The following is a 40640-nucleotide window of genomic DNA, read 5'->3' on the forward strand; positions in this document are numbered from 1 at the left end:
CAGCCCTGACCCATCCACACCGGCATCAGGTGCGCGGCGTCCCCGGCGATGATCTGGCGGCCCTTGCGGAAGTGGGAGGCGACCCGGCCGTGGTGGGTGAACACCCGCCTGCGGATGAAGTCCAGGCTCGTCGGATCCGGAACATGCTCGGCGAGAAGGGAATTGACGTACTCCGGATCGGTGACCTGGTCCTCGGACTCGTCGTCGTGGAGCATGAACTCCCAGCGGCGCACCCCGTGCGGGAGCCCGATCGAGACGTACGGGCGCTTCGGGTCGGCTCCGAGGAAGACGTTGGGTGTGCCCAGCGGGTCGTTGTTCACGTCGACGACAAGCCAACGGGTGGAGGGTGATTCGCCCTCGAACGTCACGCCGAGGCGTTTGCGGGTGGGGGACTTGCCGCCTTCGCAGCCGACGAGGTACTCCGCGCGGAAACGTCGTTCGTGCACCTCGCCGTCGGCGCCGACCGTCCGGGCCACGGCGGTGACCGACGTGGCGTCCTCGTCGACCTCCTCGACCCGGTGGCCGAAGAGGACGCGCACGTTGTCGTAACGGCTCAGGCCCTCGTACAGGGCGCGGTCGACCTCGGGCTGGATGAAGCCGTGCTTGCGCTCCCAGCCGAACTCTTCGGTCTGCGGATTGTTGACCAGGATGACCTTCCCCGCCCCGTTGACCAGCCGCATGATGTGCTGCGGGTTGGTGTGCGGGCGGACGGCGTCGACCAGGCCGACGGTCTGGATCGTGCGGAACGACTCGTCGTCGAGGCCGACGCCGCGCGGGTAGTCGATCAGCTGGTCGAGGGCTTCGAGCACGGTCACCGACCGGCCGTACATGCCCAGGATGTTCGCGAGCATGAGCCCGACGGGTCCGGCGCCGACGATGACGACGTCACTGTCTTCGGTGGTGTTCATCGCTCCCTGCTCTGGTGCTGCGCGGAATGCGCCGAGGTCGCCCCGTGACCCGCGACGCACGTCGCTAGATGTTCGTTATGTGCACACTCACGATCGTTAGTTGCACGCCTGTGGTCACTATGTGAGCACGGTCGCATCGCGGGTGTCAAGGCTGGGGCCGGTGAAACGACGAGACCCGCCTCGGCGCGGTGTCGGGGCGGGTCTCGTGTCGGGAGGTGTGAGTCCGGATGAAACTCCAGGTCACATGGCGTATCGGCTGAGTTCCGCCGCTGCCGCGAGTGTGGCGTCCACGGAACTGTCGATGAGGTCCTTCGAGGCGCTGATCAAGGTCAGGCAGGCGGCGGGTTCGTTCGCCGGGCGCGTCAGCGGGACGCCGAGACCCCAGTAGCCCGCCTCGACCTCGCCGAAACTCACCACGTAGCCGGTGCGCCGGGCCTCGGTCACCCGGGTGTCCTCGTCGGGACGTGGCGGCAGCGCTGCGAGCAGGGCGTATCCCGCCGCGCCGCGGCCGACGGGGTGCCGGCCGCCCTGCCGGAACGACACCCGAACCGTCGAGTTCGCGGGTTCGGTGACGGTGACCGCGACGGCGTCGTCCGCCTCGGCGACGAACAGCGCGACGCTCGCGCCGAGTTGGTTCGCCAGGTCCTGCATCAGCGGTGTCGCCTGCTCCCGCAGTCCCGAGTACACCTCACGGGCGAGCGCGGCGAGACCACCGGCGGCGCGGTACCGCCCGTCGGGGCCGCGGTTGATCAGCCGGTGGTCCGCGATGGTCGAGAGCAGTCGGGTCGCGATGCTGCGGTGCACACCGAGTCGATCCGCGACGTCCTGAATCGTCAGTCCCCCAGGGGAATACGCAACCAATTCCAGCGCATGCAGGCCGCGGGCGAGGGTTTGGGTGCCCGCGGCGCGGGTCGACAGGGTGTTCGTCTCCGGAGTGGCCACAACTCACTGTAAGTCGCCGCAGGTGGCCGTCGCTCACACGAGCCGACAATTGACATCGGTCGTGAGCGCTGTCACTCTGGGCTCCGCCGCGAGTGTTCCGGAGCCCCGCCGTCCCTCGCGATCACCCCTCTCAGCGCAGCCTCGGACAGTGGTCCGACTGCGTCGCCCTCGATCCCCGCACCAGCCGTGCCGACGTGCCGATTGCCGTCGCGCGCCCACGATGCCGGGGGATCGACACCCGCCCGAAAGGCCCGACAAGATGGACATTCGCGAGGCGATTCGTACCCAACCGATGCGCCCCTTTCAGATCCGGACGATCGTGATCTGCTTCCTGCTGTGCATGGTCGACGGATTCGAGATCCTGATCATGGCGTTCGTCGCGCCGCACCTGAGCAAGGACTGGGGCCTCGACTCTGTCCAGGTCGGGTACCTGCTCAGCGCCGGACTGATCGGTATGGCAGTCGGGGCGTTCGCCCTCTCGCCGCTCGGCGACCGGCTCGGCCGGCGAACCATGACGATCGCGTGCCTCGGCCTCGTCACCCTCGGCATGGGATTGTCGGCGGTCGCGTCCGGCCCCGAACAGCTGATCGCCTTCCGGGCATTCGCCGGACTCGGTATCGGTGGCATCGTCGCCGGTCTGAACATCCTCGTCTCGGAGAACAGCAGCGACAAGCGGCGCGGTCTCGCGCTCGGCATCTACGGTGCCGGCCTGCCCGCGGGTGTTGCGCTCGGCGGCGCGATCTCGGGTGTGCTGATCACGCACTGGGGTTGGCGGTCCGCGTTCGTGTTCGGCACGGTCGTCACCGCGATCCTGCTGCTCGTGGTGATCCGGTCGCTGCCCGAGTCCACCGAGTTCCTGATCGAGAAGCGACCGAAGAACGCACTCGAGAAGTACAACGCGATCGCCACGAAGCTCGGGTACGAGACGTCCGCCCGCCTTCCGGAACCGGTGGCCGCCGAGCAGGTGCGCAGTGTCCGCGGCGGACTTTTCACCGGCATCATGGGCCGGCGCACCGCGATGCTGTGGCTCGGCTACTCCTGCCTGATGGCGGCGTTCTACTTCGCGAACACCTGGACTCCGAAGCTGCTCACCGATGTCACCGGTGACGCGGGCACCGGCACCGTGGCCGGTGTGCTGATCAACATCGGTGGTGTGATCGGTGCGCTCGTGTTCGCCGCGCTGACCATGGTGGTGCGGCCCCGGATCGTCAACACGATGCTGATGTTCGGTGGGGCGGTCGTGTTCGCCGCCTACGCAACCGGATTCGAGATCGTGGCGCTCGGTATGGCGCTGTGTGTCCTCGTCGGAATGGCCGCCAACGGCGGTGTCGCAGGCTACTACGCGATCAGCCCGTCGGTGTACCCGGCAGCCGTCCGCGGCACCGGTGTCGGGCTGATGATCGGAGTCGGCCGGCTCGTCTCCATCGTCGCCCCGATCCTCACCGGCTACCTGCTCGACGGCGGGTGGACGCCGGAGAAGCTCTACTACCTCTTCGGTGGCGTCCTCGTGGTTGCCGGCGTGTTCATGTTCGCCCTCGACCGCACCTACCGCGGCCGCAGCGAGAACCCGGAAACCCCGGACGCGATGAGCGACCAGCAGGATCCCGGAGATCGGGGCTCGACCCGGACGGCCTCGTACGCGTAGCGATCAGAAGGGCGCCGGTTCGGCTTGAATGCCGTGGTCGCCGATATCCGGTGGCCAGGAGGGGCCGTTCCCGTCCAGGACGGTGATCGGTGTCGAGGCGTCGATCACCGCGATCGGCGGGGTGCGGACGTCGATGAGGTAGCGCAGGTCTGCTTCGACGCCTCTCTTGTTGTGGGGGTGGAACATTCGTGCCAGGGTCAGTGGGTCGGTGAGAGTCAGGCCGTATGTGGCGGCGAGCGCCTCGTCGGCTGCACGTCCGGTCTCGTTGAAGGCGCCGGCGGGTTCGGTGACGACGAGCTCGCCGGTGGGGGTGGTCCATTCGAGTCGTCCGGCTCCGAGTTGGCGCACCGTCCACAGTCCCTGGGTCTTGAGTCGGTGGTGCCGACGGCACAGGCAGGCGAGGTTCTGTTCGACCGTCAGGCCACCGCGTTCGGGGTGGGCGTGGTCGAACGGGATGGTGTGGTCGAGGTCGCAGATGATGGCGCGGGCGGTGCAGCCGGGGAACCGGCATACGCCGTCGCGGGCGCGGACGATCTCGGCGAGGCGCGCCGACGGCCGGTAGGTGAGTTGTTCGCGCCGGTGTCGGGTGCGTTCACGGATGGCGGTGGGCGTGATGCCGGCCGCCTTCAGTGCGCGGCCGATCCCGATGATGGTGCCGTGCGGGAGGGTGTTGATCCGTCGTCCGGACAGCCACACGCCGTCGGAATCGTGTTCGGGCGCAGCTTTGCCCGACGTGTCTGCTGTGTCGATGCAGTTCTGTGCGGACACCTGGTTTGGGGGTGGCGCTCCGGTGTGGGGGTGTCCGCAGAGCGCGTCGAGGACAGCCTCCCTGTCTGATTCGGTGAGGGTGAGAACCTTCCGCCAGGTTCCGTCCGCCGCGATCTCGCGGGCGAGATCCGCATCGATCCAGCCGTGCCCGGCGAGGTGACCAGGTAGGTCGTCGAGGCCCAGGAGGGTGGTCAGGTTCACCCCGACGTGGATCGTCGCGGTCGGCAGCGGCGACAGGGTGGCCTTTGTAGAGGCGAATTCGGCCGTTTCCGCTTCGTCACCTGCGTCCGCCGTCCGCTCGACGGGCTCTGCGACCGGCACGGCAGTCCGCGTCGCCACGGCCTGCGAGGCGCCGGGTGCGGTGCAGTCGCCGCGACCGCACCGGCACGCGAGGAACCCTGTACCGGCCGCGAGTGCGACGAGGGCGTCGGCGCGGCGCTGCGCGAAGGTGCGGGGATCGTTGCCGCACACCTCGAAACACATCTTCCGCAGCCGCATAGCCACTGTCTGCCCGCCAGGCCCTGGCAGGGTGCCTTCGATCGCGCAGGTACCGTCCTCGTTCGCGTGGAACCGGATGTCGCAATCGGCCTCGGCGCGTTCGCGGCGCTGCTTCGCACCCTCGGGATCGTGGCGTGCGATGAGCCAGCGGGCCTTCTGCCGCAGCTTCGAGGTGTTCAGGTCCTTCGTCCCGTCGAGCAGGAGCCGTTCGATCAGCTCCACCTTGTCGGGCGACACGTTCGCCAGGACATCCGAGATCGTTTGCGCCCGAGCCTGGTTGATCTCACCCGCTGCGAACGCCGCCGACGTGCCGCGCAGCCGCCATCGCAGGTCGATCCCGAGTCCGATCACCCGCTGGGCTGTCGCTTCGGTCCACCGGTACACGAATCCGACCTCGGCGTTGGCGAACTCACCCTGAAAGGCCTCGTTGCAGCCACGCCGCTCGTCCTCCGCGCACCGCACCAGATACAGCGACGCGATCGCATCCACCTCGACGAACTGTGCCCGCGCGATCACCGCGTGCTGCTCCCGCAACACCCCCAACCATTCCGCCTCCGGGACGCCCGACAACACACTGGAAGCCGCCGCCCTTGGTGTCTGAGTCGAATCCCCCGAATCGAACATGTGTACGAATATACGCTGATCCGCCGACTCTGTCGAGCATCATTCGCCATCCACATCTTCGGCGGTTGGTAAGCCGGCGTGCTGCCGGTCGGTACGGGAAGTGCCCTCCCGCGCTTGCGAACCGGGCGTTTGGACTTTCGGGAAGGACGAAGCCCCGTAGGGTCGTGCCGCGTGAGCGAACAGCGAGAACGCATGCTGCGAGGGGACCTGTACCGCGACAACGATGAGGAACTGGTTGCCGATCGCAAGGCGTGCCAACGTCTCCTCGATCGATTCAACGCAACCCTCGCCGATGATGACGCCGTGCGGCGGGACCTACTGGACAAGCTCCTCGGGTCACTGGGCCCGGGATCGTGGATCATGCCGCGGTTCCAGTGCGACTACGGTCGGTACATTCACATCGGCGCGAACAGCTTCCTCAACTACGACGCGATCCTGATGGACTGCGCGCCCATCACCATCGGTGACGACGTGTCGATCGGGCCGAGGGCACAACTCCTCACCGCACTTCACCCGATGGCCGATCACGAAGCGCGCCGCCGGCGATGGGAAACGGCGGCGCCGATCACGATCGGGAGCAATGTCTGGATGGGTGGCGGGGTCACGGTGTGCCCGGGTGTGACCGTCGGTGACAACACCGTGATCGGTGCCGGCAGCGTGGTGACGAAGGATGTGCCGGCCCACGTCTTCGCCGCCGGGAACCCGTGTCGCGTCATCAAACCGCTGCCGTGACGAAGGTTCGGCTTTCCGGGGCGCCCGGTCGGTGACGTCGCTGCGGTCGACCTCCCGTTCCGCTCCTGTTCGGCGTGTCGGCCGCGGCGCCTTCTCTCGGATTGTCAGCCCGCCAGCGGGTCCCGCGGCAGGCACACGCAGAAGGGGTGCCCTGCCGGATCGAAGAGCACACGACATTTCTCGGGTGCCGGCTGCAGAGCGGAAGCCTTCGCTCCGAGGCTCACCGACCGGGCTACAGCGACGTCCAGATCGTCGACGACGAGGTCGAGGTGGATCTGTTTGGGCACGGAGTTGTCCGGCCAGGTCGGCGGTCGATGGTCCGGCACGCGGATTGCGGTCAGCAGTGCCTGCGCGGTTTTCACGGTGACGAACTTTTCACTGGTGAAGGTGACGGTTCCGCCGAGCATGGCGCTCCAGAACTCGGCGAGCTCCGACGGATCATCACAGTCCAGGGTTATCGAACCCAACTGGGCAACGGCCATTCCTGCACGGTACCCAGCGCATTCGGGCGATGCCGCACATTCACCTCTGCCTTCCCGACCCGGGCTACGCGGATGCGGGAGATGATCGGGTGATGGTGTCACTGCGGATCGTCGTACCCGAGTACCTCGTGATGGACGGTATGTGCGAGTTTCCGACCGTCGGCGCGAGCATCGACTACGCCCTCACCTTCGTCGAGTCGGCGGCGGCTGCGCATCCGGAGATGCGCAGCCGGATCGAGGTCGAGGCCGAGTTGCTGGCTGGTGGACGGAGGTCCGAAGCCTGGACCGGGCCCAACGGCAGCGGGCATGCCGGCACGTACTCGATGCTGCTGCACGGGGAGGGCTGGTGCGCGCAGTTCGCCTCCGCAACCCGGCACACCGGACCCGTCGTGCTCACGGGCGTCTTCGAGGCGGATTTCCCCGCCTTCGTCCCCGACGTCGCTCATGTCTACGGCACGGTGACCCGGCGCCGGATGATCACCCGCACCAGCGAGGCGGGTTCCCAGGACTGGACGGACTCGCTCACCGGCATCTCCTCGGACCGAACCGGGTTCCGCTCGGGTCTGCTTCCGTCGAGACCGATTCGGTCCGGGTCGTCGGGAGGGGTATCGATGGTGCCGCCGCCGGACGCACCGTGGGTCAGGGATGTGGGAATTCTCGTGGACCTGGCGGTGGCGGATCGAGGGCCGCTCTGATGCGCGCCGCGTAGTCGGCCGCCTCGGCGTCGTCGGCGTACTTGGTTCTCGGCCAGAAGAAGCCCCGCAGGCCGTCGCCCTTCGTGCGGGGGACGACGTGCACGTGCAGGTGCGGGACCGACTGGGACACGACGTTGTTCATCGCGACGAAGGATCCCTGCGCACCCAGGCTCGTGACCATCGCCGCGGAGAGGCGCTGCGCGACGGTGAAGACCGGTGGCACGAGATCTGCAGGCAGGTCGGCGAGGACGTGGACGTGGGTCCGTGGAACCAGCAGCACATGCCCCTTGATCAGGGGCCGACGGTCGAGGAACCCGACCGTGTCCGAGTCCTCGTGCACGATGTGCGCGTCGACCCGCCCGGCGACGATGTCGCAGAACACACAGTCGGCCGGCATCGTTCACTCCTCCCGGCACTGCTCGAGCAACGCCTCGGCCTGCGGGTGAAGGTCGTCGACCGCGGCCCAGCCCAGCACCCGCAGGCCGGCCGCCGCGACGGTGGTCGCGGTGACGAGCTCACCCGCTGTGGCGGCGGTTTCGGCGTCGCTGCGTTCGTTGATCACCGTCTCGACGATGCGGAACGGCAGGCCGCACCGCGCGTCGTCGTCGCCGGGCGCAGGAATTCCGGATTCGTGTGGAGCGAGATCGGTGAGGACGAGGCGGGACAGGTGGGCGTACCGGGTCCGTAGCTTTCGCCGCTCCTCCCGGAAGCGGGTGAAGCGTTCGGTGCGCAATTCCGGGAGCAGATACAGCGCGCCGAGATTCCACCGGCCCGACAGCAGTTGCCCGGCGTCGAACAGCAGCAGCGCGTACAGCCGGACCGCCGGAGGTTCGGGTCGGTCGGCAAGCCGGTTCGCCACATCCAGGGCGTCCGAGACGGTGCCCTCGAGCAGCGCGACGAGAATGTCGTCCTTGGTGGCGAAGTGGTGGTACAGGGACGCCTGTCGCATGCCCACGGCATCCGCGATCTGCCGGGTCGATGTGGAGGCGAAACCCTTGGTGGTGAACAGTTCCGCCGCCGCGTCGAGGATCTCCGCCGACGCCGTGCGGCCCGGTCGGCGTTGTTTGCTCAGGCGGGGGCGTCCGGGGCCGGCATTGGTCACGCCTCCATCCTGCCAGTGCCACGCCGGGATACCGTGAACCGACTTTGGAGGTGCGATGACCGAGTTTCCGTCCATGCCCCGTTCCGCGCGTGCCGTCACCCGTCAGTGGCAGGCGTTGGCGCAGGGACCGTCGGCGGACGGGACGTTCGACCCGGCGCGGCTCGACGGACTGCCCGATCCCGTGCGGCGGTGGCTCGGACGGTCGATCGCCGACGCGGTCCCGCTCGTGAAGGTGGCCTGTTTCACGATGCGGGGCGAGATCAGGCTGGGATCCTGGCGGCCCTTCACCGCGACCCAGATCCTGCGGCCCGGCGTCGGCTTCGTGTGGGCCGCGACCGCCCGGATGATGGGCCTCCCGGTGGCCGGCTACGACCGGTACGCCGACGGGGTGGGGGAGATGCGCTGGCGGCTGGGCGGAGTGATCCCGGTGATGTCGGAGAGCGACGACCGGATCACCCGCAGCGCCGCGGGCCGCCTCGCGATCGAGTCGGTCCTGGTGCCGACGGCCTGCCTCGGTGCGCGCTGGACGGAAGACGAGCGGGGCGCGCACATGACCTGGATGACCGACGGCCACGAGGACACCGTCGATGTCGACATCGACACCGACGGTCGACTGCGCGGCGCCACGATGCAGCGCTGGGGCACGCCGACCGGGGCGGACTACGGCAGACATCCGTTCGGGGTCGCCGTCGAGGAGGAGACCGACCACGCCGGGATCACCGTCGCCTCGCGGTTCCGGGCCGGATGGTGGTGGGGGACCGACCGTCAGGACGAAGGGGAGTTCTTCCGCGCGCAGATCACCGACGTGATGTTCCGCTGACCTGTCGAGCCGTCAGGGCGCGCCGCAGCAGGGGGATCATCGGCCGGGGACTGGGCGCGCCGGTGCGGCGGAACGGGGCCGAATCACGGGACGCGGCCACCCATTCCGCGGGGTCGACGCCGGAAAGGTCGAGCCGGAACTCGGTCGCCGCGCACAGTTGGTGCAGCAGCAGGGTGCCGGTGCGCCCGTTACCCTCCCGGAACGGGTGTGCGTGGTTGTAGGTGACGTACACCGCGGCGAGCGCATAGGAGAGACGTCCGTGGTCCACGCGTGGCCAGTCCACCGTCGCGACCGCGATCTCCACTTCCCGCAGGTACCGGGAGATGGCGCCGACCGGTGCGAAACCGTCCCCGTTCTTCGCCAGGTCGACGATGCGGGTCTGGCCGGCCCATCCGAACACGTCACCGAAGACGTGGCGATGCAGGGCGTGGATGTGGTCGGCGTCGATCCGACGGACCGGGGGAGCGCCCTGCAGATGCGCCTCCAGCAGCCGGGCCGCGGTTGCCGCGAACTCGACGTCCCGAAGTTGGGTGGCGTCACGCAACCCGAAGTTGTTGCGCAGCACCGATGTCCCGGTGAGCAGGTAGGGCTGGGGCAGGGCGAACCGGCGCCTGCGGGTGGTCACCGGCAGTGCGGACGCCTGCAGCCGGCGATGTTCGAGAAAGCGCGCGTGGTCCAGCCGGCCGGTGGCCAGTGAGATCAGATCCGCGACGTCCGTCCGGTCCGGCCGCCAGCCCTCCAGGAGTTCGGCGGCGACGGTCTGGTCGACGCCATGGGCGTGCTCGGGAGGGAGCGCGGCGAACAGGTCCGGCCACGCGGTGGAGGCGGCGATCATGCCGACGGTCCCGCGTACGCCAGTTTGCGCTGCACCCCGGCGATCTCGCGGACCGCGCCGGCGAGCAGGCTGCGCTGCAACGGACTCAGAGCGTCGGGATCGATGACGTCCGTGGGCGGCTCACCCCGCTCGATCCGATCGCACTGGTGCCGCAGCCGGATCTGGGTGAGCGCGTCGAACGCCTCCCCGAGGACGCGGCCGTCGTCCTCGGGCAGCAGCCCGGCAGCCACCCCGGCCCGAAGACGCACCGGGGTGGCCTCGGCATCCAGTCCCGCGGCGGTGCCCGCCCACCGGGCGATGTTCACAATCGGGGCCAGACCCTGTGCCTTGACGTCCACCGACTCGACGCGTCGTGTGAGGCTCCACCGCCGTGAGGTGAGTGCGGCCTTCTCCTCGACGGCCTCGCGCAGCAGCAGGGCGAGTGCATCCGGACGCGACCGCAGGGCCGCGGCGGTGTGCCGCGACAGATCGAGATCCGGGTCGCCGTGGAGCACGCGACTGTCGACGAGCATCGCCAGCATCACCAGGGCCTGGTCGGACCAGGGGTCGGCCAGCCAGCCGTCGATCGCGGCGTACCACTGATCACGCGAACGGGCGAACCGCGGACGCGACGCCAGCGCACCCTTGTCGTCGGCACGCAGTGAGCACCGGTCGAGCAGCGTGTGCACGCGCGAGGCGCGGTCGATGGCGTCCCGTGACGTCGTCGACCCCTCGCGCCACACCGTCGCGCTGTCCACGTCCGAACTCGGCATCGCCTCCCGGCGCGCGACACTGCCCAGGACGAGCCATGCTGCGCTGGAAGGGGATTCGCTGTCGGTCAGTTCGACCGCGCGAGCGACGGCGGTGCCGACCACGACGGAGAGGATCGCGCTCACGTCGGTTGCCGCGACCCTGGCCTGCGTCAACTCCGCCACCAGGCGGGGTATGCGGGCGGTCGCGGCGACGAGTGTGGTGGTGTCCGCGGCGCGGGCGATGTCACCGCGCACCAGGAAACCTCCGCGGGTGGCATTGGCGAGCAGGTCGGTGTCCTCGACGACCCCGAGCGGTTCCCCGGTGTCGGACACGACGGGCAGGCGGCGGACGCCGTGCGCGAGCATGTCCAGCAGGGCGTCCGCGCCCAGCGTGGCAGCAGGCACGGTGCGCGCGGGCGCACTCATCACCGCGGACACCGGGACCTGCGGACTCTGCCCCGCCGCAACCACTCTCCGGCGCAGGTCGCCCTCGGTGAGGATGCCGAGCAGGTCGTCGCGGAGGCGGATCAGCACGCAGCGGCGACGACTGTCGGTCATCAGACGGGCGGCCTCGGCGACGGATGTCTCGGGCGCGCAGGTCAGGGCCGGTGCGTGCAGCAGTTCTCCGACCGGCCGCATCGCTGGGTCGCGCACCACCAGCGGTTCGTTCATGGGCCCCATCCTGACAGGAACGCCAGGGAGACCGGCGCTGTGAGCGGTCCGAAATGGTGGTGTAACAGGCGTCATCACCCCGAAACGCAACCGCTACACGGCGAAACGCGGGAGACACCGTCAGAAAACGGGCGCCACGAAAACTGTCAACCGACAGAAACCCCGCCGACCGCGCACCTCGCAGGAGAGCCCATGACGACCGTGGCATCAAAGACCGGTGATGACGGTGACCTCGCCGATTTCGGGTACGAGCAGCAGCTGCACCGCTCCCTCGGCAAGTTCGCCTCGTTCGCCGCCGGTTTCTCGTTCGTCTCCATCCTCACCACGATCTTCCAGCTGTTCGGCCTCGGCTTCGGATTCGCCGGCCCGGCCTTCTTCTGGACCTGGCCGGTGGTCTTCCTGGGCCAGTTCATGGTTGCGCTGTGCTTCGCCGAACTCGCTGCGCGGTACCCCATCTCGGGAGCGATCTACCAGTGGTCACGCCGCATGGCGGGGGAGGTGATCGGCTGGTTCGCCGGCTGGTTCATGATCCTCGCCCAGATCGTCACCGCCTCCGCTGCGGCCATCGCACTGCAGGTGGTGCTGCCGAACGTGTGGAGGGGCTTCCAGGTCATCGGCGACGACCCCTCGCTCACCTCGTCGTCCGGTGCCGCCAACGCGGTCCTCCTCGGGTCGGTGCTGCTGGTGCTGACCACGACCGTCAACTGCGTCGGCGTGAACTGGATGTCGCGGATCAACAACATCGGCGTCACCTGCGAGATCATCGGCGTCATCGCGGTGATCGGCATGTTCTTCACGCACGCCCAGCGCGGCCCGCAGGTGGTGTTCGACACCGGTGAGGCCGGCGGCCAGCCCGGCTACATCTGGGCCTGGATCGTCTCCGGCCTGATGGCCGCGTACGTGATGGTCGGCTTCGGATCCGCCGGCGAACTCGCCGAGGAGACCCGTAACCCGCGCCGCGTCGCGCCACGAACCATCCGGCTGGCGCTGTCGGTGTCCGCACTCGGTGGCGGCCTGATGATCGTCGGTGCGCTGATGGCCGCGCCCAGCCTGACAGACGGGCGCCTCGCCACCGAGGGACTGCCGTACGTGCTGAACTCGATCCTGTCCTCGCCGTGGGGCACCCTGCTGCTGGTCGACGTGGCCATCGCGGTGACCGTGTGCACCCTCGCGATCCAGACCGCGGCGTCGCGGCTGATGTTCTCCATGGCCCGCGACGGCCGGCTGCCCGCGTCGTCGGTGCTCTCGAAGGTCAACCCGCGCACCGGAACCCCGATCGCGCCGTCCGTGCTCATCGGCGTGCTGTGCATCGCGGTCCTTGCCGTCAACGTCGGCAACTCGGCGATCTTCGCGACCCTGTCCAGTGTCTGCATCATCCTGATCTACCTGGCGTACCTGCTGGTCACCGTGCCGCTGCTGGTGCGGCGGCTGAAGGGCTGGCCGAACGGCGGACCGCAGGTCGACGCCGAGGGCAAGCCGCTGTTCTCGCTCGGCCGCTGGGGCCTGCCCGTCAACATCGTCGCGGTCGTCTACGGCTCGCTGATGGTGGTCAACCTCGCCTGGCCGCGCGCCGAGATCTTCAACCCGACCGGTGAATACCCGGTCCTGCAGTGGGCCGGTCCGCTCACCGTCGCCGCCGTGGTGCTCCTCGGAGCGCTCTGCTACCCGCGCGGCAAGGCCGTCCCGAACCCCGTCACGATTGGAGCCTGACCCGTGTCCGTGAACACCGCCACCACCAGTGCCGCCCGCGAGCACGCCCGCTCGCAGGCCGGAGAGATCACCGATTCGATGCCGGTGCTGCCCGCGTCCGCGTGGCCGACCCCACCCGCCGGAATCGACTCGGATCGGCTCACCTGGGCCGAGACCGTGCCCGGCGGCCGCTACACGAGCAAGGTCCTCGCCCGGGGGACCCGGATCCGATTGCGGGACACCGGCGGTCGCGCCTGCGCCACCGTCCTGCTGTACCGCGCCGACGCCCCGCACGAGCGCCTCAACGTGGCCGACACCGTGAAGGTGCCGTGGCAGGCGTACCTCGGGGTCGGGCATCCGCTGCTCTCCGACCAGGGACGGGTGCTCGCGACCGTGGTCGCTGACACCTCCGGCGCCCACGACACCTTCTGCGGCACGACCACTCTCGCCGGCAACACCGCCAAGTACGGCGACGGCACCGTGCACTCGGCTTCGCCTGCCGGCCGGGAACTGCTCACCCTCGCCGCCGCCAAGCATGACCTGGCCCCGCGTGACCTGCCGCCGGCACTGTCCTTCTTCCACGGTGTCCGCGTGGAACCGGACGGTGCGCTGACTCCGACCGGAAACGCCGGGCCCGACACCGCGGTCGAACTGCTGCTGCACCTGCCGGTGATCGTGCTGATCGCCAACACCGCCCACCCCCTCGACGTCGCCGAGGAGTTCCCGACCACCTCGCTCGAGGTGCTCGCGTGGCAGGCACCGGAGGACCTCGACGACCTTCCGAACGACGACCCCGAGTACCTCCGCGCGGTACTGAACACCGAAGACAGCTGGACTGCGGCGCAGTCCGATCTCACCCTGACCGCGTCGCGGTTCGGAAAGGACGCCCGATGACCGCCACCCTGCTCGCCGCCGAGGCCCTCGCGCTCGTTCCCGGCACCGTCGTCCTCGACGAGATCGTTGGCTCCCGCGGACCGTGGTCGGCGGTCGTCCGCGCCGGCGACGTCCTCACCATCGTGGACCTGCACGGCAACCAGGCCGTCGACACCCTGATCTACTCGGCCGCCGACCGCACCGCCCGCTACGACGCCGCGGCCACCGTCACCGCGCAACGCAACCTGTTCCTCACCACCGGATCGGTGCTGCGCGCCCAGGACGGCACGGCGTTGATGACGATCGTCGGCGACGAGGTCGGCAACCACGACACCGTCGGAGGCGCCTGCTCGCAGGAGTCGAACACCCTTCGGTACGGCCACCACACCCGGCACCAGCACGCCTGCGTCGAGAACTTCCTGATCGAGGGCGCGAAGTGGGGCCTGGGCAAGCGTGACCTGGTCTCCAACATCAACTTCTTCATGAACGTGCCCGTCGACGCGGACGGCACCCTCGGCATCGTCGACGGACTGTCGGCTCCCGGCAAGCGCCTGGCACTGCGCGCCGAGATCGACGCGCTGGTGCTCGTGTCGAACTGCCCGCAGATCAACAACCCGTGCAACGGTTTCGACCCCACCGAGGTCCGGATGATCGTCACCCGTGAGGAGGAGCGATGACCAGCGTTGCGGTCGAGCGGCCGGGAATGCTGGCCACCGTCCAGGATTGGCCGGGCCGGGTCGGATACTGGCAGATCGGCGTGCCGCCGTCGGGGCCGATGGACGACCTGTCGTTCCGGCTCGGCAATGTCGCGGTCGGAAATCCTGAGGGCGCAGCGGGTCTGGAGTTCACGATGTCCGGTCCCGCCCTCCGGTTCGCCGAGCAGGCCGTCGTCTGCGTCACCGGCGCGCCGGTGCGGGTCCGAGTGGACGGGATCACGGTGCCGTCCTGGCAGCCCGTCACAGTCCCCGCGGGCGGACTGCTCGACATCGGTACCGTCAGCGGTCCCGGACTGAGGATCTACCTGCTGATCCAGGGCGGCATCGACGTTCCCGACCACCTGGGCAGTGGAGCGACGTTCACCCTCGGCCGCTTCGGTGGACACGAGGGCCGGGTGCTGCAGGCCGGCGACGTGCTCACCCTCGGATCGACCGGGAATCCGGATCTGGCGCAGCCGGTTCCGGGTGAGCACCGGCCCGTGATCGCCGGCCGCTGGGAGATCGCGGTCACCGAGGGGCCGCACGGTGCGCCGGAGTTCTTCACTCGCGCCGACATCGACACCCTCTACGCCACCGACTACGAGGTGCACTTCAACTCCGACCGCACCGGCGTCCGCCTCGTCGGCCCGCAGCCGGACTGGGCCCGCGCCGACGGCGGCGAGGCCGGTCTGCACCCGTCCAACATCCACGACAACGCGTATTCCGTCGGAGCACTGGACTTCACCGGTGACACTCCGATTCTGCTCGGACCGGACGGACCCAGCCTGGGCGGGTTCGTGTGCCCGGTCACCGTGGTCGCCGCCGAGCGCTGGAAGCTCGGACAGCTCAGCCCCGGCGATCGGGTTCGGTTCGTGCCCGTGAAGGCGGCGCACGCGGCGCGTCTGGGGGACCTCGGTGTCGCCCGTCGTGCCGGTCTGCCCGCGGTGTTCTCGTCCGGCGGCGACGGGGACGACGGCGTGATCGCGCGACGCGACGGCACGACGCCGGTCACCTACCGCCGCTCGGGTGACGACAACGTCCTCGTCGAGTACGGCGACCTGACCCTGGACCTGTCGTTGCGGGCCCGTGTCCACGCCCTGCACCAGCGCCTCGAGGCGGAGAAGCCGGGCGGGCTGCTCGACCTGACCCCGGGGATCCGGTCCCTTCAGGTCCGGGTCGACCCGGACGTGCTTCCCGTGCCCACGCTGATGGGTCTGCTCGCCGAGGCGGAGGAGCAGATTCCCGACTCGTCGCAGCTGGTGGTGCCCAGCAGGCACGTGCGGATGCCGCTGTCGTGGGACGACCCGTCCACCCGTGAAGCGATCAAGCGGTACATGCACGGCGTGCGCGCCGACGCGCCGTGGTGCCCCTGGAACATCGAATTCATCCGCCGGATGAACGGACTCGACTCGGTCGCCGACGTCTTCGACACCGTCTTCGACGCCGAGTACCTGGTGCTGGGCCTCGGCGACGTGTACCTCGGCGCCCCCGTCGCGACCCCGCTCGATCCTCGCCACCGCCTGGTCACCACCAAGTACAACCCGGCGCGGACCTGGACGCCGGAGAACGCGGTCGGGATCGGTGGTGCCTACCTCTGCATCTACGGGATGGAGGGACCGGGCGGCTACCAGTTCGTCGGTCGCACCACCCAGGTGTGGAACCACCGGTTCCCGGACAACTCGCGGGCCTTCGAGGACGGCACGCCGTGGCTGCTGCGGTTCTTCGACCGGATCTCCTGGTACCCGGTCGAGCCCGACGAACTTCTCGAGCTGCGCGCGGAGACCGCCGCCGGGGGACCGGGCGGTGTGCAGATCACCGACGGCAGCTTCTCGCTCGCCGAGCACGAGAAGTTCCTCGCGTCGAACGCCGACTCGATCGCGGCGTTCCGGACGACGCAGTCGGCGGCCTTCGCCGCTGAGCGCGACGCCTGGGCGGCCGCCGGGGAGTTCGCGAAGACCGGTGAGGCGGCCGCCTGACCTGAGTGAACGGATGAAAGCCGGGTTTGTCCGGGTTGCGGGAGAGGGGTGAACGGGTGTTCACTGCACAAGGGTGAATACCCGTTCACCCCCTTCTTTTTCCGAGTTCGCATCCCGGAGTTGCCCCTTGTCAGTCCACTCGAAGCCGTCCCGTAGCTCGACACCGTCGTCGCGGGCGTCGACCGGGGTGCTCACCACCGTGCTCTGCCTGTCCGGCACGCTCGTCGCCCTGCAGCAGACCCTGGTCATCCCGCTGCTCGCCGAGTTCCCGACCATCCTCGACATCGACTACACGACGGCGTCCTGGCTGGTCACGATCACACTGCTGACCGCCGCGATCGCCACCCCGATCGTCTCCCGGCTGGCCGACATGTTCGGGAAACGGCGCATGATGCTGGTCTCGTTGGGCACCATGATCGTCGGCTCGATCATCGCCGCAGTCGGCGCGAGCTTCCCCGCGGTGCTGGTCGGACGCGGAATGCAGGGACTGGCCTCCGCTCTCGTCCCCGTCGGTATCGGCATCCTGCGCGACGAGCTGCCCAAGTCGAAGGTCGCCGGGGCCACCTCCCTGATGAGCGCCACCCTCGGCATCGGTGCCGCGCTCGGCCTGCCGCTGGCCGGCCTGATCTACGAGCACCTGGGATGGTCCGCCATCTTCTGGGTGTCCGCGGGAGCCGGTGTCGCCCTGGTGATCGCGGTGCTCACCGTGGTGCCGGAATCGCCCGTCCGCACACCCGGCCGATTCGACATCGGCGGCGCGGTGCTCCTGTCCGTCGCGCTGGCGTCCCTGCTGCTGGCGATCTCCAAGGGTGGCACCTGGGGCTGGTTCGGCGGCCGCACCGTCGGAGCCCTGGTGATCGCGGCCGTCGCGTTCGCGCTGTGGTTCCCGTACGAGCTGCGGGTCAACCAGCCGATGGTCGACCTGCGGACCTCCGCCCGGCGACCGGTGCTGCTCACCAACATCGCCGGACTCCTCGTCGGCCTGTCCATGTACGCGAACATGATGTCGACCACCCAGCAGTTGGAGATGACCGAGGCCACCGGATACGGGCACGGCCTGTCGGTACTCGTCGCCGGACTGTGCATGATGCCGGCCGGGCTGATGATGGTCGTGGTCGCGCCGATCGCCGCCAAACTGATCCGGCGGATCGGTCCCCGCCTCACCCTGGTCATCGGCGGCCTGGTGCTGGCGGGCGCGTACACCGCGCGGGTCTTCCTGACCGGGTCGGTGCCCCTGATCGTGCTCGGCGCGATGCTCGTCACCTCCGGAACCGCGATCGCCTACGGCGCCATGCCGATGCTCATCATGGGCTCGGTGCCGATCACCGAAACCGCCTCCGCCAACGGTCTCAACACACTGCTGCGCTCGGTCGGCACCTCGGTCTCGAGTGCGGTCATCTCGGCGATCCTGACGACCGTCACCCTCTCCGTCGCCGGACACGAGCTGCCCTCGCTGGCCGCCTTCCAGATCGTGTTCGGGGTCGCCGCCGTCGCGGGTCTCGCGGCCGCCACGGTCGCCGCGTTCATCCCGCGGTCCGCCCACGCCGCGGAGACGCCGCCGATCGCGAAGGCCGCGGCCGACACCGCGCCGGACGAGATCGTCGTCAGCGGAGCGGTGCTGCACTCCGGTATGCGCCCGATCCGGCAGGCCGTGGTCACCGTGCTGCGCACCACCGGCGAGCCGGTCGACTGGAGCCGCGCCGACAACACCGGCGAGTTCTCCGTGGTGCTGCCGCAGCCCGGTCCCTATCTGGTGGTCACCAATGCGGACGGCTGGGCGCCGCGGTCCCAGGTGATCGACTTCGACGGCTCCGACACCCGGCAGTCGGTCGTGCTCACCCACCGGCTCCGGCTCGGCGGGCGGGTCACCGACGGCGGCCACTCGGTCCCGGACGCGGTGGTCAGCCTGGTCAAGGCGACGGGGGAGTACGTGGGCACCACGCGCACCGACGCGGACGGGCACTACGAGTTCGCGCAACCCTCGACGGGGCGCCATCTCGTCACCGTGCTGACCGCCGACCGGCGCACCGCGACCCGGCAATTCGTCCAGTTGTCCCGGCCGGCGGAGATCGACCTCGATCTCGATCCCGACCACGAGGTCGCGGCCGTCGCCGGGGTCGGATCGGGCGCGGGCACGGTGGCGCCGTGACCGCGTCCACGAGGGAGACGGTGATCGCCGCCGCCCGGGACCTCTTCGCCCGGCGCGGCTACACCGCGACGACCATCAAGGACATCGCCGCCGCGGCCGGCTGCTCCCCGGCGCTGGTGATGAAGCTGACGGGCAGCAAGGCCGAACTGTTCGCGGCCGCGGATCCGTCGGCGTCCGTCCTCGAGGAGCCGTCGCACGCGGTGCCCGACGAGCCGCCCGCGGCGGCGGAGCCGATCGGGTACCAACTGGTCCGCAGGCTCCTCGACCGCCGCGACAACGACGAGCCCGACCCGCTCGCCATGGCGCCGACGCTGATCCACGAAGCGGTCGATCAGGACACCGCGCGCGAGGACATCCGGCGCCGCTACGTGAGGGCCATCGCGGACCGGATCGGTGACACCTCAACCGAACTCGTCCGCACCCATCTGGTGCTCACCACGATGCTCGGACTTGCGAGCGGGGTCCGGAGTGTCGGTCTGCTCGGACCCGACGTCATCGGCCGCGAGGACCTGATCCGGCGCTACGGCGGGCTGGTGCAGGCCATCGTCGACGAGCCCCTCGACGTACGGCCGCCAGGCTGCCATCGTTGAGGTGTGAGTCGAGGAGGCGACCGTGATGGAAGCGAAGAAGTGGTCGGTGACCATCGAAATCGACGAGCACGACGGCCGGACCCGGGCCAAGGCCCGGCTGCATGCAGAGGGTAAACCGGAACTGGTGGGCGTCGGGTTGGCCAGGCTCAATCCGACCGACGCGGACGTCCCCGCGATCGGCGACGAGCTGGCGGCGGCCCGTGCGTTCGCGGATCTGTCGCACAAGTTGATCGAGGCCACCGCGGCCGACATCGAGGCGAGCACCCACCGCAAGGCCCTGCTCTACGCGTAGTGCGCCGTCGCGCTACCGGTGGCGCATCGTGCCGGAGAGGATCCCGTCGATCCGTACCGCCGTCACCGCACTGCCACGGAACCCGAGGTAGCCGTCGGGGCGAATCAGATACCCGGCCCCGCCTCGGGATCCGTACATCTGCGCGAACCGGCCATCGTTGTCGCGCAACACGATTCCGGACACATCCGGGATCTGCGCGGCAGGATCGACGATCACGTGACACCGCACCAGCGGGCCGTACCGGTCCATGGTGACGGCGGCCAGGTCGAGCTGCGCGTCGACCTGCTCCGCGTCCGACGCGTACAGCAGCAGCGTGTGCCCGGGGTGACGCAGCAGGTCGTGCACCCGGGCCGGGAGCGCGGTGGAATCCTGACCCAGTCCGCCGGCGTCCGGAGCCCGTTCCCCGGGGTGCGGGCCGGGATCGTTCTCGGAATGCCCGTCGGCACCGACGAGGGGGCTGTCCGGATAGGCGACGAGCAACTGGGCCTCCCGCAGGACCGCGACGGACGCGTCGGTCTCGCCTGCGCCGATGCCCTGACGGGCGTGCCGCACGGTCCGGCCGACCACCTCCTCGCCGACCGGATGCCGTTCCAGGTGGTAGGTGTCGAGGAGGTCCTCGGCGGCCAGGCCCTGCACCGCCAGTGCCAGCTTCCACGCCAGGTTGGTGGCGTCCTGGACGCCGGTGTTCATGCCCTGCGCGCCGGTCGGCGGATGGATGTGCGCGGCGTCGCCCGCGAGGAACACCCGGCCGTGCGAATAGCGCGCGGCGAGGCGGTGACTGATCCGGAACACCGACGACCAGCGCAGATTCGACGCGGTCGTGGGCTCCGGCGCGAGCCGGTCCAGGACGGCCTGGACGTGATGCAGTTCGGGGGCCCGGCCGCCCTCGAGCCCGTGTGCGACCGCGCCCGGCGTCGCCGCCGTCGCCAACTCGTCGGGGACGAGCATCGAGATCCGGTAGCGATGACGGCCGGGCAGTGGGATCGCGACCATCAGGTCGTCCACCGAGCCGTCGGTGTGGTGCATCGCCCGGACGCCGAATCCGGCGGGCAGCGACCAGTCGACCTCGACGTCGGCGAGCATGTACTCCTCGGGGAACGCGTCGCCCTCGAACTCCACGCCGAGCCCCTTGCGGACCAGTGAGTGCGCGCCGTCGCACCCGACCAGGTAGCGGGACGAGACCGTGGAACCGCCTCGCGGCCCGTGCAGGGTCGAGGTGACCGTGTCGTCGTGCTGATCGAAGCCGGTGAACTCGACTCCGCGCGTGACGTGGCCGCCGTGGGCGGCGAGGGCGTCGGCCAGGATTCGTTCGGTCTCGTACTGCGGCATCGCGACGAACCGGTACGGGATGACGTCCGGGAGCGGCATCTCCATTCGCACGGCCGCGGCATCGTCGGAGTACACGAGTTGGCCGCGCATCGTGATCGACGCGTCGAGCGCAGCTCGGACGATCCCCATCGAGTCGAACACCTCGAGGGTTCGTGGCGAGACACCGACCGCCTTCGCGAACGGCGCGCGTTCCGGCCGCCGATCGACGACGAGGACGTCGACGCCGCGGCGGCGCAACTGCACCGCCAGGGTGAGCCCGACCGGTCCGGCTCCCACGATCAGGACGTCGGTGCTGGTGTGCGGAAACTTCGGATCGACTGCCGAGGTCATGGTTTCGATTGTCGCAGGTGATCGCCTGGGCGGCATACCGATTCGCGGCGGGGCTTGACTTGCCATAGAACACGTGTTCGACTGTGCGCATGCGTTGGCAGGGGCAGACACTCGAGGCCGTGCAGTCGGAGATCGACGACGGTGCCCTGCCCGGTCTGGCCCGGGTGGGGCACGTGCGCAGCGTACAGACTCCCGAGTTCGAGGGGATCACCTTCCACGAGGTGCTGTGCAAATCGGCGCTGAACAGGGTGCCGGACGGATCGCCGCTGCCGTTCCGGTTCACCGTCAACGCTTTTCGGGGCTGTTCGCACGCCTGTCGGTACTGCTTCGCGCGTCCCACACACGAGTACCTCGACCTCGACGCCGGAGCCGATTTCGACAGCCAGGTCGTGGTCAAGACCAATATCGCCGCCGTGTTGCGCCGCGAGCTGGCCCGCCGGTCGTGGAAACGCGAGCCGGTCGCGCTCGGCACCAACACCGACCCTTACCAGCGAGCCGAGGGCCGCTACCGGCTGATGCCGGGCATCATCGGCGCACTCGCCGAATCGGGGACGCCGTTCTCGATCCTGACCAAGGGCACGCTGCTGCGCCGGGACCTGCCGATGCTGACCCTCGCCGCCCGGCAGGTGCCCGTGTCGATCTCGGTGTCGCTCGCGATCGGTGACGCCGAGCTGCAGAAGGCGATCGAACCCGGTACGCCCTCGCCTCGGGCCAGGCTCGAGCTGATCCGTGCGATCGCGGATGCCGGTTTCGACTGCAACGTCATGGTCGCGCCCGTGATCCCGTATCTCACCGACTCCACCGCGCATCTCGACGGACTGCTCGCCTCGATCGCCGAAGCCGGCGCGAGCGGGGTCACCGTGTTTCCGATGCACCTTCGCGGCAGCACCCGGGGTTGGTTCCTGAACTGGCTCGCCGAACACCATCCCGCGCTGATTCGCCGCTACCGGCAGCTGTACGGCCGCGGCGCGTACGTCACACCCGAGTACAAGACGTGGCTGCGCGGGCGTGTCACCCCGCTGGTCGAGAAGTACGGGCTCGGCCGCGGCGATGTCGCCGATGACGGTGCCGGTGATCGCCTCACGGGTGCCACCGGCCCGCGGCAGGAGTCCGCCTCGCCCACACGGGAACTCATCGGTGCCGGTGCGGCGCCGGCGCTCACCCTGTTCTGATCGAGTGTCACCGCCCGGCTCGGTGCGCAACGGGCGGGTAGATTCCGGCTGGACGGCACGAGCCATCCGAGTGCGGAGGGTGCGATGAGCGAAGACGGGGACGCGGGCGTCCCGGAGACGCCGGAACCGGCCGCGCCGAAGCGGGCCGAGGACGAGGGGCGCAGGGCGAACATCCGCTGGCTGCGACTGGCCATCGTGTACGTGCTGCTCGCGATCGCCGCCTACCAGATGTCGGGTTGGCTCTTCCACAACCTGCGCGGCTTCCTCGGCCTGCTGTTCCTGGCCTGGCTCGCGAGCGTCACCATCGAGCCGGTCGTCGACTGGTTCGAACGCAGAGGGCTGCGGCGCGGCGCGGGTACCGGCATCGTGATGGTCGCGCTGATCCTGTTCGCCATCGGATTCGTCGCGGTCTTCGGTGCCCTGCTCGCCGAGCAGCTCGCCCAGCTGCTGACCGCGCTGCCGGACGCGCTGTCCAGGGTGACCGAGTGGGCCAACCGAACCTTCGGCACCGACTTCGCCACCGGCAAGGATCTGATCAAGATCACCCCGGAGACGATCAAGGACCTCGCGCAGAAGTACACGCCCAGCGTGCTCGGGGTGGTGTCGTCTCTGGTCGGGGTCGTCTTCCAGGGCCTGACGCTGCTGATGTTCGTCTTCTACATGTCGGCGGAGGGTCCGCAGCTGCGGCGGACGATCTCGCGGTGGTTCCCGGCGCGGCAGCAGGAGATCATCTCCACGGTGTGGGGGATCTCGGTCGACAAGGCGGGCGGGTACGTGGTGTCCCGGCTGATCCTGGCCGCCGTCAGCGCCTTCGCCACCGGGATCTTCCTGATGGTGATCGGGGTACCGTACTGGCTGCCGCTGGCGATCTGGACCGGTGTGGTCTCGCAGTTCATCCCGACCCTCGGCACCTACCTGGCGATCGCGCTGCCGGCGATCATCGCTGCGGCACAGCAGCCGATGGACGGTGTGTGGGTGGTCGTGTTCGGCACCGCCTACCAGCAGGTGGAGAACTACCTGTTGCACCCGCGGATCACGTCCAAGACGGTCTCGATCCACCCGGCGGTGGCGTTCGGGTCCGTCATCGTCGGCGCCTCCCTGTTCGGCGCGGTGGGCGCGCTGGTGTCCGTGCCGGTCGTCGCGGTCATCCAGGCGATCGTCGAAACCTACGGTCGCCGTTACGAACTCGTGCACGAGCAGCACGCCGAACCGGAGGCGCCGCCACCCGGATGACGCGACGGCCACCACCGGCGAGCGTCGGTGGCGGCCGTCTGCGAAGTGCGTCGGAGATCAGCTTCCCAGTGCCGCCGGGTTGTCCAGGTCACGGGCCGCGTAGGTGTTGCAGTCCGCGACCTTGCCGGTCTTGTAGCCGGTGAGGAACCACTTCTGCCGCTGCTCGGCGGAACCGTGCGTCCAGCCCTCCGGGTTGACCCGGCCGGTCGCGGCCTTCTGGATGCGATCGTCACCGACCGACGATGCCGCGGAGAGGGCGTCCTTGATGTCGGACTGCGACAGCGGCTTCAGGAACGGGGCACCGCCGTCGGGGCCGGGCTGGTTGTCCGCGTAGTGCGCCCAGATGCCGGCGTAGCAGTCGGCCTGCAGCTCGGTGCGCACGGCACCGGACTCCGGACCCTGCGGGTCCGTCTGCGCACGCCCGATGTCCCCGAGCTGGTTCTGGATGTGGTGGCCCACCTCGTGCGCGACCACATACTCCTGGGCGAGCGGGCCGCCGGAGGACCCGTACTGGTCGACGAGCAGCTGGAAGAAGCTGGTGTCGAAGTAGGCGGTGGTGTCCGCGGGGCAGTAGAAGGGGCCGACCTCGCTGGTGGCGGTGCCGCAGCCGGTGTTCACGGCACCGGAGAACAGCATGACGCCCGGCTCGACGTAGCGGGTGCCGGTCTGGGCCTCGAGCTGCTGACCCCACACCGAGTCCAGGCTGGCTGCGGTGAACGCGACCCGGCAGTTCACGTCCCGGTTCGCGTCGGCGCCGGTTTCGCAGTTCTGCAGGGTGTCGACCGCGCCGGTGCCGAGCTGCGAGCTGTCGGTGGCGCCCGAGAGGTTGCCGAGCAGTGTGCCCGGGTTGCCGCCGAGCAGGAGAGCGAGGACCAGAACCACGAGGCCACCCAGGCCGCCGCCGAGCGCGAACTTGCCGCCCCGGCCGCCGCCACCACCGCCTCCTCCGACCTGGACCCGGCCCGAGTCGATCCGTGTGCCCTCGTTGAAGGTCATTGCCTGCCACCCTTTGCTGTCGCATTACTCGATGACGTATCAGCTTGGCACGCTTGGCGTCGTTCGCGATGCTCCGGTGCATTGTGTCTTCGCATCCGCACCTCCGTAGGATCACAGGACAAGAAGTCCCAGATCCTGTGTGACTGGAAGTGTGAAAGGAACCCCGTGCTGCGCACCCATCTCGCCGGCTCGTTGCGAGCCGAGCAGGCCGACCAGACCGTCACCCTCACCGGCTGGGTTGCGCGGCGACGCGACCACGGCGGCGTCATCTTCATCGACCTGCGTGACGCGTCGGGTGTCTCCCAGGTGGTCTTCCGCAGCGAGGACGTCCTCGAGCAGGCACACAAGCTGCGCGCCGAGTACTGCGTGAAGGTCACCGGTGTCGTCGAGGTCCGACCCGAGGGCAACCAGAACTTCGAGATCCCCACCGGCGCGATCGAGGTCAACGCAACCCACCTCGAGGTGCTCGGCGAGAGTGCGCCGCTGCCGTTCCAGCTCGACGACAACCCCGGCGAGGAAGCGCGGCTCAAGTACCGCTACCTGGACCTGCGCCGCGAGGGACCGGCGCACGCGATCCGGCTGCGGTCCAAGGTCAATGCCGCCGCGCGCGAGGTGCTCGCACACCACCAGTTCGTCGAGGTCGAGACCCCGACCATGACCCGTTCGACCCCGGAGGGCGCGCGCGACTTCCTCGTGCCCGCGCGCCTGCAGCCGGGCAACTTCTACGCGCTCCCGCAGTCGCCGCAGCTGTTCAAGCAGCTGCTGATGGTCGGCGGCATCGAGCGGTACTACCAGATCGCCCGCTGCTACCGCGACGAGGACTTCCGCGCCGATCGGCAGCCGGAGTTCACCCAGCTCGACATCGAGATGAGCTTCGTGACGCAGGAGGACGTGATCCTCCTCGCCGAGGAGATCCTGGCCAACCTGTGGAAGCTGATCGGGCACGAGATCACCACCCCGATCCGGCGGATGACGTACGCCGACGCGATGCGTCTCTATGGCTCCGACAAGCCCGACCTGCGGTTCGGTGTGGAGCTCGTCGAGTGCAAGGAGTTCTTCAAGGACACCACCTTCCGGGTGTTCCAGGCCGAGTACGTCGGTGCGGTCGTCATGCCCGGCGGTGCGAGCCAGCCGCGGCGTCAGCTCGACGCCTGGCAGGAGTGGGCCAAGCAGCGTGGCGCCAAGGGCCTCGCCTACGTGCTCGTCGGCGAGGACGGCGAGCTCACCGGCCCGGTCGCGAAGAACCTCACCGACACCGAGCGCGCAGGTCTGACCGACCACGTCGGCGCGAAGCCCGGCGACTGCATCTTCTTCGCCGCCGGCACCACCAAGTCGTCTCGTGCCCTGCTCGGCGCCGCCCGTGGCGAGATCGCCCGCAAGCAGGACCTGATCGACCCGAACGAGTGGGCCTTCGTGTGGATCGTCGACGCGCCGCTGTTCGAGCCGACCTCGGACGCGGTCGCCGGCGGCGACGTCGCGCTCGGCTACAGCGCGTGGACCGCGGTACACCACGCGTTCACCTCTCCGAAGCCGGAGTCGATGCACACCTTCGACACCGATCCGGGTTCGGCGCTCGCCTACGCCTACGACATCGTCTGCAACGGCAACGAGATCGGCGGCGGCTCGATCCGTATCCACCGCAAGGACGTCCAGGAGCGCGTCTTCAAGGTGATGGGCATCTCGCACGAGGAGGCGGAGGAGAAGTTCGGCTTCCTGCTCGACGCCTTCGCGTTCGGTGCGCCGCCGCACGGCGGCATCGCGTTCGGCTGGGACCGGATCACCGCGCTGCTCGCCGGCATGGACTCCATCCGCGAGGTGATCGCGTTCCCGAAGTCCGGTGGCGGTGTCGACCCGCTCACCGAGGCACCCGCGCCGATCACCGAACTGCAGCGCAAGGAGTCGGGCATCGACTTCAAGCCGGAGCCCGAAGAGGCCTGACCTCCCGCTCCCGAGCCGGCCGTGACCGTTTCGCAACAAAGCGTACGGACCGGTCCGTTCCTGCTGGTCGGCTCGGGAGCAATGCGGTAACGGGTGTCATCGACATCGACGAGTGCACCCACGGTGTCACTTCGGACGGGTAGGTTGTGTGTCGCTATGACCGCACTCTTGGCTGATCCAGTTTCAGAAGTGGTTGCCGCGGCCGAACGGCTGCTCGAGCGCCGGACCGGCGCACCGGTGACCCTCGTCGATCCCGTCGATCTCGGGGGAAGCGGCCGCACCGTCGTGCTGCGCGTCCGGTGCGCCGCGAACCCGTTCTCGCTGCCCCGAACCCTGGTGATCAAGCAGGTTCGGGAGCTCTCCGAGGTCGCGCACGCGCGCAGCGTCGCCGTATACCCGCATGGCACGTTCGGCTCTGCCGAAGGCGCCACGGCCGGTCCCGGTGACGAGGTGCGCGGCGAGGTCGCCGACACCGCCTTCCTGCGCGAAGCGGTGTCGTACCAGTTCGCGACCGCGCTGGCGACCGACACCCGGCCCGGTCCGTCGCTGATCGCCTACGACCTGTCCGCCCGCCTGCTGATCCTCACCGACCTCGGGGACGCCACCCCACTCGCGCGGCTGCTCGTGCGGCAGGACGAGTCCGTTGTGACCAACTCGCTGATGGCCCTCGCCCAGTCGATGGGCCGGATGCACGCCGCGACCGTCGGGCGGGAGGAGGACTTCACCGCGCTGCTGCGCCGATCGGGTGTCGCGCAGCTCGGCAACGCCGTCTCCGGCCAGGTCACGTCCACCGTTCCCAAGCTGCCCGGCATGCTGGACCGCGATCTCGGCGTCGGTGTGGCACCCGAGGTCTTCGAGATCGCGCAGCGGGCGACCGCCCTGTTCGACGGCGGCCGGCACCGCGCGTTCAGCCCGTCCGACCTGTGCCCGGACAACATCATCGTCAACGACGAAGGCGTGCGGTTCCTCGACTACGAGTGGGGCGGATTCCGGGATGCCACCCTCGACCTCGCGTACGCGCTGATCTCGTTCCCCGGCTGCCTGTGCAGCTTCGAACTGTCCACCCAGAGGTCGCTGGCGATGATCGAGGCATGGCGAGCCGAGGTCGTCGGAATGTGGCCGCAGCTCGCCGACGACCGCACCCTCTACTCCCGGCTCCTCGAGGCTCAGCTGGTGTGGGTGTGGCTGTCGACCTACTGGTTCCTGCCCGAGGACCACACCCGCATCGCCGCGGTCCGCGAGCACCAGCTGTCGGCGCCGCGGTCGAAGGCGCTGACCGCGCGGTGGCGGGCACTCGGCGAGTTCGCCGAGCACGCCCAGGTGGCCGCGGTCGCCGACCACGCCCACGACGTTGCAGAACGGCTCGTGGACGTCTGGACCTGAGGCCCGACGTTGGTCGCCGGCTCACCTGGGCCGGCGACCCCGTCCGTTCTTCAGCCGGACCGGCCGGTCAGGGCAGCGGCGTCGTCGGGGAGAGTCGCTGGGTGCCGTCGGCGACCGCCAGGCTGGCGCCGACCCGGGCGGTCGCGCCGGGATCGACCGGGTCCGACAGGAAATACCAGTCCATCTGGGCGCGCCTGCTGTCCACATCGAAGATTCCGTAGCCGTGCGAGTCCAGCTCCACGTAACGCAGGTGCCGATTCGTCGCCTGCAGTGCGGCCTCGACGGCCGGTGACGCGGTCCGTGGCGGCACGCCGAGTGTGTCGTCGATGTTCGGTGACGTCACCGACGGCACCACGAACTCGGTGCCGACGGTGAGGCCGGTGGGCCAGGCCGCCGCATCGACGGGGAGTTCCGCGGCCCACGACGAGTGGATGTCCCCGGTCAGGAAGACGGTGTTCGGTACCGCGCCCGCGGCGAGCGCGTCGAACAGCCGACGCCGGTCGGCGGTGTACCCGTCCCACTGGTCGGCGTTGTACGGCAGTCCGGCGCTCGGCAGCCCGACCGCGTCGGTCAGGGCCTCGGTCGTGCGAACATCCAACGGCGGCAACAGGACCGGTGCGATCATCACCGGATTGCCGACCAGCCGCCAGTGCGCCGGGGACGTCGTCAGCCCGGACGTGAGCCAGTCCAGCTGAGTGCGGCCGGTGATGCTGCGGTCGGGGGAGTCGACGGCCGCCGACGTGGCGGGCACCTGCTCGTCGCGGTCGCTGCGCAGATCCAGCATCGACAGTTCCGCGAGCCGGCCGAACCGGAAGCGCCGGTACAGCGGCTGATCGGTGCGGATCACACGGACCGGCATCCATTCCAGGTAGGCGCGCTTGCCCGCGGCGTAACGGCTCGCCCAGTTCCCCTCGGTCGCGGGCGTGTGGTTCTCGGCGCCACCCACCCAGGCGTTGTCCGCGGTCTCGTGATCGTCCCAGGTGGCGATGAACGGCAGCCGGGCGTGCAGCGCCTGCAGGTCCGGGTCGGTCTTGTACTGCGCGTGCCGGATCCGGTAGTCCGCGAGCGAGACGATCTCGTGCGGCGGATCGTGCGGTCGCACCGATCCGCCGCGGGCGCCGTACTCGCCGCGGCCGTATTCGTAGATGTAGTCGCCGAGATGCACGATCGCGTCGAGGTCGTCGCGGGCGGCGAGATGGCGGTACGCCGAGAAGTACCCGGCCTCCCAGTTGGAACACGACACCACACCGAACCGGAGCCGGGCGACGTCGGCGTCGACGTGCGGAGCGGTCCGGGTGCGGCCGGTCGCGGACCGCGTCCCGTCGGGCGCGGTGAACCGGTAGTGGTAACCCGTCGCCGGCGCCAGCCCCGTGACGTCCACCTTCACGGTGTGGTCGGCGTCCGGGGACGCGGTCACGGTGCCCGTCCGGACCACGGAGGTGAACCCGGGATCGGCGGCGACCTCCCAGCGCACCGGCACCGGCACCCCCGCGCCCGATCCAGGCACGGCCTCCGGGGACGGGGTGATCCGGGTCCAGACGATCACCCGGTCGGGCAGCGGATCCCCGGAGGCGATCCCGTGCGCGAACGCGGGGACCGGGGCCGCGGCCGCCGTCCGGCCCGACAGCAGTGCTGCGCCGGCGGCGAGGGTCGAGCCGCGCAGCAGTGTGCGCCGGGTGAACAGGGGTGTGTCGTTGGCGGGCATCCCTGGATGACAGCCGAAGCTGGACGGTTGTTCAATCGCTGACGGCGGTTCCGATCGGGTGTTCACGCACTGTTCCGACAGCGGTCGCCCACCGGTCGCCGACCGCGCCCAGCCGGGTAGGTTCGAGCCCGTGAGCGATTGGCTGGGACCGTCCGACAGCGCGGCCGAGGAGAGCGGCCTGTTCGAGGCGCCGGGCGCCGACCGGGAACCGGCCGCGGGCGCAGGCGGCGTCACCGGCGGGCTCGCACCGACCCGGCCCGACGCGCCTCTGGCGGTCCGGATGCGCCCCGAGACGCTCGGGGAGGTGCTCGGCCAGGATCATCTCCTCGGCCCCGGCGCGCCGCTGCGCCGTCTCGTCGAGGGGTCGGGTGCGGCGTCGGTGATGCTGTACGGCCCGCCCGGCACCGGCAAGACCACCCTCGCGTCGCTGATCTCCCGGGCAACCGGGCGCCGGTTCGAGGCGCTGTCGGCGCTGTCCGCCGGCGTCAAGGACGTCCGCGCCGTCATCGACCTCGCCCGGCGCCGGCTCACGGCAGGGGAGCAGACCGTCCTGTTCATCGACGAGGTGCACCGTTTCTCCAAGACCCAGCAGGACGCGCTGCTCGCGGCCGTGGAGAACCGGATCGTGCTGCTGGTCGCCGCAACCACCGAGAACCCGTCGTTCTCCGTCGTCTCGCCGCTGCTGTCGCGGTCCCTGGTGTTGCAGCTGAAGTCGCTGACCGAGGGCGACATCCGGCAACTGCTCGACCGGGCGGTGACCGACCCGCGGGGACTCGGCGGCGCGGTCACGCTGACCGAGGAGGCCACCGATCACCTGGTCCGGCTGGCGGGCGGTGATGCGCGGCGGGCGCTGACCGCGTTGGAGGCCGCGTCCGGGACGGTCCTAGATCGTGGCGACGCGGTGGTCGACCTGGAGGCGGTCGAGGCCAGCGTCGACAAGGCCGCAGTCCGCTACGACCGCGACGGGGACCAGCACTACGACGTCACCAGTGCGTTCATCAAGTCGCTGCGCGGCTCCGACGTGGACGCCGCGCTGCACTACCTGGCGCGGATGATCGTCGCAGGCGAGGACCCGAGGTTCATTGCCCGCCGCCTGATGATCCACGCCAGCGAGGACGTCGGCATGGCCGATCCGACCGCGTTGCAGACCGCGACCGCGGCCGCGCAGGTCGTGCAGCTCGTCGGGATGCCGGAGGCGCAGCTCGCGCTGGCGCAGGCCACCATCCACATCGCGACCGCCCCGAAGTCCGGCGCCGTGACCGCGGCCCTCGGCGCCGCGATGGCCGACATCCGGGCGGGCAAGGCCGGGACGGTGCCGCCGCACCTGCGCGACGGCCACTATGCCGGGGCGCAGAAACTCGGCAACGCGATCGGCTACAAGTACCCGCACGACACCACCGACGGCGTGCTCGCGCAGCAGTACCCGCCGGACGAACTCGTCGGCGTCGACTACTACGAGCCGACCACCCACGGCGCCGAACGCGAGATCGGCGCGCGGGTCGGCAAGCTGCGGCGGATCGTGCGCGGCTGACGCCTCCGGTGCGTGATCTTCACCCCACCGAGTGTGCAGATCACGTCCGGTGCGCGGCTGCGCAGAAGAACTCGAATGACGCTGACGTTAAGCTTGTGAAGGGTCGATTTGCCGTACCCGGCGACATCGACGACAGATTCAGTAGACACGCGAAGGGCAACCAGGTGCAGACCCACGAGATCCGCAGGCGATTCCTCGACCACTTCGTCAAGGCGGGTCACACCGAGGTGGCCAGCGCCTCGCTGATCTTCGACGACCCCAACCTGCTGTTCGTCAACGCGGGCATGGTGCAGTTCAAGCCGTTCTTCCTCGGCCAGCAGACCCCGGCCTACTCCACCGCCACCAGCGTCCAGAAGTGCGTGCGCACCGGCGACATCGAGAACGTCGGCGTCACCACCCGCCACAACACCTTCTTCCAGATGGCCGGCAACTTCAGCTTCGGCGACTACTTCAAGCGCGGGGCCATCAAGCACGCGTGGTCGCTGCTGACCGACTCCCAGGACGACGGCGGCTACGGCTTCGACCCCGAACGCCTCTGGGTCACCGTCTACCTCGACGACGACGAGGCCCGCGACATCTGGCGCGACGAGATCGGCATCCCCGAGGAGCGCATCCAGCGCCGGGGCATGGCCGACAACTACTGGTCGATGGGCGTCCCCGGCCCGTGCGGCCCGTGCTCGGAGATCTACTACGACCGCGGTCCCGAGTACGGCGCCGAGGGCGGGCCCGAGGCCGACGAGGACCGCTACCTCGAGATCTGGAACCTCGTGTTCATGCAGAACGAGCGTGGCGAGGGCAGCGGCAAGGACAGCTTCGAGATCCTCGGGCCGCTGCCGAAGCAGAACATCGACACCGGCATGGGTGTCGAGCGGGTTGCGTTCCTGCTGCAGGGCGTCGACAACGTCTACGAGACCGACCTGGTGCGACCGGTCATCACCAAGGCGGAGGAGCTGACCGGTCGCACCTACGGCAGCGACCACGACGCCGATGTCCGATTCCGGGTCATCGCCGACCACGCCCGCACCGCGGTGATGCTCATCGCGGACGGCGTCAACCCCGGCAACGAGGGCCGCGAATACGTGCTCCGCCGGCTGCTGCGCCGCATCATCCGCTCCGCGAAGCTCCTCGGTGCCGACAAGCCGAGCATGGGCGAGTTCGTCACCGTCGTCCGCGACACCATGGCGCCGTCCTACCCGGTCCTCGAGTCCGACTTCGAGCGGATCCTCGCCGTCGCGGTCGGCGAGGAGACCGCGTTCCTGCGCACCCTGGCGTCCGGTTCGAGGATGTTCGAGGCCGAGGCCGACGACGTCAAGGCCGCAGGAAAGAAGGTCTTCGGTGGCAACGAGGCGTTCGTCCTGCACGACACCTACGGATTCCCGATCGACCTGACCCTCGAGATGGCGGCCGAGGCCGGCCTGTCCGTCGACGAGGACGGCTTCCGCTCGCTGATGGCCGAGCAGCGCAAGCGGGCCAAGGAGGACGCGCAGGCCCGCAAGCATGCGCACGCCGACCTGAGCATCTACAAGGAATTCGTCGACCGAGGCGAGACCGAATTCACCGGCTTCGTCGAACTGACCACGGAAGCAACGGTTCTCGCGCTGATCTCCGGCGGCGTCCGGGTGCCCACCGCGACCGCCGGGCAGGAGGTCGAGGTCATCCTCGACCGCACCCCGCTCTACGCCGAGTCGGGCGGCCAGATCGCCGACATCGGCACCATCACCGCGCCCGGCCTCAAGGTCCGGGTCCGGGACGTGCAGAAGATCGCCAAGAAGGTGTGGGTGCACAGGGTCACCGTCGAGGAGGGCCAGATCACCGAGGGCGACGCGATCCTCGCGCAGGTCGACCCGTCCTGGCGGTCCGGCGCCACCCAGGGCCACTCCGGCACGCACATGGTGCACGCGGCACTGCGGCAGGTCCTCGGCCCGAACACCACGCAGAAGGGTTCGCTGAACAAGCCCGGGTACCTGCGATTCGACTTCGCGTGGCAGAACCAGCTGTCGGCGCAGCAACTCGCCGACATCGAGGCCGTCGCCAACGAGGCCGTCGCCGCAAACCACACCGTCAACACGTTCGTCACCGACCTGCAGAAGGCCAAGTCGATGGGCGCGATGGCACTGTTCGGCGAGAACTACGGCGACGAGGTCCGCGTCGTCGAGATCGGTGGACCGTTCTCGATGGAGCTGTGCGGTGGCACCCACGTGCAGTCGTCCGCACAGATCGGCCAGATCACGCTGCTCGGCGAGTCGTCCGTCGGCTCCGGGGCGCGGCGCGTCGAGGCCTTCGTCGGCCTCGACTCGTACCGCTACCTGGCCAAGGAACGCGCGCTGCTCGCGGGCGTCGCGACCGCGCTGAAGGTGCCCTCCGAGGAGGTGCCCGGCCGCGTCGAGCAGCTCGTCGAGCGGCTCAAGGTCGCCGAGAAGGAACTCGAGGCCACCAAGGCGGCCGCGGTACTCGCCTCGGCGGCCGGGTTCGTGGAGAAGGCCGAGCGGATCGGGGGCCTGCTCCTGGTCGCCGAGCAGGCGCCCGACGGTGTCTCCGGCGGCGACCTGCGCACCCTCGTCACCGACATCCGCGGTCGCTTCGGCACCGAACCGGCCGTGGTCGTGCTTCTCGGCGCCACCGACGGCAAGGTGCCGTTCGTCGTCAGCGCCAACAAGGCCGCGCAGGACCTCGGCATCAAGTCCGGTGAACTGGTCGGTGCGTTCGGCCCGCTGATCGGCGGCCGCGGCGGCGGCAAGCCGGAGATGGCCCAGGGGGCGGGCGCCGACGCGTCCGGCATCCCCGCCGCGCTCGCCGCGGTCCGGACCCGCGTCGCCGAGCTCGCCGGGTGACCGATGCGCAAGGACCGGGTGCCTCCGAGCCCGGTCGTGCCGACCAGCCCGGCGTCGACGACCCCGGCCGGGGCAGGCGGATCGCCATCGACGTGGGGAGTGTCCGGATCGGGGTCGCGGCGAGCGACCCCGACGGCATCCTCGCCACGCCGGTGGAGACCGTGCCGCGGGCCAAGAGCAGGGCGGATACCAGCGATCTGGCGCGCCTCGTCGCGATAGTCGAGGAATACGAGGCGGTCGAGGTTATCGTCGGTCTGCCGCAAACCCTGCGAGGGGAGCGCGGCGCCGCCGCCGGTCTGGCCCTGCAATTCGCCGACCGGCTCCGGGACCGGATCGCTCCGGTCCCGGTCCGGATGACCGACGAGCGCTTCACGACGGTCACCGCGTCGCGAGCCCTGCGCGAGAGTGGGGTCAAGGCCAAGGGTCAGCGGTCGGTGATCGACCAGGCTGCGGCCGTCGCGATCCTCCAGGGGTGGCTCGATCAGCGAAGCGCGGTGCTGCGTACGGCGCAGACCGAGGATTTTTCGACGGAGGACCACGAGTGACCGACGAGCACCGGCAGTATGTGAGCCGTGCAGACGCCCGCCGAGCCCGTGAGGCCGCGGCCTCCCGCCGCAAACGCGGGCGGAGGGCGACCGTCGTCGCCGCGGCAGTGGTCGGGGTGGCCGCCGTCGCCGGCGCCGGATACGTCGCGAAGGGGCTGCTCGGGGGGCCCGACCTGCCCGCCGACTACGCCGACGGCGAGGCCGGACCGGAGGTGGTCGTCGAGGTCCGCTCCGGTGACACCGCCACCGAGATCGGTGCTCAGATGGCTGAGAAGGACGTGGTGGCAAGTAGTTCCGCGTTCTACAACGCGGCCGTGAAGAACGCGTCGATGAACTCGCTGCAGCCGGGCTTCTACCATGTCGAGTCCAAGCTGCCTGCGGCCCAGGCGGTCAGCGCGCTGGTCGACCCGTCCTCGCGGGTCGGGTCGCTGGTGATCTCCGAGGGTCGGCAGCTGCACGACACCCGGGACGTCAAGACCGGCGCCACCAAACGTGGCATCTACACCCTGATCTCCGAGGCCAGCTGCCTGCCGTCCGCGTCCGGCGCGCTCCAGTGCGTCAGCGTCGCCGACCTCGACGCGGCAGGCGCGGGCGTCGACCTGAGCGCACTCGGCGTCCCCGACTGGGCACTGGCGCAGGTGCGTGGCGTTCCGGATCGCAACCGCCAGCTGGAGGGCCTGATCGCGGCCGGCAGCTGGGACTTCGACCCCGGCGCGACACCCACCGAGATCCTGCGCGGACTGGTCAGCGGAAGCGCCGCCAAGTACGAGGCGACGGGCATCACCACCGCAGGCACGAACGTCGGGCTGAACCCGTACCAGGTGCTGATCGCCGCGTCGCTGGTCGAACGGGAGTCGCTGCCCGCCGACTTCGGGAAGGTGGCCCGGGTGATCGTCAACCGGCTCGCCGTGCCGCAGCGGCTGGAGTTCGACTCGACCGTCAACTACGCGCTCGACACCACCGAACTCGCCACCACCGACGTCGACCGGGCCACCGTCACGCCGTGGAACACGTACGCCAAGGACGGGCTGCCCGCCACCCCGATCTCCTCGCCTTCCATCGCGGCGGTGCAGGCGGTCGAGACCGCCCCGGCGGGGGACTGGCTGTACTTCGTCACCATCGACGACAAGGGCACCACCCTGTTCACGAAGAGCTACACCGAGCATCTCGAGAACAGCAAGAAGGCAGTCGAAAGCGGGATCCTGAGCAGTGGGCGTTGACAATTCGGGCGTGACCGGACCGCGCAGGGCAGCGGTCCTCGGCAAGCCGATCGAGCACTCCCGGTCCCCGCAACTGCACCTCGCCGCGTATCGGGCGCTCGGGCTGACCGACTGGACGTACGACCGCATCGAGTGCACCGGCGAGCAACTGCCCGCGCTCGTCGACGGTCTCGGACCGGAGTGGGTCGGCCTGTCGGTGACGATGCCCGGCAAGCTCGCCGCGCTCGCATACGCGACCGAACGCACCGAGCGGGCCGTGCAGGTCGGCTCGGCCAACACCCTGGTCCGGATCGACGGTGGCTGGCGTGCCGACTGCACCGACGTCGACGGTGTCGCCGGCGCGCTCGCCGAGGTCGGCGTCGTCGACCTGAGCGGGTCGAGCGCCGTGGTCATCGGCGCCGGCGGTACCTCCCGTCCCGCGCTGCGTGCGCTCGCCGACCTCGGGGCCGTCGAGGTCACCGTCGTCGCGCGGTCCGCCGACCGGGCCGGCGAAACTCTCGACTGCGCGCGGGCGGTGGGACTGCGGGCCCGCCACCAGAGCTTCGACGAGTCGGCCATGGCCGACGTGTGCCGGGATGCAGCCGTCGCGGTCAGTACGGTCCCGGCCGCCGCCGTGGCCCCGTACGCCGCGGCGGTCGCGCACGCCCCGGTCGTGTTCGATGCGATCTACGACCCGTGGCCCACACCGCTCGCATCCGCCGTCCAGGCGGCGGGCGGCACCGTCGTCGACGGCCTGCGGATGCTGCTCAACCAGGCGTTCGGTCAGGTCGAACAGTTCACCGGACGGCCGGCGCCGAGAGAGGCGATGGCCGCGGTACTGCCGCCGCTTTCATCCACAGGCGGCGCGTAACCCCAGGTCGCGTCCGGGGTGCCGGCGCCGACGCATGGCACGCTGCCGTCATGGGGGACATCGGGGGATTCCTGCTGCTCGCCGCGTGGTGCGGGTGGCTCAGCGTGATCGATCTGCGGAGGCGTCGGCTGCCGAACCTGCTGACGCTGCCGGGTTCGGTGGTGATGTTCGCGGTCGCGGCGGCCACCGGCCACCTGCGTCCGGCGCTGGTCGGGGCCGCGTTGCTGGCCGGCGGCTACCTGCTCGTGCACCTGGTCGCGCCCGCGGCGATGGGCGGCGGCGACGTCAAACTCGCGGTCGGTCTCGGCGCGGTGACCGGCGTCGCCGGGGCGCGGGTGTGGCTCGCGGCCGCGGTCGGGGCGCTGATTCTGACGGCGGCCGCCGGTGTCGTCCTGCGAATCGGCGGCAGCCGCGCGGCGAGCCTGCCTCACGGGCCGTCCATGTGCCTGGCGACGCTCGTCTCGTTGTCTCTGTGACCGGTGTGCATTGCAGTGGTTGCCGCGTGGAATGATGGTCGGCGTGCTGCGCTGGATAACTGCCGGAGAATCCCACGGACCCGCCCTCGTCGCGATGCTCGACGGAATGGTCGCCGGGGTCGAGGTCACCTCGGACGAGATCGCCACCCAACTTGCCCGCCGCCGCCTCGGATACGGCCGCGGCGCCCGCATGAGCTTCGAGAAGGACGTCGTCACCATGGTCGGCGGCGTCCGGCACGGCCGCACCATGGGCGGTCCTGTTGCGATCGAGATCGCCAACAGCGAGTGGCCCAAGTGGGAAACCGTGATGGCCTCCGACCCGGTCGACGAGGCACTGCTCAAGGACCTGGCCCGCAATGCGCCGCTGACCCGCCCGCGGCCCGGGCACGCCGACTTCTCCGGCATGCTCAAGTACGGCTTCGACGACGCGCGGCCGGTGCTCGAACGCGCCAGCGCCCGTGAGACCGCGGCCCGGGTCGCCGCAGGCACCGTGGCCCGCAACTTCCTCCGCCAGGTCTTCGGCGTCGAGGTCGTCTCGCACGTCATCTCGATCGGCGCGTCCGAGCCCTACGTCGGTCCCGGACCGCAGGCCGCCGATCTCGAGAGCGTCGACGCCAGCCCGGTCCGAGCATTCGACAAGGCGGCCGAGGCCGCGATGATCGCGGAGATCGAGGCGGCCAAGAAGGACGGCGACACCCTCGGCGGCGTCGTCGAGGTGATCGTCGAGGGACTGCCCGTCGGACTCGGATCGTTCATCAGCGGCGAGAACCGTCTCGACTCGCGACTTGCCGCCGCGCTCATGGGAATTCAGGCCATCAAGGGTGTCGAGGTCGGCGACGGCTTCGAGACCGCGCGCCGCCGTGGCAGCGCCGCCCACGACGAGATGCGGCCCGGCCCCGACGGCGTGCTGCGCTCGACCAACCGGGCCGGGGGCCTCGAGGGCGGCATGACCAACGGCGAGGCGCTGCGGGTGCGTGCCGCGATGAAGCCGATCTCCACCGTCCCGAGGGCGCTGTCCACGGTCGACATGGCCACCGGCGAGGAAGCCGTCGCGATCCATCAGCGCAGCGACGTCTGCGCCGTGCCCGCGGCCGGTGTCGTCGCCGAGTCGATGGTCGCGCTCGTCGTCGCGCAGGCCGCGCTGGAGAAGTTCGGTGGCGACTCCGCCGCCGAGACCCAGCGCAACGTCGAGGGCTACCTCGCGGCCGTGCGGGAGCGGCTGGCGCGGTGACTCCGCGTGCGGTCCTGATCGGGCCGCCGGGGGCGGGCAAGTCCACGATCGGACGCCGCCTGGCCCGGGCGCTCGACGTGGACATCTACGACACCGACGTTGCGATCGAAAGCGAGACCGGGCGCACCATCCCGGAGATCTTCGCCGAGGACGGCGAACCGACGTTCCGGACCATCGAGGAGGATGTGGTCCGGCGCGCGCTCGAGGAGCAGGACGGCGTCGTGTCCCTGGGCGGCGGCGCGATCCTCTCGGACGCCACCCGGTCCCGGCTGGCCGGGCACACGGTCGTGTACCTGGAGATCAGCGTCGCAGAGGGGCTCAAGAGGACCGGGGCGAACACCACCCGGCCGCTGCTCAACGGCGGCGACCCGCGACAGAAGTACCGAGACCTGATGCGCCGCCGCCGACCCCTCTACCGGGAGGTCGCGACCATCCGGATGCGCACCGACGGCCGCAGCCCCGCCCGGGTGGTGCAGCAGCTGCTGGCCAAACTCGAACCACCGAAGGAAAGAGGCAGACAGTGACCGAACCCGTGCGCGTCCAGGTCGAGACGGCCAGCCCGTACCCGGTGATCATCGGGCGCGGCCTGCTCGACGACATCGTCGGTGAACTGCTCGGCACTCGCACCGTCGCGATCATCCACCAGCCGACGCTGGCGGCGACCGCGGACGTGCTCAAGGCGGCGATGAAGGACCGGGGCATCGACGCGCACAGCATCGAGATCCCCGACGCCGAGGACGGCAAGGATCTCGCGGTCGCCGGCTTCTGCTGGGAGGTGCTCGGCCGGATCGGCCTGACCCGCAGCGACGCCGTCGTCAGCCTCGGTGGCGGCGCCGCGACCGACCTCGCCGGGTTCGTCGCCGCGACCTGGATGCGCGGGGTGAAGGTCGTGCACGTGCCGACCACCCTGCTCGCGATGGTCGATGCCGCGGTCGGCGGCAAGACCGGCATCAACACCGAGGCGGGCAAGAACCTCGTCGGGTCGTTCCACGAACCGTCCGCGGTGCTGATCGACCTGGCGACGTTGGAGACGGTGCCGCGCAACGAGATCGTGGCCGGCATGGCCGAGGTGATCAAGACCGGCTTCATCGCGGACCCGGTGATCCTGGACCTGATCGAGGCCGACCCCGAGGCCGCGCTCGACCCGACCGGCGACGTGCTGCCCGAACTGATCCGCCGCTCCGTCGAGGTCAAGGCGAAGGTCGTCGCCGCGGACCTCAAGGAGTCGAACCTGCGGGAGATCCTCAACTACGGCCACACCCTCGGGCACGCGATCGAGCGTCGTGAGAAGTACCGCTGGCGCCACGGTGCCGCGGTGTCCGTCGGCCTGGTGTTCGCCGCCGAGCTCGGTCGTCTCGCCGGTCGCCTCGACGATGCCACCGCGGACCGGCACAAGACGATCCTGGAACTGATCGGCCTGCCCACCGGCTACGACGCGGACGCGTTCGCGGACCTGATGAAGGGCATGCAGACCGACAAGAAGAACCGGGCCGGGATGCTCCGGTTCGTCGTCCTCGACGGACTCGCCAAGCCGAGCCGCCTCGAGGGCCCGGATCCGACGCTGCTGGCCGCCGCCTACTCCGCGATCTCGCGCGAGCCCGGCGGAACCGCCGGTACGGTGCTGCTGTGACCATCCAGGTGGTGAACGGGCCGAACCTCGGTCGGCTCGGCAGGCGTCAGCCCGAGGTGTACGGCTCCACCACGCACGCCGACCTGGTCGCGCTGTGTGAACGCACCGCCGCCGAGCTCGGGGTCGACGTGCAGGTCCGGCAGTCCGACCACGAGGGCGAGTTGCTCGGCTGGATCCATGACGCGGCCGACGCGGGGGAGCCGGTGATCCTCAATGCCGGCGGACTGACCCACACCTCCGTCGTCCTGCGGGACGCGTGCGCGGAACTGACCGCCGGTCTGGTCGAGGTGCACATCTCGAACGTGCACGCCCGTGAGGAGTTCCGGCACCACTCGTACCTCAGCCCGATCGCGACCGCCGTCATCGTCGGGGCCGGCGTCCAGGGCTACGCCCTCGCGCTGCGATTCCTCGCCGAGCGCTGACGCGTACCAGGTTCGCGGTCTCGGCCAGGTCGTCAGGTGTGGAGGGCGCGATCACAGCCCCCTCCCGGATCGGAGCGCAGATGTCGACCGCGATGATGTC

35 protein-coding genes and 2 pseudogenes (1 of these 37 only partly in view) are annotated in these 40640 nt (G+C 69.9%); 25 read left to right on the top strand and 12 right to left on the bottom strand.

Going from position 1 to position 40640, the window contains the following annotated elements:
- A protein-coding gene (gene mhpA / locus ACWDUM_RS16010) for a bifunctional 3-(3-hydroxy-phenyl)propionate/3-hydroxycinnamic acid hydroxylase MhpA (RefSeq protein ID WP_450134696.1) crosses the window boundary here: on the bottom strand, positions 1-908 show its 5' portion. Its footprint begins 826 nt before the window's first position; only the first 908 of its 1734 coding nucleotides appear in the window; the start codon lies at positions 906-908; the stop codon falls past the left edge of the window.
- Positions 909-1148: 240 nt separating this feature from the next.
- Positions 1149-1850 (bottom strand): IclR family transcriptional regulator, encoded by a 702-nt coding sequence (locus ACWDUM_RS16015; RefSeq protein ID WP_450134697.1) that lies wholly within the window; start codon positions 1848-1850, stop codon positions 1149-1151.
- Between the two features lie 259 nt (positions 1851-2109).
- On the opposite strand from ACWDUM_RS16015, the gene ACWDUM_RS16020 reads away from it, so the two are divergent.
- A complete protein-coding gene (locus ACWDUM_RS16020; RefSeq protein ID WP_450134698.1) occupies positions 2110-3495 on the top strand; it encodes an MFS transporter in 1386 nt (461 codons plus the stop codon).
- 3 nt (positions 3496-3498) lie between these two features.
- On the opposite strand, the gene ACWDUM_RS16025 is transcribed toward ACWDUM_RS16020, so the two are convergent.
- Positions 3499-5298: a DUF222 domain-containing protein gene (locus ACWDUM_RS16025; RefSeq protein WP_450134762.1), complete on the bottom strand. Its 1800-nt coding sequence runs from the start codon at positions 5296-5298 to the stop codon at positions 3499-3501.
- Positions 5299-5556: 258 nt separating this feature from the next.
- Here ACWDUM_RS16025 and ACWDUM_RS16030 point away from each other — a divergent pair, with 258 nt between their 5' ends.
- A complete protein-coding gene (locus tag ACWDUM_RS16030; RefSeq protein ID WP_450134699.1) occupies positions 5557-6117 on the top strand; it encodes a sugar O-acetyltransferase in 561 nt (186 codons plus the stop codon).
- A 104-nt stretch (positions 6118-6221) separates the two neighbouring features.
- Here the strand turns inward: ACWDUM_RS16030 and ACWDUM_RS16035 are convergent, their stop codons facing one another.
- A complete protein-coding gene (locus ACWDUM_RS16035; RefSeq protein WP_450134700.1) occupies positions 6222-6599 on the bottom strand; it encodes a VOC family protein in 378 nt (125 codons plus the stop codon).
- Between the two features lie 92 nt (positions 6600-6691).
- On the opposite strand from ACWDUM_RS16035, the gene ACWDUM_RS16040 reads away from it, so the two are divergent.
- A complete protein-coding gene (locus tag ACWDUM_RS16040; RefSeq protein WP_450134701.1) occupies positions 6692-7294 on the top strand; it encodes a hypothetical protein in 603 nt (200 codons plus the stop codon).
- Here the strand turns inward: ACWDUM_RS16040 and ACWDUM_RS16045 are convergent.
- Positions 7239-7691, bottom strand: coding sequence for an HIT family protein (locus tag ACWDUM_RS16045; RefSeq protein ID WP_450134702.1), 453 nt, complete (start codon positions 7689-7691; stop codon positions 7239-7241). The two genes, ACWDUM_RS16040 and ACWDUM_RS16045, sit on opposite strands and share 56 nt — an antisense overlap.
- A gap of 3 nt (positions 7692-7694) precedes the next feature.
- A complete protein-coding gene (locus ACWDUM_RS16050) occupies positions 7695-8396 on the bottom strand; it encodes a TetR/AcrR family transcriptional regulator (RefSeq protein WP_450134703.1) in 702 nt (233 codons plus the stop codon).
- A 55-nt stretch (positions 8397-8451) separates the two neighbouring features.
- Here ACWDUM_RS16050 and ACWDUM_RS16055 point away from each other — a divergent pair, with 55 nt between their 5' ends.
- Positions 8452-9216 carry a DUF6920 family protein gene (locus ACWDUM_RS16055; protein ID WP_450134704.1) on the top strand — a complete coding sequence of 255 codons (765 nt, stop codon included), beginning with the start codon at positions 8452-8454 and terminating at the stop codon, positions 9214-9216.
- Here ACWDUM_RS16055 and ACWDUM_RS16060 read toward each other — a convergent pair.
- Positions 9194-10051, bottom strand: coding sequence for a Fic family protein (locus ACWDUM_RS16060; RefSeq protein WP_450134705.1), 858 nt, complete (start codon positions 10049-10051; stop codon positions 9194-9196). The genes ACWDUM_RS16055 and ACWDUM_RS16060 overlap by 23 nt on opposite strands.
- Positions 10048-11454 (bottom strand): putative nucleotidyltransferase substrate binding domain-containing protein, encoded by a 1407-nt coding sequence (locus ACWDUM_RS16065; protein WP_450134706.1) that lies wholly within the window; start codon positions 11452-11454, stop codon positions 10048-10050. The genes ACWDUM_RS16060 and ACWDUM_RS16065 overlap by 4 nt, the downstream gene beginning before the upstream one ends.
- A 192-nt stretch (positions 11455-11646) precedes the next feature.
- Here ACWDUM_RS16065 and ACWDUM_RS16070 point away from each other — a divergent pair, with 192 nt between their 5' ends.
- The 7 genes from ACWDUM_RS16070 to ACWDUM_RS16100 all read left to right on the top strand — a co-directional run bounded on the left by ACWDUM_RS16070 (position 11647) and on the right by ACWDUM_RS16100 (position 19718).
- Complete coding sequence (locus ACWDUM_RS16070; protein ID WP_450134707.1) at positions 11647-13164, top strand: amino acid permease; 1518 nt, start codon at positions 11647-11649, stop codon at positions 13162-13164.
- Positions 13165-13173: 9 nt separating this feature from the next.
- A complete protein-coding gene (locus ACWDUM_RS16075; protein WP_450134763.1) occupies positions 13174-14037 on the top strand; it encodes an urea amidolyase associated protein UAAP1 in 864 nt (287 codons plus the stop codon).
- Positions 14034-14693, top strand: coding sequence for an urea amidolyase associated protein UAAP2 (locus ACWDUM_RS16080; RefSeq protein ID WP_450134708.1), 660 nt, complete (start codon positions 14034-14036; stop codon positions 14691-14693). Before ACWDUM_RS16075 ends, ACWDUM_RS16080 begins: the two co-directional genes overlap by 4 nt.
- The gene (locus ACWDUM_RS16085) at positions 14690-16687 is read left to right on the top strand and encodes a 5-oxoprolinase/urea amidolyase family protein (RefSeq protein ID WP_450134709.1); all 1998 of its coding nucleotides are present in this window, start codon (positions 14690-14692) and stop codon (positions 16685-16687) included. The genes ACWDUM_RS16080 and ACWDUM_RS16085 overlap by 4 nt, the downstream gene beginning before the upstream one ends.
- A 127-nt stretch (positions 16688-16814) precedes the next feature.
- The gene (locus ACWDUM_RS16090) at positions 16815-18836 is read left to right on the top strand and encodes an MFS transporter (RefSeq protein ID WP_450134710.1); all 2022 of its coding nucleotides are present in this window, start codon (positions 16815-16817) and stop codon (positions 18834-18836) included.
- The gene (locus ACWDUM_RS16095; protein WP_450115007.1) at positions 18833-19426 is read left to right on the top strand and encodes a TetR/AcrR family transcriptional regulator; all 594 of its coding nucleotides are present in this window, start codon (positions 18833-18835) and stop codon (positions 19424-19426) included. Before ACWDUM_RS16090 ends, ACWDUM_RS16095 begins: the two co-directional genes overlap by 4 nt.
- 25 nt (positions 19427-19451) lie before the next feature.
- On the top strand, positions 19452-19718 hold the full coding sequence (locus ACWDUM_RS16100; RefSeq protein WP_450115067.1) for a DUF1876 domain-containing protein: 267 nt from the start codon (positions 19452-19454) through the stop codon (positions 19716-19718).
- A 12-nt stretch (positions 19719-19730) separates the two neighbouring features.
- Here the strand turns inward: ACWDUM_RS16100 and ACWDUM_RS16105 are convergent, their stop codons facing one another.
- A complete protein-coding gene (locus ACWDUM_RS16105) occupies positions 19731-21377 on the bottom strand; it encodes an FAD-dependent oxidoreductase (RefSeq protein WP_450134711.1) in 1647 nt (548 codons plus the stop codon).
- An 89-nt stretch (positions 21378-21466) separates the two neighbouring features.
- Between ACWDUM_RS16105 and ACWDUM_RS16110 the strand changes: the two genes are divergently transcribed.
- Both ACWDUM_RS16110 and ACWDUM_RS16115 read left to right on the top strand, forming a co-directional pair.
- Positions 21467-22549 (top strand): Rv2578c family radical SAM protein, encoded by a 1083-nt coding sequence (locus tag ACWDUM_RS16110; protein ID WP_450134712.1) that lies wholly within the window; start codon positions 21467-21469, stop codon positions 22547-22549.
- A gap of 84 nt (positions 22550-22633) precedes the next feature.
- Positions 22634-23782, top strand: a complete 1149-nt coding sequence (locus ACWDUM_RS16115; RefSeq protein WP_450134713.1) for an AI-2E family transporter — start codon at positions 22634-22636, stop codon at positions 23780-23782.
- Between the two features lie 57 nt (positions 23783-23839).
- Here ACWDUM_RS16115 and ypfJ read toward each other — a convergent pair whose 3' ends face one another.
- A complete protein-coding gene (gene ypfJ / locus ACWDUM_RS16120) occupies positions 23840-24778 on the bottom strand; it encodes a KPN_02809 family neutral zinc metallopeptidase (RefSeq protein ID WP_450134714.1) in 939 nt (312 codons plus the stop codon).
- Between the two features lie 165 nt (positions 24779-24943).
- Between ypfJ and aspS the strand changes: the two genes are divergently transcribed.
- Positions 24944-26716 (top strand): aspartate--tRNA ligase, encoded by a 1773-nt coding sequence (gene aspS / locus ACWDUM_RS16125; protein WP_450115002.1) that lies wholly within the window; start codon positions 24944-24946, stop codon positions 26714-26716.
- Positions 26717-26872: 156 nt separating this feature from the next.
- On the top strand, positions 26873-28099 hold the full coding sequence (locus ACWDUM_RS16130) for a kinase (RefSeq protein ID WP_450134715.1): 1227 nt from the start codon (positions 26873-26875) through the stop codon (positions 28097-28099).
- Between the two features lie 67 nt (positions 28100-28166).
- On the opposite strand, the gene ACWDUM_RS16135 is transcribed toward ACWDUM_RS16130, so the two are convergent.
- Complete coding sequence (locus tag ACWDUM_RS16135; protein ID WP_450134716.1) at positions 28167-29804, bottom strand: alkaline phosphatase D family protein; 1638 nt, start codon at positions 29802-29804, stop codon at positions 28167-28169.
- Positions 29805-29934: 130 nt separating this feature from the next.
- Between ACWDUM_RS16135 and ACWDUM_RS16140 the strand changes: the two genes are divergently transcribed.
- From ACWDUM_RS16140 to aroQ, 10 genes and pseudogenes are all read left to right on the top strand, one after another.
- Positions 29935-31335: a replication-associated recombination protein A gene (locus tag ACWDUM_RS16140; protein WP_450134717.1), complete on the top strand. Its 1401-nt coding sequence runs from the start codon at positions 29935-29937 to the stop codon at positions 31333-31335.
- 164 nt (positions 31336-31499) lie between these two features.
- Positions 31500-34166: an alanine--tRNA ligase gene (gene alaS / locus ACWDUM_RS16145; protein WP_450134764.1), complete on the top strand. Its 2667-nt coding sequence runs from the start codon at positions 31500-31502 to the stop codon at positions 34164-34166.
- Entirely contained in the window at positions 34163-34711 is a 549-nt protein-coding gene (gene ruvX / locus ACWDUM_RS16150; protein WP_450134718.1) for a Holliday junction resolvase RuvX, read from the top strand. Before alaS ends, ruvX begins: the two co-directional genes overlap by 4 nt.
- A 23-nt stretch (positions 34712-34734) precedes the next feature.
- Positions 34735-35931: pseudogene (locus ACWDUM_RS16155) on the top strand (endolytic transglycosylase MltG); the annotation flags it as partial.
- A 10-nt stretch (positions 35932-35941) separates the two neighbouring features.
- On the top strand, positions 35942-36781 hold the full coding sequence (locus ACWDUM_RS16160; protein WP_450134719.1) for a shikimate dehydrogenase: 840 nt from the start codon (positions 35942-35944) through the stop codon (positions 36779-36781).
- Positions 36782-36831: 50 nt separating this feature from the next.
- Positions 36832-37257 carry a prepilin peptidase gene (locus tag ACWDUM_RS16165; protein ID WP_450134720.1) on the top strand — a complete coding sequence of 142 codons (426 nt, stop codon included), beginning with the start codon at positions 36832-36834 and terminating at the stop codon, positions 37255-37257.
- A 43-nt stretch (positions 37258-37300) separates the two neighbouring features.
- Positions 37301-38488, top strand: a complete 1188-nt coding sequence (gene aroC / locus ACWDUM_RS16170) for a chorismate synthase (RefSeq protein WP_450134765.1) — start codon at positions 37301-37303, stop codon at positions 38486-38488.
- On the top strand, positions 38485-39012 hold the full coding sequence (locus tag ACWDUM_RS16175) for a shikimate kinase (RefSeq protein WP_450114995.1): 528 nt from the start codon (positions 38485-38487) through the stop codon (positions 39010-39012). Before aroC ends, ACWDUM_RS16175 begins: the two co-directional genes overlap by 4 nt.
- Positions 39009-40118, top strand: coding sequence for a 3-dehydroquinate synthase (gene aroB / locus ACWDUM_RS16180; RefSeq protein WP_450114994.1), 1110 nt, complete (start codon positions 39009-39011; stop codon positions 40116-40118). The genes ACWDUM_RS16175 and aroB overlap by 4 nt, the downstream gene beginning before the upstream one ends.
- The gene (gene aroQ, locus ACWDUM_RS16185) at positions 40115-40540 is read left to right on the top strand and encodes a type II 3-dehydroquinate dehydratase (protein ID WP_450114993.1); all 426 of its coding nucleotides are present in this window, start codon (positions 40115-40117) and stop codon (positions 40538-40540) included. The genes aroB and aroQ overlap by 4 nt, the downstream gene beginning before the upstream one ends.
- Here aroQ and ACWDUM_RS16190 read toward each other — a convergent pair.
- Positions 40515-40640: pseudogene (locus ACWDUM_RS16190) on the bottom strand (SDR family mycofactocin-dependent oxidoreductase); the annotation flags it as partial. The gene aroQ and the pseudogene ACWDUM_RS16190 sit on opposite strands and share 26 nt — an antisense overlap.

It is taken from the genome of Rhodococcus sp. NPDC003322, assembly GCF_053589555.1.

Bases quoted from the DNA above. Each gene is read 5' to 3' on its own strand.
- ACWDUM_RS16080 (WP_450134708.1), top strand. From the start codon at position 14,034: ATGACCGCCACCCTGCTCGCCGCCGAGGCCCTCGCGCTCGTTCCCGGC.
- ACWDUM_RS16040 (WP_450134701.1), top strand. From the start codon at position 6,692: ATGGTGTCACTGCGGATCGTCGTACCCGAGTACCTCGTGATGGACGGT.
- ACWDUM_RS16045 (WP_450134702.1), bottom strand. From the start codon at position 7,691: ATGCCGGCCGACTGTGTGTTCTGCGACATCGTCGCCGGGCGGGTCGAC.
- ACWDUM_RS16100 (WP_450115067.1), top strand. From the start codon at position 19,452: ATGGAAGCGAAGAAGTGGTCGGTGACCATCGAAATCGACGAGCACGAC.
- ACWDUM_RS16105 (WP_450134711.1), bottom strand. From the start codon at position 21,377: ATGACCTCGGCAGTCGATCCGAAGTTTCCGCACACCAGCACCGACGTC.
- ACWDUM_RS16115 (WP_450134713.1), top strand. From the start codon at position 22,634: ATGAGCGAAGACGGGGACGCGGGCGTCCCGGAGACGCCGGAACCGGCC.
- ACWDUM_RS16085 (WP_450134709.1), top strand. From the start codon at position 14,690: ATGACCAGCGTTGCGGTCGAGCGGCCGGGAATGCTGGCCACCGTCCAG.
- ACWDUM_RS16070 (WP_450134707.1), top strand. From the start codon at position 11,647: ATGACGACCGTGGCATCAAAGACCGGTGATGACGGTGACCTCGCCGAT.
- ACWDUM_RS16165 (WP_450134720.1), top strand. From the start codon at position 36,832: ATGGGGGACATCGGGGGATTCCTGCTGCTCGCCGCGTGGTGCGGGTGG.
- ACWDUM_RS16130 (WP_450134715.1), top strand. From the start codon at position 26,873: ATGACCGCACTCTTGGCTGATCCAGTTTCAGAAGTGGTTGCCGCGGCC.
- ACWDUM_RS16020 (WP_450134698.1), top strand. From the start codon at position 2,110: ATGGACATTCGCGAGGCGATTCGTACCCAACCGATGCGCCCCTTTCAG.
- ACWDUM_RS16035 (WP_450134700.1), bottom strand. From the start codon at position 6,599: ATGGCCGTTGCCCAGTTGGGTTCGATAACCCTGGACTGTGATGATCCG.
- ACWDUM_RS16060 (WP_450134705.1), bottom strand. From the start codon at position 10,051: ATGATCGCCGCCTCCACCGCGTGGCCGGACCTGTTCGCCGCGCTCCCT.
- ACWDUM_RS16135 (WP_450134716.1), bottom strand. From the start codon at position 29,804: ATGCCCGCCAACGACACACCCCTGTTCACCCGGCGCACACTGCTGCGC.
- ACWDUM_RS16055 (WP_450134704.1), top strand. From the start codon at position 8,452: ATGACCGAGTTTCCGTCCATGCCCCGTTCCGCGCGTGCCGTCACCCGT.
- ypfJ (WP_450134714.1), bottom strand. From the start codon at position 24,778: ATGACCTTCAACGAGGGCACACGGATCGACTCGGGCCGGGTCCAGGTC.
- ACWDUM_RS16065 (WP_450134706.1), bottom strand. From the start codon at position 11,454: ATGAACGAACCGCTGGTGGTGCGCGACCCAGCGATGCGGCCGGTCGGA.
- ACWDUM_RS16110 (WP_450134712.1), top strand. From the start codon at position 21,467: ATGCGTTGGCAGGGGCAGACACTCGAGGCCGTGCAGTCGGAGATCGAC.